Source organism: Paenibacillus yanchengensis (assembly GCF_042684845.1).
Classification (GTDB): Bacteria; Bacillota; Bacilli; order Paenibacillales; family Paenibacillaceae; genus Pristimantibacillus; species Pristimantibacillus yanchengensis.
On the sequence record NZ_JBHUMH010000016.1, the window covers coordinates 57,672 to 115,342 of the forward strand.

Genomic DNA, 57,671 nt, shown 5'->3' on the forward strand with positions numbered 1-57,671 from the left:
TTGAATATCAGAATAAAGGGCATCTGTATGACCACATGCTGTAATAATTTGTTGATTAGCTAACCAGTTTATTAAAGGCGCAGCTTCTTCTTTTTCGGGAGCCAATGTAAGCAACTTAATTTGATCTGGCCACTTGTCTATCCACTCTGCTAGCCATGCTTTAGTTGGAGGCTGGATATAAGCTGGATTTTGTGCGCCGGGCCACTTTTCACTAATAAATGGACCTTCCAAATGAACGCCAATAATGGTTGCTCCTGATTGCTCGTTAGTTTGTTGGTTTTGGCGATAACTAGTTACCGCTGCTAGTACTGCCTCGATAGCTTCCTTCGAAGCAGTCATTGTAGTTGCTAGCATCTTAGTAGTACCGTGCGCGGCGTGGAAGGAAGTAATAGCATCATAACTTGCATGGTCTGCATTCATAAAATCGCCACCATTACCACCATGTACGTGCACATCGATAAAACCAGCCATTAATAATCCATTTTGCCCATCTATCGTAGCAATTTGTTGGATGTTTTCGGTTAATAAATGATATTCCTTGCTGCTGGCTGGAATTATATTTGCTATTTTTCCGAGTTCTACAACGACAGCGCCATAAATGGTCGACGTTTCAGTAACTATACGGACATTGTTTATTATCCAAGAAGTAGCAGCTGACATCATTTAGTCCAACATCCTTCCAGCTTCTTCATCAAGCAGGACGGTCACATTTGCATGAAGCTGCAATAAGGAAGCCGGTACTTGGGTTGTAATAGGTCCCTGTAATGCTTGTTTTACGATGGCAGCTTTATCTGCACCACGAACTAACATTAAAATATGTTTTGCTTTCATAATGGAAGCAATACCCATAGTCATCGCATGTTTCGGTACTTCGTCGATCGATGCAAAGAAACGTGCATTCGCTTGCAACGTTTTTTCATCTAGCTTTACAATATGTGTTTTAGCAGACAATGCTTCCGCTGGTTCGTTAAAGGCGATATGTCCATTATGTCCTAGTCCAAGCAGTTGAATATCTAGTGGTTTTTCCGTAAGCTTTTCTTCAAAACGTTGACATTCTTCCTTAGCGTCACTAGCTGTACCATCTAGCAAATGAATGTGTTCTGCTGGTAGGTCAATATGATTAAATAACTGCTCATGCATAAAATAAGAGTAGCTTTGTGGATTATCAGGTGTAATTCCGATATACTCATCTAGATTAAAAGTATAGGCTTGCTTGAAGCTTACTTCATTATTTTTGTATAATTGCACCAATGCATTGTATAGGCCGATAGGTGTAGAACCAGTTGCTAAACCTAAAACAGCATTTGGTTTACTTTGCAATAAATTAGCAAAGATTTGGGCTGCATGATTATCGAGTTCTTGTTGTGTTGCGAAAGTTTTAATGTTCATCGTAAGTACCCTCCATTTAGAAATAAGTTTCTCTACACTCTAGTGTAAACCAATTATAAAAATTGCACAATAAAATGATGTTTACAATCACTTTTTTGATTGTTTCAATCATAAATCTATGAAAATTGTATGAAATGGTAAATCAGGTTCGTTTGTATGTTATATTACAGCAGTATAGAGAGGAGCTTAGCCATGGAAACTACACATACAATGAAGCGAAAAGGGGAACATATTCGCATATGTTTAAATGAAGATGTGAATAGTGAAGGAATTGATACTGGCCTCGGACGGTATCGTTTTATACATAATGCTTTGCCAGAAATTAATTTTTCTCAAATAGATTTATCTACAGAGTGGCTTGGACATCAATTACAAACACCGTTATTGATTAGTTCGATGACTGGAGGAACACCAGAGACAGCAATTATAAACGAGCGTTTAGCAAAAATGGCAGAACAAAGAGGTTGGGCCATTGGGCTTGGTTCGATGCGAGCTGCATTAGAAAATGAATCGGTAGCTACGACATTTCAAATTCGCAAATATGCTCCTTCCGTACCAATTATCGCTAACATTGGCGCAGTTCAATTAAATTATGGTGTGACGGCTGCCGATTGTTTAAAGTTGGTACATATGGCGGAAGCAAGCGCATTGGTGCTTCATCTTAATAGTATGCAAGAAGTATTTCAGCCAGAGGGAGACACGAACTTTAGTGACTTACTTCGAAAAATTGAGCAGCTTTGTCACACGCTTAAGGTACCTGTTGGGGTAAAGGAAGTTGGTTGGGGCATCGATGGTAGAACAGCAGCCAAATTGGTAGATGCGGGTGTCGCATTTATTGATGTTGCTGGAGCAGGCGGTACATCGTGGAGTCAGGTGGAAAAACATCGTATGCAAGACCCCGTACGTATTCATGCAGCGGAGACTTTCGCCAATTGGGGTATTGCTACGGCAGATAGTATTATAGATGTGCGTGAACATGTGCCACAAACATTTGTAGTTGCGAGTGGTGGAATGCGTAGTGGCGTTGATGTTGCTAAAGCATTGGCACTGGGAGCTCATCTTGCTGGTTTCGGCAGAACATTGCTGAAAGGTGCAGCAGCTGAAAACGATATGATAGCGATGGAGCAATTACAGCAACAGTTTCAAACGATTGAGTTTGAATTAAAAGCAACGATGTTTGGGATCGGAGTAGCATCGATTGAGGAGCTACGCCATACGGATAGAATACATTTGCGATAAATCGGCATGGATGAGCAAAGAGCAGATGCGCAAATTAAATAGGGTAGGGTGACGATGTTAAATAGATTGCTACAAGTGAAAATACCTTTGCCATATTCTTTGAAATATACGAATAGTTATTGGGTTAAGGGGCAGAATGGCTGGACTATTATTGACCCCGGATTACGAACGAATGAAGCAATAATTGTTTATGAGCAAACATTAGCTGAGCAACAGATTACTTGGTCGGACATTACACAAATTATTGTGACTCATCAACATCCTGATCATTACGGTATGGCGGGCTACGTACAGCAGCACTCAGCTGCTCCAGTCTATATGTCGAAGCGTTCGCATGCGTACACGCAGCGGTTGTGGGGGGATCACATAGGGGGTGGCAGTGAATTTAATGAAGCGCTGGGCGAGTTATTTCGTCAACATGGTATGCCCGAATCTCTGATTGAAGCTATTGCTTATCATTTATTAGACTTTAAAGAGAAAGTATTGCCACATCCCAAAGTTACTTACATATCAGCTGGAGAGAATATAGTAATTGGTGATCGATCGTTCCTTTTGCTCGAAGCTAATGGACATGCTGCTGGACAATTGTGTATGTACAATGAAGGGGAAAAAATAATGTTTTGTGGAGATCAAGTATTAAATCGCATTACGCCCAACATTAGTATCGTTCCCGGTGAAACGGATAACCCCTTAGCTTCGTTTCTAAACAGCTTGGATGAGCTGAAGCAATATGATGTGAGACTTGCCTATCCCGGTCATAGAGAGGTCATTACGAACTTTAGAGAGAGAATCGAGCAATTGGAAGCGCACCATCAAAGACGGTTATTGCAGTTGAAAGAGATGTTAGACGATAATAGCTATACAGCATTTGCTTGCTGTGAACTATTTTTTGGTACACACTTACGTACCAATCCACATAATTTACGTTTTGCGATGGCCGAAACGATAGCTCATCTTGCCTACTTGCATGCGCAAGGGGAAATAGAGCAACAAGAAACTGCCGAAGTGCTAATATATCGAGTAATCACTAAATAGTGCTCGTTTATATTAGCTGCTTCGGCAGTTTTTTTGAACTATATAGTTATTAATCTAGTGGGGGAGTAGTTTCGCCTTCTAGTTCTGCCTGGCGACGATGAGCCATTCGGCTGGCAGCTGATGCAGCGATTGCACCGACAATGTCATCGAGAAAAGTATGCGTAATAACATCATCTTTTTTGTTTAGCTCTACTAATATACCTGGTTTTAGTTTATCGATATAACCAAAATTAGTAAATCCGATGCTACCATATACGTTCACGATCGACAAAGCTAATATTTCATCACAACCGTACAAACTTTCATCGTTACTGATCATATCTTGTAGCGGCGCTATTAATTTTCCTTGATCTGCTAGAATATCCAATTGAATTCCTGTCAGGACAGCATTTTGAACTTCTCGTTTGGAAAGTACGGCTTTTACATGTTCAACACAGCTATCGACAGTCAAAGCAGCAAAGTAATCTTTTTGTAAAAAGTAGACGAGTTCAGCGATGGCTTCTATACTTACGCCTCTTTCTTCTAATAGATCATAGGTCGCTTTGGCAACTTCTTTACTATTCAAAGCATATTGCTTATTATTGCTCATTTCATTTCCCCCTAAATTTTTAATGGACAAAACTGGTCTAAAACGAAGAAGGGCTCGTATACATATTACTATAAAAGTCTAGTTGTACAAAGGACCTTGTAAAAAAAGATTGGGGAGGACATTAAATGATGAAGCAAAGTAAGTGGTTACGCCATGCAGTATTGGTCATGTTATTAGTATTACCTGTGTTGTTAGCTGGGTGTGGTATTTTCTCAAAAGAAGGAAAAGCAATTGATCCACCGCAAGTAGAGATGGAGGAGCGAGAAGAACTTCAACAACAGCCGTCGGAAGAGCAACAGCGTGGTAACGAAGCAGGGAAAGAAGGAGAAGCGGGAGCAAATGAACAACCAACAACTGGTGCAGTAGAGGAAAACGATCAAGCGAAAGGCAATGAGCAAACGACTGTTTATTTAAAAGATCAAAATGGTTACGTCGCTCCAATATCCATTCCTGTAGCAATAGAAGAAGGAGTAGAACTTGGTCAGCGTACGTTAGAGCTAATGGTAGACAACGGTCAGTACGCTTCTTTATTACCAGAAGATTTTCGAGCTTTAATCCCGCAAGGAACGGAAGTATTGCAATATCGCCTTGATCCACAAACGAATGTTGCACAGGTTGATTTTTCAGAGTCGTTTGCGAATTACAATGATCAAGACGAACGTTCAATATTAGAGGCGATTACATGGTCGCTTACATCATTACCGGGCGTACAAGGAGTAGAGCTATATCATGAAGGAGCAAAATTAGCTGAAATGCCGATGGCTGGTTATCCACTTGATGAACCATTAACACGCGAAATGGGCATTAACGTTGAGCTGGCTAGCGGTGTAAGCTACACAAACTCTTATCCAGTTACGTTATATTTTTCAGCGTTAACATATTATGATGAACAATATTATGTACCAGTAACAAGGCTGATTGAGCGAGCGGATTCGGCAGCAGAAGCTGCTATGGAACAGCTAATTGTAGGACCGCAAAATAAAAAGGATCTATTAGCTGTTTTACTGCCAGACATGGCGGTTAGTAGTATAGCACAGCAAGATGGTGTATTGACGGTAGATTTGGAAAATACCACTTTTGCTACGGATGAGAAAATTCCAGGTGAAATGATGGATGCTATCTTACTATCGTTGTTTGAAAACACCAATGCTCAATCTGTTCAAGTGAAATTAAATGGTCAAAGCGACATAGTCGACGATCGTAATAAAACATATAGTGAGCCGGTAGCAAGACCAGAGCAAGTAAATGCGATTAAATTGTAAGGCGAATATCGATAAAAAACTGCTGTTATTACAACAGCAGTTTTTTTCATGAAAAGTTTGTTGATTCATTAAACTAATTCGGTTAAGATGAGGTGGAGAAGCTAGAAATATACTGTCTAGACAGCTACTATATTTTTTAGGAGTGATAATATGGAACGTTACAAACAAAAAGAAGCACCTATTCAAGAGAGAGTAGAAGATCTATTAGCTAGAATGACGCTGGAAGAAAAAGTAGGGCAGTTAAATCAAAAAATGTATGGTTGGAATGCTTATAAAAAAGTAGGAAAAGATGAGTTTAAGCTTACAGATGCATTTGAAGAGGAAGTAAACAAGTGGGGCGGTATGGGCGCATTATACGGTTTGTTTCGCGCAGATCCATGGTCGCAAGTTACGTATGAAAACGGTATTAATGCTCGTAATAGTGCTAAAATGGCGAATGCGGTGCAGCGCTATATGATTGAAAATACAAGACTTGGTATTCCTGTGCTGCTATCAGAAGAAACGCCACATGGGCATCAAGCGCTTGATGGTACGTTGATACCGACTAATATCGGCACCGGTTCAACTTGGAACCCGAAACTAGCTGAGCAAGCTTATGAACAAATTGCAGCAGAAATACGTTCTCGTGGTGCGCATCTCGGCTTAATCTCTACGTTGGATATTTTGCGTGATCCGAGGTGGGGCAGATCAGAAGAGTGCTTTAGTGAAGATCCTTATTTGGCTGCACAGTTTACGACAGCTGCTGTTAACGGTTTGCAAGGTGAACTACAAGAGCGACAATTAGCCGATGGGACAAGCGATAGTGACGGATATTTGCCAAATGATCGTATTGCAGCAGTTTTAAAACATTTTAGTGGACAAGGTTCTGGTCAAGGTGGTATTAATGCTTTTCCAGCGCCGATCGGTGAGCGTGAATTACGTGACATTCATCTGCCTGGGATGGAAGCAGGTACGAAAGCGGGAGCGCTAGGCTGTATGGCAGCGTACAACGAAATTGATGGTGTCCCATGTCATGCAAATAAAAAACTACTAACAGATATATTGCGGGATGAGTGGGGTTATGAAGGAATCGTTATGGCGGATGGTGTAGCGATTGATCGTTTGCAAACGATGGCACCGAGCTATGAAGGAGCTGCTGCTCTTGCACTAACTGCTGGAGTCGATTTGAGCTTGTGGGATACTGCTTTTACAACACTTGATCAAGCGGTTCATCAGAACAAAGTTAGTATGGATTACATTGATCGTGCTGTGCGCCGTATACTCGCACTAAAATTTCGTCTTGGTTTATTCGATAATCCTTACACTTCAGAGGAGCAGTATGAAGCTACAGCAAGTAAGTCGACACTGCATGAGCTGAACGTACAATTAGCACGTGAAAGTGCTGTACTTGTCAAAAATGAACAACAGACATTGCCAATCGCATCTTCCGTCAAGAAAATAGCTGTTATTGGTCCGAATGCTAATAATATTTATCATCAACTTGGTGATTATACAGCCATTCAAGCGGAGGAGTCTGGCACAACGATATTGCAGGGAATCAAGCAGATAGCTGGTAATCAATTCGATGTAAACTATGCACCTGGCTGTACGGTTCGTGGTGCTGCTACCGCTGAATTTGACGAAGCAGTAACTTTAGCAAGCAAGTCTGATCTAGCTGTACTAGTGATGGGAGGAAGTAGCGCTCGTAATTTTGAGCTGCAATTTGATACAAACGGTGCAGTAATATCAGACAGTGCGCCACCGGAAGATATGGATTGCGGCGAAGGTGTTGATTTGGCTGATCTATCGCTTGGTGGTGTGCAGACTGATTTAATCAAAGCGATTGCTGCTACTGGAACAAAAGTAGTGCTTGTATTAATACAAGGTCGTCCACACGCAATTGCCGATGTCGAGCCTTACTGTTCAGCTATATTGGTTGGTTGGTATCCAGGACCAGAAGGCGGGAAAGCAATTGGTGAAATGTTGTTTGGTGAGGTAAATCCAAGTGGCAAATTGACTGTAACGATGCCAGTATCAGCAAGCGTCCTACCTGTTTACTATAATTTGAAAGATCAGCATCGTGTGCTTAAATATTTTAATAGTCAAAAAGCAATATTGTATCCTTTCGGTTATGGATTAAGCTACACAACTTTTGCCTACAGTCATTTGCAAGTAGAAAAAGCGGAGCTTTCTGTTGCGGAGTTAGAAGCAGGGAACAACTTCCGAGTTTCCATAGATGTAACGAACAGTGGGAACTACGCTGGAGCAGAAGTTGTCCAATTGTATACAAAGGATATGGAAGGTTCGGTTACTAGACGTGTAAAAGAGCTAAAAGGGTTTGAGAAGGTTTGGTTGGAGCCAGGAGAAACAAAGACGGTTACGTTTACGATTGCTGCGGAGCATTTGAAAATTTGGAATATCGACATGCAGCATATCATCGAACCGGGAAATGTGAACTTAATGGTTGGTTCTAACAGTTTAATTGAAGATGGAATTATGGTAACCATTTTATAAAGTTTTTTTGACTATACAAAGATAGTGCGATAATAAGGTGCGTTCAGCTAAATTTTAGCGAGAATGCACCTTATTTTGTGATACCTATAAGTAGTTGATTACAAAAAACAAGGCGTAATTGATGCAAATTCGTGCAATTGTATTCTATGTTTGTTAAAATGAAACCTGTTGTAGATGGATAGGTAACCGATGGAGGAGAAATAAAATGATTCGTTTGAATAATAGACAGTTAGATGAGCTACGCCCAGTTAAAATTACAGTTGATGTGAATAAGCATGCGGAAGGTTCGGTGCTCATTGAAGTTGGTGATACGAAGGTCATTTGTACAGCAACGGTGGAAGAGCGAGTACCTCCCTTTTTAAAAGGACAAGGCAAAGGCTGGATAACAGCGGAGTATGCTATGTTGCCACGAGCGACCCATACACGTAATCAAAGAGAAGCAAACAGAGGTAAATTGTCAGGAAGAACGATGGAAATTCAACGTCTAATCGGCAGAGCGCTTCGGTCTGTCGTTAACTTGGAAGCGTTAGGTGAGCGTACGATCACTTTGGACTGCGATGTGATTCAAGCAGATGGCGGAACGCGGACGACTGCTATAACTGGTGCGTTTGTTGCGTTAGCTATCGCTGTACATAAATTAAATGCTGCAAACGCATTTCGTGTGTATCCTATTACTGACTTTTTAGCTTCCACTAGCGTTGGTATAGTTGATGATACGTTAATGGTTGATTTGAATTATGAAGAGGATGTAAAAGCGGCAGTGGATATGAACGTTGTTTTAACCGGCGGTGGGCAATATGTAGAAGTGCAAGGAACGGGGGAAGAAGCGACATTCTCACGTCAACAGTTAAATGATTTGTTGCAGCTAGCAGAAGCAGGCATCGGTCAATTGATCGCTATTCAACGACAAACGTTGGGAGAACAAGCTGCTCGGATTGAAAGGACAGAGATGGCATGATAAATAATGGCAACGATCATTTATCGGCGAAGGCTACGAAGCGAACGATTGTAATAGCAACGAAAAATCGCGGCAAACTACTAGAATTTCAGCATGCATTAGCTGGACTGGATGTAGCTGTTGTAAGCTTGCTGGATTATCCAGCAATTGCTGATATTGAAGAAGATGGCGATACTTTTATAGCAAATGCAAGAAAAAAAGCGGAAACAGCTGCTAATCTACTCGGTGTACCTGTCTTAGCAGATGATTCTGGTTTATGTGTAACTGCACTAGGCGGAGCGCCTGGTATTTATTCTGCTCGCTACGCAGGCGAACCGGCTAATGATGCAGCTAACAATGAGAAGCTACTGCAACAATTGTTGCTGCAACCATCGGTTGAGCATACCGTTGTACGTGAGCAATATAAACTGCTAAGTAAAGCGCAATTTGTCTGTGTACTATCTTTATATGATCCTGCCGAGCGAAGATTTATTGAAGCAGAAGGAACAGTCGATGGCTATATATTGGATCAGCCATTAGGAACTTTTGGTTTTGGTTATGATCCTTTATTTTGGCTACCATCATTGGATAAATCTGTTGCAGAGCTTACACCTACGGAAAAACAATCGATTAGTCATCGTGGTCATGCATTAGAAAAGTTACTTCCACAACTCGAAAAGTTTATATAAGAAGTAGAATAATTCCTTGCCCTCCCTGGACATGCTAATGAGTAATATATGACGGTGGAGGGTGTAACGATGGAATGGAATGCTCAGCAGACAGACGACAGACAGCCTTACTACGTATCCGTACAAGCGATGCAGATTTTAGCAGATCCTAAAGCAGCTCCTTATGAATTAGAAATTGTAGCGTCGAGTGAAGAGGTATGGCAGATACAACAACTATTTGCTCAAATGGTTGCGGTGGATAATAGTAGTACCGCCTTTAGTTTAGTCTATATTTTTTCAGAGCATACGAATAGTGAAGTAGTTGCTGAACAAGATGATGTTATCCAGCGCATTTATCGAAAACTATACGAATGTGGTACCGCTGAGACGAAAGAACATATTGCAAAAATGGGAATACTTCATTAGAAAAAATCATGTGCCTCCTGCGTCTAGCGTTTGTAAGAAATTACAACGTTAGAAGTAGGAGGTTTTAATTAACAAGTTTATGTGAAAATCTTAACCTCTTTGAGTCAATCACTTGACGGGTGTTGTTAGGCGAGTGAGAATAGAAGCAAATAAGCATATTATTCTGAGCATCAATAACATCTGGGAGGTTAGTGAAGTTGAAAAAAGATAGGATAGAGCAATTTCAAACAACGATAGATCAGGGACCTTATTCAGCAAGTTGGGATTCGTTAGAAAATTATACGATACCAGAATGGTTTAAAGATGCGAAATTTGGGATATTTATTCATTGGGGTGTATATTCTGTTCCAGCGTTCGGCAGCGAATGGTACCCACGAAATATGTATATTGAAGGGCACAAAGTGTACGAGCATCACCGTCAGACTTATGGAGACCATGCAGAGTTCGGTTATAAAGATTTTATTCCGATGTTCAAGGCGGAGCGGTTTGATCCAGCGCAATGGGCTCAATTATTCCAAAAATCTGGAGCGAAATATGTCGTGCCAGTAGCAGAACATCACGATGGATTTCAAATGTATGACAGCGCTTTATCTAAATGGAATAGTGTGCAAATGGGACCGAATCGTGATATCGTAGGAGAATTATCCGAAGCTATTCGAGAAGTAGGGTTGAAGTTTGGTGTATCTAGTCACCGAGCAGAAAACTGGTTTTTTTATGATGGGGGACGACAATTTACATCAGACGTTCAATCAGGTAAGTGGGATGAGTTGTATGGACCGGCACAACCTGCCGCTCCATTTTGGCACGATTTATTAACAGGACCGCCAAGTGAAGCCTTTTTGCAAAATTGGTTAGCACGTACAGCCGAGTTAACAAGTAAGTATTCTCCTGACCTTGTTTGGTTCGACTGGTGGATTGAGCATTTATCTTTTAAACCTTATTTGAAGCAATTTTGGGCATATTACTATAACTTGGCTGCACAACAACAGAAAGAAGTTGTTATTAATTATAAATACGAAGCAGCACCGCTTCAGACTGCTGTACTAGACATTGAACGTGGTCAACTAGCTGGTACTCGCCAACTTGCTTGGCAAACGGATACGTCTATCGCTAAAAATTCTTGGTCTTATACCGAAAATAATGATTTTAAAACGACGGAAGAAATTGTTCAAGCATTAATTGACATTGTTAGTAAAAATGGAAACTTACTACTAAATATCGGCCCGAAAGCAGATGGAACGATTGCTAAAGAAGAAGAACAAGTATTGCTTGAAATCGGAAAATGGTTGGACATTCATGGCGAAGCAATCTTTGAATCTCGTCCATGGATCATTTATGGTGAGGGACCGAATAATCCACAAGCAGGATCGTTTACAGATACCGCTCATGCAGGCTTTACATCAGAAGATGTACGCTATACGGTGCGTGATAATTACCTATACGCTTCGGTTATGAAATGGCCAGCGAACGGACAAGTACGTTTGCCACTTCGTATTGTTCATGGTAGTCAGCGTAATGTATCTATCATGCCAGCTATTGAGCAAGTCGAGCTGCTAGGACATACAGGAGAATTAGAGTGGAAAGCGTCGGAAGTAGATGGATTAATCGTTACCGCATCCAATACAAATGATACATTAAATGCACTACCACGAGTATTGAAATTAAAAATAAAGTAATTGCTAAATCATTTAAAATGAAGCATAGTTGTTGCTACAAAAGCACATGTCCATTATGGACTTGTGCTTTTTTGTGTGCGCTTAGCATAGGCGCTATCTCTAGGGTTCAAGTCCCGAATGGTACATCAGACTGTCTAACAATTGATTGCTGGATATACTTTAATGCGTGAGTTTATGCAATTTTTCTCAAAGACACGTCGTGCGTATTCGATTTCGAATGAGTTTTATTTTTATCATTCCCTTAAATACTAGCTATCTACACAAGTATACCGACTTAACTTGGAATGTATGGATTTTTATACGAAAAAACATACAAACATTGGGATAATGGAGTGTAGAGAGAACGTTTGTACGAAATATCCTATAAAAGGAGCTTTAAAGCAGGTAGCCCGTGTGGATTTTATATGAAAAAACGTATAAACGTTGGGCTAATGGAGTGTAGAGTGGTCAAGTTCGTACGAAAAAACGTACAAACTTACAGTTTCATCAATTCTATAAATAGGCGAATGTTTAGAACAATTTGGGGTAATGACCATAGACTGTTATTAAGGTTTGTAATTACTATTAGGAGGTTCTTTATGGAAAATTATCAACAAATTTGTTGGAGTTGCATGAATCAGTATGTAGGTATTCAAACTACCGATGGTAACACCCATGATGGATTCATTGCACACGTAGATGGGGATTACGTCACACTTGCTATACCAACTAATGAAATGATGCAACGCTGGACAGGAATGCCTGCCGATGACGCAACCTACAGGCAGTTTGGATTCGCTCCTGGCTTTTTCCCACGCCGTAGATTTATGCATCGCCGTATTCCGTTCCCGCTAATATCCACTTTGTTTTTGCTACCGTTTTTTTTATAATCTGACTTGTGATATTGGACGACAATGCAGATTGGAGCAAGTACTTCATGTTTCATAGTTAAATGGCGATTGGAATTAATAAATGATAAGTTGGAAGAGTAAACGAAAGAGCCTTCTGCAACGATTGCAAGAAGGCTCCTTTAAGTGTAAAGTGCTTAGTATAAAGTAATACGTCTGTATAATGCAAAAAACCGCTCACCGGCGGTTATATTGAGTATAAAAATGGCCCACCCGGCAGGATTCGAACCTGCGACTCCACGCTTAGAAGGCGTGTGCTCTATCCAGCTGAGCTACGAGCGGAAAGTATGTAGCGCGGTAGTCATTTTTTTAATCAACTATCGGGCACAAGTAATACTATATCATGATTTATGAAGTTAATGCAAGTCTTTTTTGAAAAATAAATATCTGGTTTTATTAATGATAAAGTAGTGTAGATTATATATAGATGATGCATACTATTTTTAAAAATGGCAAGTACATGATATAATTTTATTGACGGACGACGTTATTCTAGAGACTAGCCCGAAGGCGGTGTTAGTATTTCAACTTCAGATGGAAGAAATACATTAACAAAAGATAATATTTATTTATTTCCTAATATGTTAGATCAATATCAGCTACAGCTTACTCGTTTGTTAGAAACGGAACGGTATGCTGAGGCGAAGCAATTGATTCGATTTTTGCTACAATGCAAAGGATTAGAAGAAACGCATTATGAAGAATGGAACAATTTACTGGATTGGTTAGAAATGGCATTTCCGTCTGCTACATACTCTGATTCACCGTGTAATGAAGAAAATTATAAACTTGAAGTACATACACGTAGCGAAGAGATAGATGAGCAAACTGCGAAATATTTGGAACAATTTGGTGCGGAATTGGATGATAGTGAAGGTGAGCTGAGAGAAAAATTAATACGTTCTATGCAGCTTGATCCAGTGGATGAAAACTTTGCTAATCAGATTGTATACATTATTAAAAACCATCCGGTATTAGAACAACAATTACTAGCATTAGAGCGAGCTGCTTATTTGGATGTACCACATATTGAGCAACATTTGGTAGAATGGTTAGAGCAAGAAAAAGTGCATCCAGTTTTACAATTTAAAACACTGCAATGTTTGAAACGAAGAAAACATGATCAAGTCATTACGATGGAGCGGATGAATGAAAAGGTGCAGTTGTCTGTTATGGACACACCACTTCAATTTGAGGAGTTTCCTCCATCCGTACAAACCATTTTACAGCAGACGCAGGAACAAGTAGAAGTTCAAGATGTAACACTACCTTATTTCGCCAAAGAATTATGGCGTGAATGTGTCGAGTTCTTGTATGGTACATCTTATTATAATCGCTTTATCATTGAACCGTTAGCTATACCATGTTTGGCAGCTGCTCTACATGAAATATTGTGTCTGACAGTATATGGAGAAGCTAATGAAACAGAGATAAGAGAGAGGTATCATATCGATGATTCTTTGCGATTTGGCTATGAACAAGCGGCTCGTTTGTTGCGACAAGTAACAATATTATTGCAAGATGATGAATAAGGTAAACTATTACCTTGAAAAGCTTGTCTATCTTGATTATAATGGAATGGTTTAAATGACGAGTAGATAGGCCAAGATATAGATTGTTGGAGGGGAAAGTATATAATGAAAGCAACATGGGAAAAAGTTGATACAAACCTTGTATCACTTGAAGTAGAAGTAGATGCTGAGAAAGTAGCTACAGCACTGGATCAAGCATTTAAAAAAGTAGTAAAAGAAGTGAACGTACCAGGATTCCGTAAGGGGAAAATACCTCGTTCACTGTTTGAATCACGCTTTGGTGTAGAGAGCTTGTATCAAGATGCTATTGATATTTTGTTACCAGAAGCATACACGCAAGCAATTCAAGAAAATGAACTACAGCCTGTAGATCGTCCTGAAATTGATGTAACACAAATCGCCAAAGGACAAACATTTAAATTTACAGCTAAAGTTACTGTGAAGCCTGAAGTGAAACTGGGCGAATACAAAGGGCTAGAAATAAAAGAAGGTTCTGCAGAAGTATCGGAAGAAGATATTGCTAAAGAATTAGAGTCATTGCAACAAAGACATGCAGAGCTAAACGTTGTGGAAGAAGGCGCTGTACAAAATGGTGACACTACAATAATTGACTTTGACGGCTATGTAGATGGTGAGCAATTTGAAGGTGGATATAGCGAGCGTTATTCTCTTGAGCTTGGTTCAGGTTCGTTTATTCCAGGTTTTGAAGAGCAAGTGGTTGGTATGGAGCTAGGGGAAATGAAAGATGTTACAGTAACGTTCCCAGAAGAATACCATGCACCAGAGCTTGCTGGTAAAGATGCAATATTTAAAGTTAAACTACACGAAATGAAACGCAAAACATTGCCTGCACTAGACGATGAGTTTGCAAAAGACGTTAGTGAGTTTGACACGTTTGAAGAGTACAAAGCTGATCTTGTAGCAAAAATGCAAGAGAACAAGCAAAAAGAAGTAGAGCAAGAGCGTGAAGTTGCTGTTGTAGAAGCGGCAACTGCAGCAGCAGAAGTTGAAATTCCTACAGCTATGGTTGATAGCGAAACTGATTTTATGTTGCAAGATTTCGAAAACCGCTTGCGTATGCAAGGAATGAACTTGGATCTATACTATCAATTTTCAGGACAAAGCGAGCAAGTGCTTCGCGATCAAATGAGAGCTGATGCAGAAAGAAGAGTTCGTAACAACCTAGTGCTAGATGCGATTGCTAAAGCGGAAGGCTTTGAAGTGACTGACGAAGAAGTTGAAACAGAACTTAACCGTTTGTCTGAACTTCACAATCGTCCTGTTGCAGAGTTACGTGAAATATTTGAGCGTAATGGCAACATGGAAAATATTAGCGAAGATGTATTATTAAGAAAAACAATCGCGTTTTTAGTGGAAAACAGCAAAATAGTTGCATAACTACTCATATTAAAATAGAATATTGGCAATACTTCAATATAGGGCGCGTGAATAACGTGCCTTATTTTGACCGTACATAAATACATAATTAGTTAGAAAGTAGCTCCTATATCATTTAATGCACATAACACTCCAGTAGCATAGCATATTATAGCTAATGGAAAATGACATTATTGTCAAGGCATGATACAATAAGGGAGCTACTCAAAGTCGAAAAGAAATGAGGTTGGTCGCATGAATCTTGTGCCGATAGTAGTCGAACAAACGAATCGTGGAGAACGTTCCTATGACATTTATTCTCGTTTGTTGAAGGATCGGATAATATTTCTCGGGAGCGCCATCGACGATGACGTTGCAAACTCTGTAATTGCTCAGCTGTTGTTTTTAACTGCGGATGATCCTGAAAAAGATATACATCTTTATATCAATTCACCTGGTGGTTCGGTAACAGCAGGTATGGGAATTTTTGATACGATGCAGTTTATTAAGCCAGACGTATCGACGATTTGTCTTGGTATGGCTGCAAGTATGGGATCGTTGCTTTTGACAGCAGGTGCAAAAGGGAAAAGATTCGCTCTTCCAAACGCAGAAGTAATGATACATCAACCACTCGGTGGTGTACGTGGGCAAGCAACAGACATAAAGATCCATGCAGATTGGATTTTGAAGACAAAACAAAAGTTGAATCAAATTTATGTAGATAGAACTGGTCAACCATACGAAAAAATTGACCGGGACACTGATCGTGATTATTTTATGAGTGCAGACGAAGCACTAGCATACGGTCTTATAGACAAAGTAATTACTGGATCAGAATTAAAATAAGAGATATAATTGTAGTGTGTAAAGGAGTGAGTACATGTTTAAATTCAACGACGAAAAAGGTCAGTTGAAGTGCTCGTTTTGTGGAAAACCACAGGAACAGGTACGTAAATTGGTTGCTGGTCCAGGTGTTTATATATGCGATGAATGTATAGAGCTGTGTACAGAAATCGTAGAAGAAGAATTAGGTACAGAAGAAGAATTAGATCTCAAAGAAATACCTAAGCCAATGGAAATCCGTTCGATATTAGATCAATATGTTATCGGTCAAGATTTTGCCAAAAAATCTCTATCCGTTGCCGTATATAATCATTACAAACGTATTAATTCGGGCAGTAAGATAGATGATGTAGAATTGCAAAAGAGTAATATTTTGTTACTTGGTCCGACCGGATCGGGTAAGACGTTATTAGCTCAAACGATGGCAAGAATTATCAATGTTCCGTTTGCTATCGCGGATGCTACTTCATTAACTGAAGCAGGTTATGTTGGTGAAGACGTTGAAAATATTTTGCTGAAGTTAATTCAAGCAGCAGATTATGATGTGGAAAAGGCTGAGCGAGGCATTATTTACATCGATGAAATTGATAAAGTAGCACGTAAGTCTGAAAATCCTTCGATCACTCGTGACGTTTCTGGTGAAGGTGTACAACAAGCGTTGCTTAAAATTTTAGAAGGAACTGTTGCATCTGTACCGCCTCAAGGTGGTCGGAAACATCCGCACCAAGAGTTTATTCAAATCGACACGACAAATATTTTATTTATTTGTGGTGGTGCTTTTGATGGCTTGGAGCAAATTATTAAACGTCGTGTTGGTAAAAAAATTATTGGATTTAATTCTAATCCAGAAACGCAAAGAGATTTAAAAGCGGGCGAGTACTTGTCGATGGTATTACCAGAAGACTTGTTGAGATTCGGCTTAATTCCGGAATTCGTTGGTCGTCTGCCAGTTATATCTACTTTAGAGCCGTTAGATGAGCCAGCATTAGTTCGTATACTTACAGAGCCGAAAAATGCTCTAATTAAGCAATATGAAAAATTGTTAGAAATGGATAACGTGAAGCTCGAATTTGAAGCAGATGCCCTTCAAGCGATTGCGAAAGAAGCAATTAAGCGGAATACTGGGGCACGTGGTTTGCGAGCCATTATTGAAGGCATTATGTTAGAAATAATGTACGAAGCTCCATCACGTGATGAAATGAGTCATTGTGTCATTACAGAGCAAACGGTGCATGAAAAAATAAAACCAGAACTAACGTTGGACAAAGACGACAAAAAGGAAGAAAGTGCCTAGTTGTGGTAAAATATTAAGTTAAAGTTATGCCACCCAGGAATTTGTTTTGGAGATATATTTTCCTGGGTGGACTTTGACGTTCAAGGGGAGAGGGAAACTAATGTACTTGCGTCAGAATACTGTACCTGTAAAAGTTGGCGATCTAACGATTGGCGGCAATAATGAAGTGATCATTCAAAGTATGTGTACAACGAAAACGGCAGACGTGGAAGCAACGGTCAACGAAATTTTGCGCCTAGAAGAAGCGGGCTGTCAAGTTGTACGGGTAACAGTAAACAACAAAGAAGCGGCAGCAGCGATCAAAGAAATTAAAAAACGCATTCATATTCCACTTGTAGCTGATATTCATTTTGATTATCGTCTCGCGCTTGCAGCTATCGAAAATGGTATTGACAAAGTTAGAATAAATCCCGGTAATATCGGTCGTCGTGACAAAATTGAACAAGTAGTACAAGCATGTAAAGAAAAGAACATTCCAATTCGAATTGGAGTGAACGCGGGTTCTTTGGAAAACCACCTTTTGGAAAAGTACGGTTACCCTACCGCTGATGCGATGGTAGAAAGTGCATTATTCCATATTGGTATTCTGGAAGAATTAGATTTTCACAATATTATTGTATCGCTCAAAGCTTCTGATGTACCAATGGCGATCGAAGCTTATACGAAAGCAGCGCAACAAATTAAATATCCATTACATTTAGGTATTACAGAATCAGGCACGTTGCATGCTGGTACAATTAAAAGCTCCGCAGGAATTGGTGCGTTACTTGCACTAGGTATAGGTAGCACGCTGCGAATTTCATTAAGTGCCGATCCGGTGGAAGAAATAAAAGTTGCACGTGAATTATTAAAAACATTCGGACTTATTTCTAATGCAGCAACTTTAGTTTCCTGTCCTACATGCGGCAGACTAGATATTGATTTATTTGCTATAGCCAATGAAGTAGAAGAATATATATCTAAAATCAAAGTACCGATTAAAGTATCGGTTCTAGGATGCGCTGTGAACGGTCCAGGAGAAGCTAGAGAAGCTGATATTGGCATCGCTGGAGCTAGAGGCGAAGGATTGCTGTTTCGCTATGGGGAAATGATTCGTAAAGTACCAGAGCTGGAACTTGTGAACGAGTTAAAAAAAGAAATTGATGAAATTGTTCGTGTCTTTGAAGCGACAGGAGAAATACCAGGGCGAAAACATCATACAACAGCTTAGTGCTTATTGTTATTAAAAATCATCCTAGTGGTGATTTTTCTTTTTTTTAAATCCATTATAAACGATTATTCCGATAGGCAAGAGGCAATACTGACTACCATATGTCATGCTCTCACATGAAAAATAAATGATAAAAGTGATGAGCCATTGGAAGGAGTCGGTATAGATGGATTTTGGAATGGTGTTAGTAGTTGTTCAGTTTTTCTTTGCAGTTGTTATTGGTTTATATTTTTGGAACTTGTTGCGCACACAAAAGTCGAATCGTTCGGCGGTTGATAAAGAGTCAAAAGTAGAGATGGAGCGGATGCGTAAGTTACGTTCGATTTCTTTAACTAAACCGTTATCGGAAAAAACAAGACCGCAGTCGTTAGATGATATTGTAGGGCAAAAAGATGGATTGAAAGCATTAAAAGCAGCGCTGTGCAGTAGTAATCCACAGCATGTTATTATTTATGGACCACCAGGTGTAGGGAAGACGGCAGCGGCTAGAGTCGTACTAGAAGAAGCGAAATTAAATCCAGTCTCTCCTTTTTTACATGATGCTAAGTTTACCGAAATTGATGCAACTACGGCGCGGTTTGATGAACGTGGCATTGCTGACCCACTAATTGGTTCTGTCCATGATCCGATATATCAAGGGGCAGGGGCGATGGGAGTAGCGGGAATTCCGCAGCCCAAACCAGGGGCAGTCACGAAAGCGCATGGTGGAATTTTATTTATTGATGAGATTGGTGAATTGCATCCGATTCAAATGAATAAAATGTTAAAAGTGTTGGAAGATCGCAAAGTGTTTTTGGAGAGTGCTTATTATAATTCAGAGGACAACCAAGTACCTGCATATATACACGACATATTTCAAAATGGATTGCCGGCTGACTTCCGTTTAGTTGGAGCGACAACACGTTCCCCGGAAGAAATACCACCAGCTATACGATCACGTTGTATGGAAATTTATTTTCGACCGTTGCTAGCTGATGAGATTGCGCAAATTGCCGAAAATGCCGTTAAGAAAATTAATTTTGTCGCATCACCTCAAGCGGTTAATGTTGTTACTAAGTTTGCGACAAACGGGCGAGAAACCGTTAATATTATTCAATTAGCAGCTGGACTTGCTATGACGGAAGGGCGCAATCAGCTTTTGCCGGAAGATATAGAATGGGTCGTAAATAGTAGTCAAATTCCACCACGTCCTGATCGCAAAATTCCAGCGAAGCCACAAATCGGTTTTGTAAATGGACTTGCTGTGTATGGTCCTAATATGGGTACGTTATTGGAAATTGAAGTCAGTGCCATTGCTGTTACTCCAGGACGAGGCACGTATATTATTACTGGTGTAGTAGATGAAGAAGAGTTAGGTGGCGGGTCACGTACATTACGTAGAAAAAGTATGGCCAAAGGTTCAATCGAAAATGTATTAACTGTACTGCGCAGATATGGATTAAGCCCGAGGGATTATGATTTGCATATTAATTTCCCAGGAGGTACACCGATTGACGGTCCATCCGCTGGTATTGCGATGGCGATTGCGATAACGTCGGCTATTAAAGGATTTCCTATTGATAACAAACTAGCGATGACAGGGGAACTAGGCATACATGGCAATGTAAAACCGGTAGGTGGGGTGCTGGCGAAAGTCGAGGCAGCAGTACAGGCTGGAGCTACTCACGTGATCGTTCCAAAAGAAAATTGGCAGGAAATATTTGCACATATACCAGGAATTGAAGTAATAGCTGCGGAACGTTTGGATGATGTGTTCGTAAAAACATTCCCGCTTGCTAATTTAGCAAATGAACAATTACCTTCATTTGCATCACAAGAGTTATTTCATCGATCACAACTGTCCTATTTGCAGGCGGAAACAACAGAGTGATACACTATACTAAGTTGTACGGTATACTATATTATAGTGAATATCATTGAAATTTGAAATTTCGAATGTTGAGGGGGTGCTGGACATGGCAGCTAATATAAGTAAAAAAATGCCGTTATTGCCGCTACGAGGCTTACTGGTTTATCCTAGTATGGTGATGCATTTGGATGTTGGAAGGGATAAATCAGTACGTGCACTCGAACGAGCGATGGTGGAAGATCATTTGATTTTGTTATGCTCACAATCAGAGGGGAACATTGAAGAACCGGCACAATCGGACATTTATAAAGTAGGAACCATTTCGAAAATAAGACAGATGTTAAAACTACCTAATGGCACGATTCGGATATTGATTGAAGGTGTAGCTAGAGCAAAGATTACAGAGTTTGTGAAAAATGAGCAGTTTTATGAAGTAATGGCTGAAGAGATGCCGGAACAAATGACAGAAAATCCTGAAGTAGATGCGTTGATGCGTTCGGTGTTGAAGCAGTTTGAACATTATGTATCTCTATCAAAAAAAGTAACGCCAGAAACATATGCAGCAGTATCGGATATTGATGAGCCCGGACGTTTGGCAGATGTCATTACTAGTCACCTCACGTTAAAAATAAGTGAAAAACAAGCTATTTTAGAATTGATCGATGTTAGAGAACGTCTTGAAAAATTGCTTGACTTATTACATAATGAACGAGAAGTTTTGGAATTAGAGCGTCAAATTGGGCAGCGTGTAAAGAAGCAAATGGAAAAAACGCAAAAAGAATATTATTTGCGTGAACAAATGAAAGCTATTCAAAAGGAATTGGGAGAAAAAGAAGGTAGAGCAGGCGAAGTCGAACAGTTACGAACGCAATTAGCCGAATCAGGAATGCCGGAAGAAATTGCTGAGAAAGTGGAAAAAGAGTTAGATCGACTAGAAAAGATGCCAGCAGCATCAGCCGAAGGCGGTATTATCCGTAATTACATTGACTGGCTGCTAGCGCTACCTTGGAGTAAACAAACAGAAGATGACCTTGATTTGGATCGATCGGAAGAAATTTTGGATGCAGACCATTTTGGGTTGGAGAAGCCAAAAGAACGTGTGTTAGAGTATTTGGCTGTTCAGCAATTAGTGAAGAAAATGAAGGGGCCTATCCTTTGTTTAGTTGGTCCACCCGGTGTAGGGAAAACGTCGTTAGCACGATCGATAGCTAAATCATTGAATCGTAAGTTTGTGCGAATTTCGCTTGGCGGTGTGCGGGATGAAGCAGAAATTAGAGGGCATCGACGGACATATGTAGGTGCTATGCCTGGGCGCATTATGCAAGGGATGAAAACGGCAGCTAGCTCGAATCCGGTCTTTTTACTTGATGAAATTGATAAAATGGCGATGGATTTTCGCGGTGATCCGGCAGCGGCTCTATTAGAAGTGCTTGATCCAGAGCAAAATCATACGTTCAGCGATCATTATATCGAAGTGCCTTTTGATTTATCTCATGTAATGTTTGTGACGACTGCTAATGCGATTCATCAAATTCCACGACCGTTGCTTGATCGCATGGAAGTGCTGCATATACCTGGATATACGGAATTAGAAAAACTGGAGATTGGACAACGGTTTCTATTACCGAAGCAACTAGAAGAACATGGATTGCAGCCGAATCAATTGCAAGTTACTCAAACTGTTCTCATGCAAATTATCCGTGATTATACACGTGAGTCTGGTGTGAGAAATTTAGAACAGCAAATTGCGGCAGTTTGCCGTAAAGCAGCAAAGAAAATAGTGCAATCTCAATCTCAGGATGAGATTATCGAAATAGAGTTGACGGAAACATTAATGAAAGATTGGCTGGGACCAGCGAAGTTTCGTTATAGTCTTGCTGAAGCAGAACACCAAATCGGAGCAGTTACTGGGCTTGCTTGGACAGAAGTAGGCGGAGATACTTTAGTTATCGAAGTTACTGTTATGCCAGGTGCAGGGAAGCTTACGCTTACGGGTCAATTAGGTGATGTGATGAAAGAATCGGCACAGGCAGCATTTAGCTACTTACGTTCGAGATCGAAAGAGCTTCATATTGATCCTTCATTTCATGAGAAAAATGATATTCACATTCATATACCAGCTGGTGCTATTCCAAAAGATGGACCTTCTGCCGGTATTACGATGGCGACAGCACTTGTATCTGCACTTACTAACCGTTATGTTAATAAAGAAGTAGCGATGACGGGAGAGATTACGCTTCGTGGTCGAGTTTTACCGATTGGCGGATTGAAAGAAAAGTCGTTAGCAGCACATCGAGCAGGTATTAAGAAAGTATTGTTGCCAAAAGATAATGAGCGAGATTTAATTGATATACCAGATAGTGTACGTGATGAACTGGAGTTTATCGTAGTTAGTCAGATGGATGAAGTGTTAGAGCATGCATTACTACCAGAAAACTAATGCTATACGTGTTATCATCAATCGTATATAGTCTGTAATTTTGAAGCTATGCTTGGGAGAGAAGGCATAAAAATGAAAATATTAGATGCGAGTTTTGTGATCAGTGCAGTAAGATCAGAACAATATCCAACCGATGGATTACCAGAAATTGCATTGGCAGGGCGAAGTAATGTGGGGAAATCTTCTTTGATTAATAAGATGATGTTGCGCAAAAACTTAGCTCGAGCTAGTTCACAGCCAGGAAAAACACAACAGTTAAATTATTATTTAGTTAATAATGAAATTTATTTGGTTGATTTTCCTGGTTACGGTTATGCGAAAGTGTCGAAAGCAAGAAGAGAGCAGTTTGGGCAAATGGTCGAATCATACGTCCGAGAACGAGAAGTATTGCGATTGCAACTACTCGTCGTAGACGTACGGCATGATCCTACAAAAGATGATCAATTAATGTATGAATGGTTGAAGCACTATGATATTCCGATGGTTGTAGTAGCGACGAAGGCAGATAAAATTCCTCGCTCTCGCTGGGATAAGCATTTGAAGGCGATTCGAACGACATTACAGATGGGTGCATCAGATAAAGTCGTATTGTTCTCTTCAGAAACAGGTCAAGGTCGAGATGAACTTTGGTCGATTATTTATGAGAGTATATCAGCTTCATCGCACAAGACGAACTAATTATATGTAAAATTAGAGCATACTGTATTCTTTACAGAGTAGGTGCGTTAATTTTCCGATTTTTTAGCGTATTTGGCTAAATTTCAGCTCTAGCTAGCAGGACAATATCCGAACAATGACGTATAATATATAGTATAGAAGATCCATGGTTGATACTGGACCTGTAAACAGGTCAAGAATTGAGGAGATTTATATGGCTAAACGGCTAGCCACAGAATATGTATTTGCTAAGTTACAGCTAAGTCATGAAGAACTGTCTAAGTTTATCCTTTTTATGGAAGGACAACAATTACAACTGCACGTTATGGTGTTGGAAAACGGCAATCAGCAGCTAGTCGTACAAGATACGATTGGCAAGGAGGAAATCCGTTTAACCTTTGAGCGTAATGCACATACTTATGTGTGTGAATTAACGTGTCGAATTGTCAAACCAAAACTTACTAATGCAATGCGTAAAGCTATTTCGGTCTTTAAAGGAACAGCGACAGTCAATCGAATCTACAGCCACTATACGATGATCTATCATTATAAAGAAGGTTTCGTTCGGAAAATTGTTGAGCAAACAAGTAATAGTGAACGGATAATATTTGAACATAAAGATATACTAAACAATCTAGAACGGACCTATGAAAGTAGATTGGTTGAACGAGAAATTCGTTTGATCTATACTGCTATTGATGAATTGCTTGATTTACGCAACCAAACGACGCAGCAGAAAGAATTACATGATATTGATCAGCGGCTTTCAGCGCTACAACATAAGTTGTTTGTTTTTGAAGCTTAATCATTTTGATCGTTTACATGTGACATCATTTAGGTGAAATATATTACTAATTTTAAGAAGCATTTTTCATAAAAAGAATCGCACAAGCGATTCTTTTTGCGTATGATTATCATACAGTTGCTTCATTTATAAAAAGTTTTGAAAAAACAGTTGCATTTATTGCCGATAGATGTTATTTTTAATGCTGTTGATAACTTTTAACATGACACTCAAACAAAATTAGGAACCAGGATTCACTCAGGACATAGTTAATGTTGCGAGAGATTAATCCCTCGAGAAGTGAATGACGTAGGTCCTAGCGGATGAAATTTTCAAAATATTTTATTCCTAGGAAGGGGGAACCGGAAGATGGAATACTCAACTTTCGGAAGGCACGTTGCTGTTGACGCTTGGGGTGTAGATTTTGAATTGCTTAACAGCGCACAATTTTTGCAATCTCATATGGTAGAAGCTGCGGAGGCATGTGGGGCAACAGTGTTGTCAGTACAGGCTCAGCAATTTGAACCACAAGGCGCTACAGTATTAGTGTTGTTGTCGGAGAGCCATATCTCGATTCATACGTATCCAGAGAAAGGCTTTGCAGCACTTGACTGTTATACCTGCGGTGAAACGGTAGACCCGCAATTAGCAATTGATTATATGTTGTCTGTTTTGAAACCTGAAACGACGCATGCGAAAAAGCTAATCCGTGGCATGGGTGAAATGCAAGTAGAAGAACCGAATGTGAAACAAGGAGAACTTGTTTAGAATATTTTGCTTTATAATAGGCAGTACACAATGAATAACCGTGGATAATCCCACGGTTATTTCTTTAATGATATTGGGCAATAATAAGAGAAAGTTTTCGATTATTAGTCATAATTGGCTAAAGTGTGAAACTTAAACTATGATATACTATTCGTAGCTTAAACGACATCATAACAGAAGAGGGAGGCAGCATTCGCTCATGCACGTCATTGTAGTCGGTCTTAATTATCGCACAGCACCTGTAGAAATAAGAGAGAAGTTTGCTTTTTCTGAGCAAGAATTGCCACGTGCTTTGCAACAATTTTTTCGATCAAACGGCATTTTAGAATGTGTTATCGTGGCGACTTGCAATCGTACTGAACTGTATGCGGTCGTCGATGGGCATGATTTGTGCGGTCATCATATTAGAGGGTTTATGGAAGAATGGTTCCATTTTCCGAGAGATCAATTTACAAATCATTTATATATGTATGAAGATGATAGAGCCATCGAACATTTATTTAAAGTAACAAGTGGACTGGATTCCATGATTATTGGAGAAACACAGATACTTGGTCAAATAAGAGATGCATTTTTACTGGCGCAGCAGCATAAAACAACGGGAACTATTTTTAATATGCTGTTCAAGCAAGCAGTAACATTAGCGAAGCGAGCGCATTCAGAAACAGCGATAGGTGAAACAGCGGTATCTGTTAGTTATGCAGCTGTTGAGCTTGGAAAGCGGATTTTTGGACATTTTAACAATAAAGTGGTCATGATACTTGGAGCTGGCGAAACGGGTGAGTTAACAGCGAAGCATCTATATGCTAATGGTGCGAAGCAAGTCATTGTTGTTAATCGGACATACGAGCGTGCCAAGCAATTAGCAGACCAATTTGACGGACAAGCATTCACTTTAGATGAAATACTACTCAAGCTGCATCAAGCTGATATTATTATTAGTTCTACGGGAGCAGAAAAATATGTAGTGACAGCGAAGCAAGTTGATCAAGCGATGGCTAAACGTAAATCAAAGCCGTTATTTATGATTGATATTGCAGTTCCTCGTGACCTTGATCCGACTATCGCGGAATTAGATAATGTCTTTTTGTACGATATAGATGATTTAGAAGGTATAGTAGAAACTAACTTGCAGCAACGTCGGCAAGAAGCGGTAAAGATTGAAGCGATGATTACCCAGGAAATGTTAGCTTTTCATCAATGGTATCGTACGCTTGGTGTAACACCGATCATTCGTGCATTGCAACAAAAAGCTAGCAACATTCATAGTCAGACGATGATTAGTTTATCGAATAAACTACCTCAGCTTGATGAACATGAGTGGAAGGTTATTGAGAAATTAACGAAAAGTATGCTTAATCAAATGCTACAAGATCCGATTATGCAAATAAAAGAAATTTCCGGAAAAAAACGTCCGGAAGAAGCGGTTAATACATTTGTTCAGTTATTTGCATTGGAGGAACAGTTAACAGAACAGCAGGCAACTAAGGAGCAACCGTTGGAATCTAAACAGTCAGCTCACGTGGCAAGGAAAAACATGCTTTCTTCCAATGTTCCATTGGCAGCTTTGAGCCGATTATAATTTGGCTATTACATCTCAACCTATTTGCATGCTGCTCAAAGGATGTAGCTAGTTCAGTGTAAGGTGGAGGGAATATGGGATCAGCATTTTGGATGTATGATGCAACACTTTACGTATATGCCCTGAGTCTACTGTTTTATTTTTCCGATTTTGTATCCTTTAATCGGAGAGCGAACCGGGTAGGCGCAGGGCTGCTTCTTTTTGTATGGTTGCTACAAACCGGGTATTTGATTTCGCGCATTATTATCGATAGTGGTGAGTGGAGTCGCGCGCCATTTAGTAATCTATTTATATTTTCATGGTTGTTAGTTACAGTATCGATTATTATAGACCGGTTTTTTTATATAGAGTTTGTTGTCTTCTTTGCCAATGTTATCGGCTTTGCGATGTTAGCACTTAGCTTTTATAGTACACCAACACCAGGTCAGCCTTTCGAATTATGGCAAACGACGAAAGAATTGTTATTTGTTCATATTAGTTTAGTGTTTCCGGCCTTTGTTTCCTTAACGATCGGAGCCTTACTGTCAGGGATGTATATGTTTTTACATAATCGTTTGAAGGCGAAACGTTGGACAAGTATGGTGAGAAGATTCCCGAGCTTAGAGACGATTGATCGATATATTGAACGAACCGTTATTATAGGTGTGCCATTACTCACGTTATCGCTGGCTGTCGCCATTACATCTTTATTTGTTGAAGGAAGACCACAGCTAATATTGGATTGGAAAGTGTTAACGGCATTAATTGGATTACTACTGTACGTACGTTATATTTATTTGCGTGCAGTGGCGAAATTTAGTGGTATGAAGCTATCTAAATTGTTTTTGTTAGGCTATGTGATGTTAGTGTTAAACGCTGCTACCGATTCTTTTTCATCATTTCATTGATGTTTGTTATAGATGTAATGTAATGTGATTTATATTGGGAGGGGAAAAAGTGAGTCAGAATGCATGGCGAGTGATTAAAGTTGGAACAAGACAAAGTCAACTGGCGCTTACACAAACAGGGCAAGTGATCGATCAGCTCAACGATATTTGTATACACCACAGATTGAACTATCGGTTTGAAGTACATAAAATTGTCACCAAAGGCGATAAAATACTGGATGTATCGTTATCAAAAGTGGGCGGAAAAGGTTTATTCGTCAAAGAAATCGAGCAAGCATTGCTGGATGGTGTCATTGATTTAGCAGTTCATAGTATGAAAGATATGCCTTATGAACAACCAACAGGCTTAATGAACGGAGCAACGCCTAAACGTCTTTCTGCACAGGATTGTTTAGTAATGAAAGAAGGGATAACTTCCTTTGCTGATTTGCCTGTAGGGGCGAAGGTGGGAACCAGCTCTTTACGTAGGTCTTGTCAATTGAAGTACGTGCGTCCTGATCTACAAATAGAGTTTATTCGCGGTAATATTGATTCTAGAATAAGAAAGCTACATACCGAAGACTTGGATGCGGTCGTATTAGCCGCTGCAGGCTTGATGAGAATGGGCTGGGAAGATAAAATATCAGCTTACATAGCAGAAGACATTTGTGTGCCGGCAGTAGGGCAAGGGGCGCTTGGTATTCAGTGCCGTGAATCAGATGAGCAAGTAAGGGCGCTATTACAGTTATTAAATGATGAGCAAACAGAAATTACCGTTCGTGCTGAACGCAGTTTTTTGGGAGCGATTGAAGGAAGCTGTCAAGTTCCGATTGGTGCGCAAGCTATTTTGGTAGAAGAAGAAGCGTCTGATGTAGCGGAATTGTCTGAACAAGGAACATATTATCCACTAATAGAGTTAACGGCTATCGTTGGCTCAACAGATGGTTCGGTATTATTAAAGGAAGTTATGCGTGGTCGTCACCCCGAGCAGTTGGGGGAGGAAATAGCTGCTCAGTTGCTTGCGAGTGGAGCGGATCGTATACTGGCAGAAGTTAATTTGAATCAATGAACGAGTCGCTCTTTGTTGAACGTCCTTTAGCAGGCAAAGGAATTGTAGTTACACGAGCGCGAGCACAAGCATCTACGTTTATAGAACAATTGGAATCGCTCGGTGCTAAAGTATTCCCATTACCAGTTATTGCTGTGCGGAAAACAGTAGATCAACATGTCATTGCTGAAATAAAAACAGCGCTGCAATCGGCTAGTTCATATGACTGGTTAATTTTTACGAGCGTCAATGGTGTACATTTTTTTATGGAGTGGCTAGCAGAATATGAAATTGGATTAGATACGTTTGCTCGTGCACAAATAGCTGCTGTTGGACCGAAAACAGCGGAGCAGCTAGAGAAATATCAATTACAAGTAGAGCGGCTACCAAAACGATATGATGCAGAAGGCTTACTCGAGCTGCTTGATCCATATATTGCACCAGGTGCAAAAGTGTTATTAGCAAGAGGGAATTTGGCACGTGCTGTATTGCCGAGTACATTACTAGCAAAAGGAATTTCAGCTACAGAAATACATGTATATGAAACGATAGCTGAAACGACAGAAATTACGACATTTTTGGATAAAATGAATTGTAATGAAGTGGATATCGTTACGTTCGCTAGTTCTTCCGCTGTTCATCATTTTATGGCAGCTCTTCAACGTTTCAGCATAGTGTCATTACCCGAATTGTTACAGTCGATGGTACTGGCGAGTATTGGGCCGTTAACTAGTGAAACCATTAGAAGTTATGGTCTTGTTGTACATATTGAAGCTGCACAAGCGACGATGGATCATTTGTTGTATGACATTATGGAATATGTAAAGGAGCGAAGGAAATGAAAGAGCGTTTTAATCGACACCGTAGATTGCGTCATACGGGCGCTATTCGTAGTTTAGTTCGTGAAAATACAGTTAGTGCGGATGATTTTATTTATCCGATCTTTGTAACGACTGGTACCGATGTGAAAGATGAAATCAGTTCTATGCCAGGAGTGTACCATTATTCATTGGATAGACTAGAGCAGGAGATTGCCGAATGTGCTGCTTTAGGAATAAAAGCTGTTTTATTATTTGGCGTACCGGACACGAAAGATAGTATCGGTTCCTCTGCTTACAATTCAGAAGGAATTGTACAACAAGCAACACGTCTTATTAAGCAGTGGGCTCCTCAAATGATCGTTGTTGCCGATACATGTCTTTGCCAGTTTACGGATCATGGTCATTGCGGAGTAATCGTGGAAGATAGTAATGGTGCGGCTTATATCGATAATGATCAATCATTGGACTTATTAGTAAAGACAGCTGTTTCGCAAGCAGAGGCGGGTGCAGATATTATTGCTCCCTCGAATATGATGGATGGATTTGTCGCTGCAATTCGTGCTGGGCTGGATGCGGCTGGTTTCAAGCACATTGCTATCATGTCATATGCGGTCAAATATGCTTCCGCATATTATGGTCCGTTTCGTGAAGCAGCTCATTCCGCTCCGCAGTTTGGTGATCGCAAAACTTATCAGATGGACCCGGCTAATGCTAGAGAAGCGTTACGTGAAGCAAGTAGTGATGTGCAAGAAGGTGCAGACTTTTTGATGGTGAAGCCGGCACTAGCTTATATGGATATCATTCGACAATTACGTGATCAATATTTGCTGCCGATTGTAGCTTACAATGTTAGTGCGGAATATTCCATGGTGAAGGCAGCAGCGGCGAACGGATGGATTAATGAGCAGGCAGTTGTATTAGAAACGTTAACTGGAATGAAACGAGCAGGAGCCGATATTATTATTACTTATCATGCAAAAGACGTTATTCGCTGGTTGAGAGGAGATAATAAAAATGAATCTTAAACAAGTAGAAGTGAAACGAAACGAAAGTCGCTCGGCAGAAGCGTTTGCCAAAGCTAAACAAGTAATACCTGGAGGAGTAAACAGCCCGGTACGTGCATTTAAATCTGTTGGACTCACCCCTATGTATATGGATCGTGGTGTAGGAAGTAAAGTATATGATATTGATGGTAATAGCTTTATCGATTATGTCTGTTCTTGGGGACCACTCATTATGGGTCATGCACACCCTGAAGTGGTGGAAGCAATCAAGAAAACAGCTGAAAAAGGAACTAGCTTTGGTGCGCCTACGGAATTAGAAACGCTAATGGCAGAGCTAGTGGTTGAACGAGTGCCATCGATTGATTTGGTACGGATGGTTAACTCTGGGACGGAAGCTACGATGAGTGCTCTTCGGCTTGCGCGTGGTTATACGAAACGACAAAAAATATTAAAATTCGAAGGATCTTATCATGGCCATTCGGACAGTTTATTAATAAAAGCTGGCTCAGGAGTTGCGACACTTGGTTTGCCGGATTCTCCTGGTGTACCAGAAAATGTTGCAGCGCAAACGATAACAGTTGCCTTCAATGATCTAGCTGCTGTTAAATTAGCTTTTGAAAAATTCGGCGAAGAAATTGCTTGTATCGTAGTCGAGCCTATCGCTGGTAATATGGGAGTTGTTCCACCAGAGCCAGGATTTTTAGAAGGTTTGCGTCAAGTGACAACACAATATGGCAGTTTGTTAATTTTTGACGAAGTGATGACAGGGTTTAGAGTAGCTTATAATTGTGCGCAAGGGTTATACGATATTGAGCCGGATATTACATGTTTCGGTAAAATAATCGGTGGTGGTTTACCAGTTGGGGCGTATGGTGGTAAGCGTCAGTTTATGGAAATGATTGCTCCTATTGGACCAGTCTATCAAGCGGGAACGTTATCAGGAAATCCACTTGCTATGGCAGCTGGCTACACAACATTAAAACTATTAACACCTGCGGTTTACGAGCAACTAGAATTGCAATCGCAAAAGCTACAAGCTGGACTTGAAGCGAACGCAGCGAAATATAACGTAGCATTTACGGTGAATCGTGTTGGTTCGATGGTATGCCCATTCTTTACTGATAAGCGAGTGACCAATTATGATGTAGCGAAACAATCAAATTTGACCTATTTTAATCATTACTTTGAGTCGATGTTACATCTTGGCATTAGTTTACCACCTTCACAGTTCGAAGGTATGTTTGTATCTGCTGCGCACACAGATGAAGATATTGCCAAAACGATCGCAGCACATGAGGAAGCAATTAGTTATTTGCAACAATAGGGAGGGACTAGGTTGCAACTAAATAACATCATAAGTAGAAGTGAGCAGTGGCTAGTAATTGATTGGCCACTGCTTTTATTATTAGTTGAACCCGAAATAAGACGACAAGCGCCAGAGCTTGGGGCACATGCACATGATGTGTTTCGCTGGCTGATACAAACCAAGTTGTTTCCTGAAAAATGGATTAAACGAATTTTTTCGATTGGTGGTATTCGTTGGAAGGAGCAACATTTGTTGTTGCTTGCTTATAGTCAAGGTGAGTTTACAGAAGAAGTTCATTTTGTTGATGCCCGGTCATTGCCACCAGACACTGACATGGAAGCGAAAATGCTCTATGAAGATGACTTTTGTTTCGTTTTATCTAAGCCGGTACGTATGCCTGTACATAAATCGTCGGACTCACAAATACGTACACTGGATACAATGGCAGCTTTATATTCCTTGCGTAGTGAGCATCCTTTTCCTGTTCGGCATATTCATCGGTTGGACGGTGATACGACTGGTGTGGTACTCTATTCCAAAAATGATTGGGCGCAACTTCGACTAGATGAAGCGATGCGTGAAGGGCAAATAGAACGGCACTATATTGCTGCTGTTCACGGACAGCTATCTACGATGGAGGGGGAAATTAATAAACCGATTGCCAAAGATCGATTCGTTGCTGGAAAACGACGTGTTGCGGCTCATGGTGATCCATCCATTACGTTATACCGGGTATTGCAGGTGAAATCTTCGTACTCCATTGTAGCACTTCAATTATTAACTGGTCGGACGCATCAAATACGAGTGCATATGAGTGCGATTGGACATCCATTACTTGGAGATATATTATATGGCGGCAAGCAGATGAAGGGAATATCCCATCAAGCGCTCCATGCTTATAAACTTATATTTCCGCATCCCGTCTTGGGAAATCAAATAATTGTTGAAGCTGATCCGCCGGATTGGCTCGAAAAAAATGAAATCAATTAGTCTCTTTTTATTTTCATAGTCATGCTTACCTCATTTCCACCATATAGATGAAGTAGTGATTCTATTTTCAGGTCATTGTTAACCTGTGGAGGGAGGATATAGCGTGTCAGAAAAATCTGGAGGCTTACGATTTGACGTGTATGAACGTGTTCATTTGCCGGATGATGTGGCGGCGATAGATGAGCTTGAAGAAATTGAATTAATCCCACGAATTGCAGTAATGGATGAAGGGGATCAAGCGATATTACGCGGTCAATTATTACTTAGTGGAGTGTACCGAAGTAGTGAGGTGCATGATGGGATATTAGCACTGGAGCATCGAATACCTGTAGAAATATCTTTGCCAATGCATAGAGTGTCTCGTTTGGATGATATTTCGATTGATATCGATAATTTTGATGTAGATATTTTATCTGCTCGAACGTTGAATGTAACAGGGGTATTGTCACTGCGTGGTTTGTTAGTTGATTCGGTAGAGGAAGAGCAACAGTGGCAAGAAGAAGTGTTTACAGCAGTTCATGAAAATAATGGGGAACAACCATTAGAATTGCAAACAGACACGGAGCGGTGGGAGGATCAAGCTGAAACTACAGAAGAAACGGAATACCAGTGGCAAGAAGAGGTGGAAGTAGAAACGACAGCTGAAGCTCCGTCCTACATAGCAAGTGAAACGAGGGATGAGCAGTCAGTTGAAGGAGTATATTCCAACGAAATAAATCTGGAAGAGCAGTGGCAATTACAGCGAGAAGAACCGTATGACCAAGTGGTAGAAGTAGTACAGGAAGATGATGCGGAGTTAGTGTTAACACGTAATGATGAACCGGAAGAGGAAGCAGAGGAATATACGACTTATGCTACATTTGTTGAACCGGATTATGATGATACGTTGGAACAACTAGAGGAAGAGCGCGCTGAAGAGCAGGGTTTTGCTACTGCTGAAGCGGAAACCGTTCATTCCGGTTGGGCATTACTAGGGACTGAGGCGACGAGGATTCATGAAGAGGATACCGAACAAGCATATGAGCATGATGACGAAATGGAATTTGCAGAAGAAGAGATAAGCTTGCCCGAATATGAAAATGCTTTTGAAGATCGTTCGCCGCAAGCATTTGAAGAAGAGTCAGAGATCGCCAATGAAGCGACGATGGAAACTTGGGTAGAAACAAGCGGAGAAATAGAGGAAGATGAGCGCGAAGAGGAATTGGTGGAAGATGATGAACCTACTAATGTAGCATCGACTGCTCCTCCAGCCAACCTGAATACGACACCGCACGTTGCTTTTCATACGAAATCAGCTGATCAATCACAGGAAAATACAAATGTCGGCATTCGCTCGTTGCTAGGTTCTAGTGATCGGGAGAAAGCGCTTCGAGAAGCTGTTATCCAACAGGAATTAGACGCAAGTAATGAACAAGAACATTTGGCGGAGCAAGCTCGTCAAGATGACGAAGTTGAATGGCAGTCTATGTTTCTCGGAAGAGAAAAAGGGCAAAGTTTTAAAAAGATACGAATGTGTATTGTTCAAAAGGAAGAAACGTTAGAGGCAATTGCGCTTCGCTATAACATTACTCCAGGTGTGTTGCAAAAGCATAATCAGTTGCATGATAGTGATGTTAGTGAAGGACAGCTTTTGTACATCCCAGCTACGCAACTTAGTTAATGGGGTAACGTAAACAGACTCTCTTTGATCATCTTTTGCAGTTTACTAATTGCAGATGATTAAAGAGAGTTTTTTATTTTGTGGCGTAGTATGAGATGTTTATAAGAAACATTGACTAAGCGGTTTAAGAACGGTATGATATTTGATATAATAGTAAAACAATGAGAGTGCTTAATAAAGTAATAACGTTGAATGGGAGCAGAATACAGACATCTTTCAGAGAGTGGAATTGTTACGCTGTGAGATTCCGCAAGTATAAGCTGTATTTATGGTCGCCCTGGAGTTGTCTCACTGAAATGGCAGAAGATCGAATGATTTATTCTGTTATAAAGTAAGACCGGTAGCAGCCGTTATCTGCAGTGAGCGCTGTATAATAATGAATCGTTATCGTACAGAACAAAGGTGGTACCACGGAAGCAGAACCTTTCGTCCTTTTTCGAGGATGAAAGGTTTTTTTTGAAATTATTGTTGGAGGATGGAAAAATGTCAGAAGCAGAAACGAATATGGAAATGGCTAAAACATATGATCCGAAAGCGGCAGAGCAAAAATGGTATAACTATTGGATGGATGGAAAATATTTCGAAGCTGGTAAACGACCAGATGCTGAAACATATACCATTGTTATTCCACCGCCTAACGTGACAGGAAACTTGCATATCGGGCATGCGCTTGATTTTACATTACAGGATATATTAATTCGAACAAAAAGAATGCAGGGCTTTGATACACTGTGGCTACCAGGCACAGATCATGCTGGTATAGCAACACAGACAAGAGTAGAACAGCAACTACGTGAACAAGGAACAACAAGACATGATCTTGGTCGTGCTGCTTTTTTGGAGCAAGTATGGGATTGGAAAGAAATGTATGCGAATACGATTCGTTCACAGTGGGCTAAGATGGGATTATCGCTCGACTACTCACGTGAACGGTTTACTTTAGATGAAGGATTATCAAAAGCAGTTCGTGAAGTGTTTGTAAAGCTATACAAAAAAGGGTTAATTTATCGTGGCAAAAAAATTATTAACTGGGACCCAGCTGCACGTACAGCTCTTTCGGATATTGAGGTGGAGCATAAAGAAGTAAATGGTCATTTGTACCATTTGCAATATCCACTTGCAGACGGTAGTGGGTACATAACTGTAGCGACAACTCGTCCGGAGACGATGCTTGGTGATACAGCTGTTGCAGTACATCCAGAAGATGAAAGATATAAAGCTTTGATTGGAAAAATGATCATTCTTCCTGTCATTGGAAGAGAGATTCCTATTATAGCAGATGAGTATGTGGAGAAAGAGTTTGGTTCGGGAGCTGTTAAAATTACACCAGCGCATGATCCGAATGACTTCGAAGTTGGTGAAAGACATCAACTACCACAAATTACAGTAATGGACGAATCAGGCGTTATGAATGAACATGCTGGACCATATGAAGGGTTGGATCGCTTCGTTTGTCGTAAGCAGCTTGTGGCCGATTTGCAGGCAAGTGGTGTGTGTACGCAAATAGAAGATCACGTTCATCAAGTGGGGCATAGCGAACGTTCTGGAGCTGTTGTGGAGCCGTATTTGTCTACACAGTGGTTTGTAGCGATGAAACCATTAGCTGAAGCTGCGATTGAAGCACAAAAAGCTGGAAAAGGTGTTCGTTTTCTACCAGATCGCTTTGAAAAAACATATATGAACTGGATTGAAAATGTTCGGGACTGGTGTATTTCTAGGCAGCTATGGTGGGGACATCGTATACCTGCTTGGTATGATGAAAATACCGGTGAAATTCACGTATCGCAAGATGATTTGCAGGGAGATCATCTGCATCAGGATGTAGATGTGTTGGATACGTGGTTCAGTTCTGCACTTTGGCCGTTCTCTACATTAGGCTGGCCAGAAGAAACGGAAGATGTGAAACGTTTTTATCCTGTCGATGTGTTGGTAACTGGATATGACATTATTTATTTCTGGGTTGCACGTATGATATTTACTGCTCTAGAATTTACAGATCAAATGCCATTTAAAGATGTTTATATGCATGGACTAGTGCGCGATCGTGAAGGGCAAAAAATGTCGAAGTCTCTTGGTAACGGAGTAGATCCGCTTGAGGTCATTGATCAGTATGGTGCGGATGCGATGCGATTTATGTTGTCGACAGGAAGTACACCGGGACAAGATCTACGTTATCGAACAGAGCGGGTAGAGCAAGCGCGTAACTTTGCTAACAAAATTTGGAATGCTTCGCGATTTGCTATGATGAATTTAGAAGGATTTACTATAGAAGATGTTAATATTGACGTACCACTAGGTACAGCAGATCGTTGGATATTACATCGTTTAAATGAAACAGTACGTGATGTTACTCGTCTTATCGATAGTTATGAATTCGGGGAAACTGGACGTGTTTTGTATAATTTCATATGGGATGATCTTTGTGATTGGTATATCGAATTTGCAAAATTAAACTTAAATGGATCAGATATAGCTGCGAAACGAGCAACACAATCTGTGCTTGTCTATGTACTTGATCGTACTCAACGATTAATTCATCCATTTATGCCGTTTATTAGTGAAGAGATTTGGCAGCACCTTCCACATGAAGGCGAGACTATTATGTTAGCAGAATGGCCCGTATATGAGCAAAAGTTGGAAGCAGATGACGCTGTTAAACAAATGAATCTATTGATGGATACGATCCGAGCGGTTCGTAATATTCGAGCAGAAATGAATGTTCCGATGAGTCGAAAAATAGAGTTGTTAATTAAAGCGGCAAGTGAAGAAACGCTGCAAATATTACTTCAAAACAAACCATTTATTGAACGATTCTGTGCTACTAGCCAATTGGAAATTGGTATAGAGCTAGCGGCTCCAGAAAAAGCGATGTCTGCGATAGTAACAGGAGCTGAATTGTACTTCCCTCTTGCAGGATTAATTGATGTAGATCAAGAAATTGCACGTTTGGATAAAGAGAAGAAAACATTAGATGGTGAAGTTGAACGAATTGAGAAAAAGCTAGCGAATGAAGGATTTGTGGCGAAAGCACCAGAGAAAGTAATAGAAGAAGAACGTAGAAAAATGGCGGAATATGCAGAAAAACGAGCGAAAGTTTTGCAGAGAATTGCCGAATTGCGTAGCTAAGCGGGGTTGCATATATGGAAAAATTATGGGCGCAGCGGGAAACTAATTTGCTGCAAAGTTATGATGAAGCAGTAGAATGGATTAACGGTTTGATACCGTTTGGTATTCGACCGGGGTTAAGCAGAATTGAAAAAATGATGGAACTATTAGGCAATCCAGAACGTCGTTTGCAATTTATTCATGTTGCTGGTACGAATGGCAAAGGATCGACTTGCTCGATGATAGCCAACGTATTGCTTAGCAACGGCTATGATGTTGGGCTGTACACATCACCTTACATTACAAAGTTCACCAATCGTTTTCAATATAATGGTACGGATATCGAAGAAGAAACGTTAGTGAAACTAGCTAATCAGTTGAAGCCGATCGTAGAGGAGATAGCCGAAACAGAACTCGGCTCTCCAACGATGTTCGAAGTTTCTACTGCGCTAGCCATTTTATTTTTTGCTACCGATACGTTTCCAGATTATGTCGTGTTCGAAACAGGTCTTGGTGGGCGTCTCGATGTGACTAACATCGTTCGTCCTGTTATATCTGTCATTACTAACGTAGGGCACGATCATATGGATCGTCTTGGTAATACGCTATCGGCTATTGCTTCTGAGAAAGCAGGCATTATAAAACCGAACGTTCCTATCGTCAGTGCGGTCGAACAACCAGAAGTAATACAAGTGATTGCAGATACTGCAGCAAAACAAAAAAGCAGCTTGTATTTGTTACATGATCAGTTTGAAGAAACTGTTATTGAAGAGTCAGAAATGGGGCAAAGTTTTAGTTTTAAAGGTCCATTTCGGACGATGGAATCGATAGAGATTACGCTTAACGGTTCACATCAACGAAAAAATGCTGCTGTAGCGATGATGACATTGGAAGTGTTACGACAATATAATGCTTTAGTACTCGATGATGATTTATTACTTGCGGGTTTTAAAACGGCTGCCTGGCCAGGGCGGCTGGAATTAGTATCTCATCACCCTCGTATTGTTATTGATGGAGCGCATAATCCTGAGGGTGCAGAAGTGCTATCCAGAGCGATTCCTAAGCTGTATTCCTATGAAAAATTGCATCTAATGATAGCAATGCTCGATAATAAGAATCATCGTGATACACTAAAGCATATACTACCATTAGTAGATACGCTGATTGTTACTGAACCAGATTTTAGAATGAAAAAACAAGCTGTACAATTGGCCGAATTAATCGATGAAATGCGAGCTGAAATGCCGAACGTTTTAGCCTTCGAGCTTATTATTGAACCGAACTGGGAAACAGCATTAAGTAAATTACAACAGTTGACCGAGGATAAGGAACTTGCTGTCGTTACAGGCACTTTGTATTTGATCGCCGATGTAAGAGCTAAGTTACTACAAAACTCGGAGGCTGAAAAAGGTTGGTGAATTGTTTTTGAATACAGCTGAACATATACATTTCATTGGAATTGGTGGTTACGGCATGAGCGCTATCGCTCGAGTTATGTTAGAAATGGGTTATAAGGTGACCGGTTCTGATATGGCTAGCCAAGAATTAACGCAAAAACTAGCTGCTGAAGGAGCATCTATTTATTTAGGTCATCAAGCAGAACATGTACGAGGAGCGGACATCGTTGTATATTCAACGGCATGCCCTGCGGACAACGTTGAACGGGTAGCAGCTGCTGCATTGGAAATACCAGTATTGCATCGTTCAGAAATGTTAGCTCAAATTATGAATGAAGGCAAAGGAATAGCGGTGGCTGGAGCGCATGGTAAAACATCTACTTCATCGATGATCGCACTAGTGTTAGAACATTTGGAAGCTGATCCTACTTATGTAATCGGTGGAGAAATTGTTAATATCGGCACTAATGCAAAAGCGGGCAAAGGTGAATACGTTGTAGCGGAAGCTGATGAAAGTGATGGATCTTTTCTGCATTATTTTCCTAGAATAGCTATAGTGACCAATATTGAAGCCGATCATTTGGAAAACTATGATGGTGATTTTAATAACTTAAAAGCAGCATATATACAATTTCTAAGCCAGACTAAAGATGATGGTCGAGCGATTATATGTGTGGATGACACTACCGTTCATGAATTGTTACCACAAATCAAAGAAGCTGTTCGCGGTGCATCATTGATCACTTACGGGATCGATCGAACTGCTGATTATGTCGCAGCTAATATCGTTTATGGTCATTTGCAGGCTTCATTTGATATGTATTACGATGGAGAACTGTTGGGTAGAGTGAATTTGTCTGTGCCAGGAAAACATAATATTTATAATGCGATGGCAACTGTGATTACTTGTTTACAAGCAGGTTTATCTTTTGAACAAGTATCTTCTGCAATTGCTTTGTTTCGAGGTGCAAAACGAAGATTTCAAGTTGTTGGCGAAATAAATGATGTATTAGTTATCGATGACTATGCGCACCATCCAACAGAAATCCAAGCAACGATCAGCGCTGCCAGGTCAACTGGCAAACGAATTGTTGCAGTTTTTCAACCGCAACGCTATACACGTACCTATTTTTTATTTGATCAGTTTAGTCGCGCTTTTTCGGAAGCCGATGAAGTCATTATCGCTGATATATATTCTCCTGTTGGGGAACAGCAAATAGAAGGAGTTAATTCCGGCAAATTAGTGGAGTTAATCCAGCAAAATAGTAATAAAAATGCGAGGCACATTGCCAGCAAAGAAGAGATTCATCATTATTTAGTAGAACATACAAACCCTGGTGATTTGATCATTACGATGGGTGCCGGCGATATATGGAAAGTAGCTAGCTCTGTAGTAGCCAGTCTGCAAAACAGTGAACAAACGAGCGGAGCTTAAAAAGAACGGATGTCTTAAACAGCGCTGTTCCATAAAATTCTAAAGCAAAAGTAGGATAAAAAAACATAGTGTTTTTCTATCCTACTTTTTTATGCCTATGTTGCTGTTGAAACGTTGTGAGAGGTATGCTTTTTTTTGGAGAGCAGGGAAGTGTGTGTTGTTGTAGTGGTATAGTTATGCTTATGCATTTGTAGGAGAGTAGGGAAGTAGCAAGACAAATTATATAAAGGCATCCCCCCCCCCCTCCCCAACACTGTCGCAGATTTTTATACGAAATATCATATAAAGCCAACGCGGGAACCATCTTCCGAGACCCGTTTATACGATAAATCGTATAAAGCCAACGTTCGGAGCGTCTTCCTAAGCTCGTTTATACGATTTATCATACAAAGGCAATGTTCAAAGTGTTGTCCCAAGCCCGTTTATACGATTTTTCTTATAAAGTTTGCGCTCCAAGCATCTACCCCCACCATTTCACATAGTTTTTCTGTACACACTTTCTTTTGTTGCGTCATGTTACCTGCATCATCATCTGCTTCGTCATGTTAACTGTACAATTTTTTATATGGTATGGTTTGTTAACAAGCATCCCGCTCATGGAGTATTAAACTATATATTTAGTATCGATAACAAGTATCCCTTAAAAAGTTGTCGTATATGACTGGTTTTTTTAATATTATATTGTTTTTGCGGCATAAATCTCTCATTTGGCTCATAGACTGTACTAGAATTGAGGCAAGGAGAGATGGACATGTACTCTGATACGAATATGAATCGTCGCTTTACCATTCGGTTTGATGGAAGTGGCAAAGTTGTGAGAACGAGTGAGGAATCGGTAGAAACGGCAGAGTCTATTAAAAATAACGAGGAAATAGTGGATGTGGATAGACAAGCTATTATAGTTGATGAGGAAAAAATGAAAGATGAGTTTAGTGAGCGTATAGAACAAATTTCGGCTACGGAGAAAATGACTGAAAAATGGGAGCATGTCATATTAGATAATCCTGATCCTTGGCATAGTCCTTTTCAAGAAGACGTAGGTGCATTGGAAAAACTGATACGTAACGAACGACCAGAACGACCTGAACTAGCAGAACGATTAGAACGGTCAGATCGACCGGAACGCCTCGAAGTAAGTGAACGGGTAGAGCGTCAACAAAATAAACGACCATCAGTAGTTGAGAAAAAACAAGACAATGACATGAAAGAAATTGATTTGTCAGAAGTGGAACAAATAGAAGTTGAAGTGGCGCCGCTTTTAGAGGCACAGTATCGACGAACGAAAAAAACATCAGCATGGCAAGTGGTTCTATATGTTGCGGGAGCCTTAACGACTGGGGCGGTGTTTGGATATATTATATTGACGCTAATTACGAATGGGTTTTTATCATCTGATAATAATGCTTCTATGATAAGTCAACGAAACGGTGAAGCTAGTAATATGGAGCAGGGTGTGAGTGGTACTAGTGCTGGAGTTGGAGTTGGCGAGGGGATTAATCAGTTAGGGAAGGCTACAAATGGCACTATTGCTAAAGCAGAGCCAGGGGCAGTGACTGATTTAATTAACAATGCTGAAGTAGTACCGGCAGTTTCCTTGGCAGGTCATGCACAAACTTACTATATGCTACAATATGGTGTTTTTTCAAAATTAGATAGCCGTGATGCTGCATTAGAGCAACTAACTGCCAAAGGAATAGCTGCTTCAACAGCTAAAGCAGACGATCAGTACCGAGTATACGCTGGAATGGCTGCTAGTGCTGCTGATGCTAAACTGATTGCAGAGAAATATCCGAGTTTAAATTTATATGTCAAGGAACTAGTTATAAAGACACCACAAGCTTTGCCGTTCACGGGAAATGCGGAAATAGCCGAACAATTTTTTAGTTCAACTGCTAGTTTGGTTACTACTTGGAGCGATCTAATTGCCGTTCAATTAGAACAAGCAAGTTTAACTCCGTTTGCAGAAACGACGACAGAATCATTAACAGAACAGTTTAACCAATGGAAAGCACTTTCTACTCAAATGAATGAAGGAATGAAAGATGAGCAGGGAAATAAATTTTTAGGATTTATTACAACGGCTGTGCGAGATGCAGCGAAAGCACTAGATCAATATAACGACCAAGTAGCGATGAAATATTTGCAAACCGCCCAACAAGCAATGATGACCGCAGTACTTGCACAGAATGATTGGTTTGATCATTTAAGCGCATTGTAAAATATGTCCATGCTTCGTATAATAGTAACAAAGAAAAATGTTGTCAAAAATACGAAGCGAAAGGTTGCGAGCCTTTGGCATGAAAAAAAATGGTTGGATTTTATTTATATTTATTGTTTTTGGATTATTGGCTGGTGCATTGATTGCTAAATGGCTTGAACCGCTACAAGGGATTGCATTTTTAACAAAATCGCTAGAAGCGCAAATGGCTCCCAAACTAGATTTATATGTGATGCAGCTCAATTTCGATTTATCCATTCAAATAAGTATGTTAAGTATCGTTGGTGGATTGCTTGCAATATGGCTGTATAAGAAGTTGTAATGAAGGAGTAAGCGTGTATTATGTTAAAGTTACAGAATAATCAAAGAATACAGCAGTTATGGTTAGCTTCAGCTTCTCCCCGTCGTGAGCAATTGATCAAGTTGTTGGGACTGTCTGTTCCAATTGTTTGTCAACCATCTGAAGTCGATGAAAGTTATGATGATTCGTGGTCAGCGGCTCAAATTGTCGAGCAATTAAGCTTGCGCAAAGGACAAGCAGTAGCAAGAACATTAATAGAGCAACCAGTGAAGGACGAGCTTGGAGCGGAATTTCCACTGTTAGTAGTTGGTTCGGATACTATTGTTGTTTTAGAAGATAAAATTTTAGGAAAACCAGTAGATGCGGCAGATGCTAGATCGATGTTAGCTTCTTTACAAGGAAAAAGTCATTATGTGTACACTGGGGTGGCAGCACTATATGTGACAGCAGATGATAAGCATTTTTTACAGCAGGAGTTTGCATCTAACACTGTGATACCATTCGGAGATATCGGTCAATACCGTATTCTTTCGGAGGGAGTAGATCGATCTGTAAAAATAATTACTGGGCATACCGCTAGTAAAGTAACATTCAAGTCAATGAGTGATGAGGAAATTGAAGCTTATATAGCAAGTGGTGAGCCGTTTGACAAAGCAGGCAGTTACGGAGTACAAGGTTTAGGTGCCGTGTTTATTGAAAAAATCGAAGGTGATTTTTACAGCATAATGGGACTTCCTATCAATTTGTTATATAAAATATTATTGGCAAAGGGTATTAGTCCGTTTGTAGAAAAATAACATATTTTCGAAAAAAGGTGCTAAGTAGAGTAGCACCTTTTTTGGTTCAGGAAGCCTACCGTTTCTAAAATATTAGGACATAGTGTATAAACTATTTGATTATCTAACTGAGCATAATTAACTAGTTATTTTTTTATAAACAACAAGTATGGTGCTGCGTTGATGAGCGGTTCCATTAGGGGCAGATTTCATGACAGAGCCATAGCAAACATTGACTACTTGTTCCTCGGATAAAGTTGCTAAAAATTCATTTGCTTTGTGGACAGCATAAGAGTTATCAGTATCAATAAATTCTTTGACTTGGATCATGATTAAAGACATCCTTTCTAACAAAATTGACTGTACAAATAAATTAATCTTGCTATAATGAGAACTATATTATTATCATACCTGTTTCTATGCTGAACGAACAGCCATCTTTTTATAAGAAGGCTGTTTTTTTGTGTTAATTTTTAGCATATCCATTGTTTAATTACCATTTATAGTCTGAAATAGTCGAAAAAAAAGTTGTGCTGTTAACAATACTATACGTGGATGAAAAACATGTTATAATGAATAGCGTGCTATTTTATTAGCATCTTTCAATAGCAGTTAGTCATCCTTATTTTGAAAGGATGGGAATTAATTGCAATTAATGTTGATGAAAGATATTCCTTCAGACGAAAGACCGCGCGAGCGACTTGTACAGTACGGCTCAGAAGTGTTGAGTCATATCGAATTGTTAGCAATATTGCTACGAACGGGTACAAAACAGCAGTCAGTTATGCAGCTAGCAACTAAAATTTTAACTACAAGTAATGGCATACATGGACTGGTGGATATGACGCTCGAAGAACTTATGTCTGTCAAAGGAATTGGCGAAGCAAAAGCAGTGCAAGTATTGGCGGGTATTGAGCTAGGTAAGCGATTAGGTCGTAGTAAATGGAATGAAGATATGATTATTCGCAAACCGCAAGATGCCGCTCATTTGATGATGAGTGAATTACGCCATTTGCCCAAGGAGCATTTTGTTTGTCTGTTTCTAAATACGAAAAATTACGTTATTGCTAAAGAAACAATGTCAATTGGAACGCTGAATGCTACGCTTGTACATCCACGTGATGTTTTTCGTTCAGCTATTAAACATAATAGTGCTTCCTTCATCTGTCTACATAATCATCCAAGTGGTGATCCTGCACCAAGTCGTGAAGATATTAGTTTGACGACTCGATTAGTTGAAACAGGGAAATTAGTTGGAATAGAATTATTAGACCATATCATTATAGGAGATGGTCGGTTTGTCAGTTTGAAGGAGCAAGGTCATTTGTAATATAATATAGGAATTGAGGAAGTAGAAGGGAGTAACAACATGTTTGGTGGTCCAAAAGATTTAGGGATAGATTTAGGTACAGCAAATACGCTTGTTTTTATAAAAGGAAAAGGTGTCGTAGTGAGGGAGCCGTCTGTTGTTGCTTTGCGCACAGATAGCAAAGCAATAGAAGCAGTGGGCGAGCAAGCGAAAAGGATGATTGGTCGTACGCCTGGAAATATTCGTGCAGTTAGACCGATGAAAGATGGGGTTATCGCTGATTTTGAAACGACAGCCACCATGATCAAATACTTTATTCGCTCTGCGCAAAAGCAACGATCTTTATTTCCGCGTCATCCAAATGTGATGATTTGTGTACCGTCAGGTATAACAGCAGTGGAAAAGAGAGCAGTGGAAGATGCAGCTAAACAAGCGGGGGCACGAGAGGCCTATACGATAGAGGAGCCATTTGCTGCGGCGATTGGAGCCGATTTGCCTGTTTGGGAGCCTACGGGAAGCATGGTCGTTGATATCGGTGGAGGAACGACGGAAGTCGCTGTTATTTCACTTGGTGGAATAGTAACGAGCAAGTCTGTCCGTGTAGGTGGAGACGAGATGGACGATGCGATCATTCAATATATTAAACGGATGTATAATTTGATGATTGGTGAACGAACGGCAGAACAACTCAAAATGGATTTAGGTTCAGCGATTGTTCTAGAAGAAGGCGAAAAGTATGAAATTCGTGGACGAGATCTAGTTAGTGGTTTGCCAAAAACGTTAGCTATTTCTTCCAAAGAAGTGACAGAAGCTTTAAGTGATACAGTTCAGGCTATTATTGATGCTGTTAAAGTAACACTAGAAAAATGTCCGCCTGAGTTAGCTGCTGATATTATGGATCGTGGCATTGTTTTAACTGGCGGTGGTGCTTTATTGCGAAATTTGGACAAGTTATTGCAAAAAGAAACAGGCATGCCAGTTATTGTAGCAGAAAATCCGTTGGATTGTGTTGCTATCGGTACTGGTCGTTCTCTAGATCATATCGATTTGTTTAAAAAAAGAGCAACCAATTTCCGTTCTAAACGCTAATTAGTAACAAATAAAACTTAAAATAAGTTAGAGAGATGGAATAAAATGGCAGGTGATCGCGCTGTTTAATCTTATGCGTAATAAACGAGTTATTATGCTTATGATCGGAGTAATTTTATTTGTAGCGGGGATCGGCTATTCGATAACTGATCGTGGTGAACTTAGTTTACCAGAAAAGATAATGAAAGATACTTCAGCGTTTGTACAGCAATGGTTTTATAAGCCTGCTGGTCATATTGCAGGTTTTTTCTCAGATATACGAAATTTGCGAGATATTCATCAAGAAAATGAGCGACTTCGGTTAACTGTTGCTGCTTATACTCGTGACAAAGTACATTATAATTTTACACAAAAAGAAAATGAACGTTTGAAAGATATGTTACATTTTACAGAGCAACAAAGGCAGTTGCATAATTATAATTATTTAGTTGCGCAAGTGGTTGCTGTTAGTAATGATGCTAACAATCGAGCTATTAATATTGATATTGGATCGAAGCATGGTGTGCAGCGTAATATGGCTGTCATCACTGTTGATGGTTTAGTTGGCTTAGTCAGCTCTGTTTCCCCGTTTTCATCAACAGTTACTCCAATAACGGAGTTGAGTGAATTTTCCTCTACATTTAACTCTATTGCTGCAACTGCATTGAATCGAGAAGAAGAATCGTTCGGTATTTTAAGTGATTATAATAAAACGATAGACCGACTGATTATGACGAAAATTTCCGAAAATGACCAATTAGATGTTGATGATACCGTTATTACTTCTGGTTTCGGTGGAATATATCCGAGAGGGCTTATTGTGGGTACTGTCGAATCGAAACAAGTGGGTGAGTATGGCTTAACACATACAGCACATATTAAAATGGCTGCTAAACTTGATCACTTGACGGAAGTGTTTGTCGTTCAAACAGCAAATGCAGTGAAGATGGAGGATGAGTAGCAATGAGCATGAACCGGATTGTAGTGCTTATGCTGCTCGTCTTTATTGTAGAAGGCAGCATCATGCCGTGGCTTATTCCGGCTGAGTTTAGCGATCGGATCATTCCCCATTTTATTTATGTATTCGTTATGTATGCGGCTTTGTATGGAAACAGGCATGTGGCTATGTTTTTGGGAGCTGGCTTCGGGTTGTTGCAAGACATCGTCTATTATGGACATTTGATCGGTCCTCATGCTTTTTTGATGGGAGTGATCGGCTATTTTGCAGGTGTTTTGTTTACTAATCGGCAAGCGACACTGATGATGGCAATTGCGATTATGGGAATAGGATATATTGCGTACGATTCGATGCTGTTTGCTATTTATCAATTGTTTAAGTTATCTACAGCTGACTATGCGTGGGCACTTCTTCATCATATATTACCGAGTCTTTTTTTACAGTTAGGGTTTATGCTTTTGTTGTATGTACCACTCCGCAAAATGTTTCAATCTATCCAGAGAAAGCCGCTCGAAGCAGATGAGGACTAATTACTTTTCTTAGATATAGCAGGAAAAGCAGGATTTTTGTGTATCTAGAAAGAATTATGGAGTAGATAGCGGAGGAGGGACTGGAATGACCGAGAAGCAGTATATTGTTATTAAAGGTGTCAAGGAAGGTCTGCTGTTCCTGCTGGATGACGAGTGTTCTTATTCGGAATTATTACATGAATTAGAATATAAATTACAAAAAACTCATTCGCAGTTATTAAGCGGACCTCTTATACATGTAAATGTCAAGCTTGGCAAGCGGCTACTATCAGAGCAGGAAAAAGAACATATTCGTGCTATAATACGTAAACAGGGTAATTTAATCATACAGTCTATCGATTCAGATTTGGACGAAATGACGACAGGTGGCAGAAAGCTTCAAGTGGTGTCTATGATTGTTAGATCTGGACAGACGATAGATTTTGATGGCGATTTGATGTTACTTGGTGATGTAAATCCAGGTGGGAGTATTATTTGTACCGGAAATATATATGTAATGGGTGCTTTGCGCGGTGCTGCTCATGCTGGTTCGAATGGGAGAACAGATGTTATTATTGCTGCTTCTTTGATGAGACCAACGCAATTGAAGATAGCGGATGTGTTCAGCAAGCGATTGGATGAGTGGGCAACAGCGGACGCAGCCATGGAGTTTGCATACTGGAGCGATGGAGAAATGAAAATTGATAAAATGACACAGTTATTCCGGATGCAGCAACAGTCTATTTTGTTTAGAGGGGTGTAGATAATGGGAGAAGCAATCGTAATTACTTCCGGCAAAGGAGGAGTTGGTAAAACGACAACCTCTGCTAACGTAGCGACAGCATTAGCTTTGCTAGGGAAGAAAGTATGTATGGTTGATACAGATATCGGTTTACGAAATCTTGATGTTGTTATGGGATTAGAAAACCGCATTATCTATGACTTAATTGATGTTGCTGAAGGAAGATGTCGGACTAATCAAGCGCTTGTCAAAGATAAGCGTTTTGATGAATTATATATGATGCCAGCTGCACAGACAAAAGATAAAGATGCTATTTCGCCAGAACAAGTACGGAATATTGTACTAGAGTTAAAGCGAGATTTTGATTATGTCATTATCGATTGTCCAGCTGGGATAGAACAAGGGTTTCGTAATGCTATTGCAGGAGCAGATCATGCGATAGTTATTACTACTCCGGAGCATGCTGCTGTAAGGGATGCCGATCGCGTTATTGGTATTTTAGAGAGAGAAAAAATAGGAGCAAAGCTAGTGATTAATCGTGTGCGATCGAGCATGATAAAAAGTGGTGAGCTTCTTGATATTAACGAAGTATGTCAGGTGCTAGCGATTGATTTGCTCGGACTTGTACCCGATGATGAGAAAGTTTCGACTGCGGCTAATGCAGGTGAGCCGTCCGTAATGAATCCAACGTCTCGAGCAGCTATAGCTTATCGTAATATTGCTCGTAGAATATTGGGAGATATGGTACCTTTAATGCAGATGGATGAAAAAGCAGGTGCATTCAAACGTTTTCGCAAGTTTTTGGGAATAGGATGAACGAACAGTGCGGCATAAATTAAAAAAAATTGATCTGGGCATCGTAGTTATATTACTTTGTTTTATGGCTTTTAGTACGTTGATTATTTACAGTGCAACACATAATCACCCTCTGTATGAGAAAAAAGCATTTGAACATATTATATACTTTACATTGGGCTTTGTTGTAGTAATCGGCAGTGTTTTTGTAGATTATCGCATTGTATTAAAGTTTTGGTATGTATTCCTTATTATTGGAGTTATTATGTTAGCTCTTGTTTATGCAGTAGGACCAGAGATCAATGGTGCTAAAGGCTGGTTTAAAATAAAGTCGTTTAGTTTTCAACCTGCTGAAATAGTCAAATTGTTTATTATTATTGGGCTTGCTGCTTGGATGGGAAAACGAAAAGGTGAAAAGCTAACGTTTTATAGAGATTTGGTACCTATAGGTTTGATCGTAGGTATCCCGTTTATATTAGTCTTGATTACGCCTGATTTGGGAAATGCGATTATTTATCTCGTCATTTTGGTAGGTATGTTGTGGATCGGAAATATGAAATATTCACACGTACTGATAGGTTTAACGGTTGTGGTGGCGGGCTTAGTGTTGTCCGTTTCATTATTTAACACGTACAATACAGAGATTGCTGATGCGTTAAGAGATAAAGGGAAATATCACTGGTATTCTCGAATCAATACCTTTATAAATCCTGAAGAAGCTTCACCAGCTGCTAGATATCAAGTGGAAAATGCTCAAATTGCGATCGGGACTGGCGGTCTTACTGGAAAAGGTTTTATGGAAGGTAGTATAAAAAATGCTGGGCTTGTACCATATACATATTCCGACTCCATTTTTTCTGTTGTAGGAGAAGAATTTGGGTTTCAAGGATCGGCAATATTACTATTGTTTTATTTTTTGTTAATTTATCGTATGATCGTTATTGCTTATCGTTGTTATGATTTGCGAGCTGCCTATATCGTAGTCGGTGTCATTTCGATGTTTGTATTTCAAATATTCGAAAATATTGGCATGATGATCGGTATTATGCCGGTTACTGGTATTACATTGCCATTTGTTAGTTATGGAGGAACGTCATTGTTACTTAACATGCTATCCATTGGCATTATTCTTAGTATCAATGCTCATCAATACAAATATGAACTGGATGATTAGTATAATCATTCAGTTTTTTTGTTTCAGCATACTTGTCCTTCGCTGCTCATAGAATGGGTATTAGTAATTATCAATATATGTAAACGATGATGATACTAGTCATTCTACAATATGGGAGGGGTTGGGCATGATGCGTGCCGATCAACATGTAGATCAAAATCAGCCAACAGAAAAAAAGAAAAAAGTAGAACGAGATCCGGAAAAAGCTTGGAAAAACAACCCAAACCCTTGGCAGAAGTGGGATCAATCGTCTACAACACTGAGTAAGTCTAATTATATAAAAGAACCAGATTGGAGTCGATATAGCACTAACCATAAAAAAATGAAGTGGTGGCACAGATTTACTTTGAAATTGCTTATAGCAGTTGCATTGTTTCTTTCTGTATGGACAATGTTTCAATCAGATCAGAAATGGGCACAGCAAGGGCAAGCTGCTGTCCGCCGAGTATTAACGGAAGAGTTGAACTTTACTGCTGTTGCTACTTGGTACAATGAAAATTTTACAGGTTCACCGTCGTTACTTCCTTCTTTCAGTCAACAACGAGAAGAGATGATCAAAGTAGATGCTCCAGTACAATCGCTAGTTGTATCACCGTTAGAAGAAGGAAGCTTAATTAGTACATTTGCGGAATTACTTAATGGTGTTGAGTTAGCTGCTCCAGCTTTATCGCCTGTTCGTGCGATGGAGAATGGCAGAATAATTCTTGTGTCCGAAGAACAAGCAACGATCATTATTCAACATGCTAACAAACGCATTTCTATTTATACAGGTATAGGTGCTGAAGTCCGGGTAAATGATTGGGTGGAAGCAGGAGAGATGATCGGGTCTTTGCCGGCATCTCAGTCTGGTTCACATAGTCTATTATATTTTGCCATCAAAGAAGATGATAAATATATTGATCCGTTGGACGTGATATCGATTGATTAAATGGAGAGGTATCGATTGGTCAGTTCATCCATTGTTTATTATTCTTATGCTAGGAGCAGTCGTATCCGGATTTTTCGCTGAGATGATTACTTTGTTCGTGCTCGTATTGATTCATGAACTTGGACATGTGGTGGCAGCTCGTTACTTTGGTTGGACAGTGAAAGAAGTGAAGTTGTTACCATTCGGTGGCGTTGCGGAAGTAGAAGAAGCGCATGGTACAACTGCACGAGAAGAAATGATCATTGCGGCAGCAGGTCCCCTACAAAATGTATGGATGGGGCTAATCGCCTATGGTCTGGGTGAATTTTCACTAGTAGATGAAGCATGGGCTCACTATTTATTACAAGCGAACTTATTAATAGGTTTATTTAATATGTTACCGATATATCCATTAGACGGTGGGAAAATAGTACAAGCACTGTTTAGTTATATGGTCAATTATTATAGTGTGATGATCTGGACGATGCGTACTAGTTTAGCTGGAAGTGTCGTCATTATTATTATCTCGTTATTACCGTTACTACAACCAACAAAGTCCATTCAACTTAACTTACTTATCATTGGTTGTTTTTTATTTGCTTCCAATTGGAGCTATCATCGAAATATGCCGTATTTGTTTTTTCGATTTTTAATGCAAAGAGAACGGTTATTACATAGGCAGGCGGAGTTTGGACAGGCAGCTAGACCGTTATTGGTCCATCATGAGCAATCGGTAATGTCTGTAGTTAAACTGTTCCGTAGACACCAATTTCATTTTATTTATTTAATGGATAGACGAAAAAAAACGATGAAAATGATTCCGGAACAACTATTATTAGAGCATTGTTTGTCTGGTGGAAATCCAGCTCGTGCAGTTGCAGAGCTTTTCGGGTAAACTATAAGTAAGTTATTATCTGAAATTAGCAGGTGAGTGTAAATTATGTTGCAGATGTTTATTCAAGTTGCGGCGGATAAGCTAGAAATGGCGACGTTGCAGCATGGTGTATTAGATGAATATTATAGTGAAGATAGAGAAGAACAAGTATTAGTTGGTAATCTTTATTTGGGACGGGTAATGAATGTACTGCCTGGAATGCAGTCAGCGTTTATAGATATCGGGCTTGCTAAAAATGCTTATCTCTATATCGATGATCTGCTACACCCTAATCTCGATAAACAGCCACAACAAAAACCAGATATAAGTGAGCTTGTTCGTCCTGGTCAAATACTACTCGTACAGATCGTCAAGCAGCCAAGCGGTACGAAAGGTGCAAAAATAACAACGCATATTAATTTACCGGGTAGACTACTCGTTTATATGCCGAATGCAGATTATGTTGCAGCGTCAAAAAAAATTACAAATGAACAAGTAAAAGAATCATTATTAGCGGTAGTAGAAAAAGCGCGCAAGGAAGAAGAAGGAATTATACTGCGAACCCTTGCTGCTGAACAGAGCGAGACAGCTATTATCGCAGAAATAGATGCTTTAAGAAAATTGTGGAAACAAGTGAATAAATACGTAAAATCAGTCGTTGCACCGGCGCTCGTTCACAGTGAAGCTGAGTTGTTGTACCGCGTTATACGTGATCGATTACATCAGCATTATGATGAAATTTGGATTGACGACATGGAAAAATATGAATTTGTCAAAATACTGATGCAACAATTTAACCCAGGAATGGAACATAGAGTAAAGTGGTTCGAACGACGGCTGCATCCGACAAGTTTGTTTGCAAGTTACGGAGTATCCGAGCAGTTAGTGGAAGCAATCTCCAAACGCGTCTTGCTCCCAAGTGGTGGATATATTGTGTGGGAAGAAACAGAAGCGATGACGGTCATTGATGTTAATACTGGCAAATATGTAGGGACAGAAAATTTGGAGCAAACGGTTTTCGATATAAATTTGGAAGCTGCTGAGCTTATTGCTCGATTGTTACGTATTCGGGATGCCGGTGGAATTATCATCATAGATTTTATTGATATGTCTGTTGCTGCTCATCGACAGCGAGTTTTGCTAGGTATGGAACACGCGGTCCAAAGAGATGGGAAGAAGTGTACTGTTGTTGGTTGGACAAAACTTGGATTAATGGAGCTGACACGGAAAAAAGTAAGGACAACTAAATCGAGCAGACTTGTGAATCAGTGCCCGAAATGTGGCGTATTATTACAATGAAATATTAAAAATGGTTGTAACCAACATTATAGTGTGATACACTGTTTTAGTGTATATTTGTAGCAAACTGTGAATATACAGGTACCGCTCCAATCTGGTTAAAAAGAGTTGCTTATCGTAACCACCATGATTAGGCGAGTCTTCAAATTATAAGGAGGTGCACCAACAATGTTCGCAATTATTGAAACTGGTGGCAAGCAGTACAAAGTACAACAAGGCGACGTAATTTACGTTGAGAAGTTGGCTGTGAACGAAGGCGAGAATATCGTTTTTGATCGTGTACTAGCTGTGTCTGGAAATGACGGTCTAGTAGCTGGTTCTCCAGTTATAGCGGGAGCTACTGTTACTGGAAAAGTTGAGAAACAAGGTAGATCCAGAAAAATTACGGTTTATAAATATAAACCTAAGAAAAACTACAGCCGTAAGCAAGGTCATCGTCAACCATTTACTAAAATAGTTATCGAAAGCATCAAAGCTTAAGGCAGCCGTTTCATGATTAGAGTTATTGTTGAACGAAATCGAGATAGTCATCGTGTGGAGAACTTTACTATAAAAGGACATGCTTTTCATGGTGATCCTGGCGAAGATATCGTATGTGCAGCAGTGTCAGCGGTATCGATTGGTATAGTAAACTCCATTCAGAAACTAGTCGGTGTTCAGTTGCCAGCAACGATGGATAGCGGATGGCTTAGTTCTTATATTCCAGCTCAGGCAGATTGCCGAGCAGAAGAAAAAGTACAGCTTCTACTCGAAGCGATGTTGACAACACTTTCGTCAATCGCACATACTTACAGCAAACATGTTTCTATAAAGGAAAAGTTTCGCTGATAAAATTTGCTCATAAACCTTTGAGATGAGGAGGGAATTGCAATGTTGCAAATGAATCTACAGCTTTTTGCATCGAAAAAAGGTGTTGGATCCACTAGAAACGGACGTGACTCACAGTCAAAACGTTTAGGCGCTAAACGTGCTGATGGTCAGCAAGTAACAGGTGGAAGCATTTTATATCGTCAACGCGGTACAAAAATTCATCCAGGCAATAACGTTGGTATTGGTAAAGATGATACGTTGTTCGCAAAAATTGACGGTGTAGTGAAATTTGAGCGTTATGGACGTGACCGTAAAAAAGTTAGCGTTTATCCAGTAGCTCAAGCTGAATAATAAGGTGTAGTCATCGAACTGCCTCGCTCTTGCTTGACAAGAACGAGGCTTTTGTTTTTATTAATGACCTAATGGATGGTAAATGTTATACTGGATAAGCTAGGAAATTTAATGAAAGCAGGTTCTTTCGATGAACTATCGCATAAAGCCATATGTAATTGCTACTTTGTTGCTTCCAATAATTTCAATTATTGTTTGGTTTGAGCAACGATGGCCTTATTTACTGCTTGCTATTTGGTTAATTATAGTGTTTATATATTGGTTACAAGTGGAAAGAAAGCTCCATGAAAGACAACTCGATCAATTGACAGAAGCTATGCAGCTTGCCAATATTAAAACGATCAATTATCATCGACATGATTGGATGAATGAGTTGCAAGTGTTGTATGGCTATGCTAGTTTGAAAAGATATGAGCAAGGATTAGAATATATGTCACAAACAAAAGACAAACTGATGATAGAAAGTCAAATTGCAAAATTAGGCTCTCCATTATTAATTTCATATTTATATTCATTTCGAACGCTGCAAGGCTATGTCGTTCTTGATATGGATATAGAAGGTACTGTTGTCCTTGATCAATTACTTGCACAATGGCGAAAGTTTAGTGAAGTAATGATCGAAATAATTGAAATATATCGTTTACTGGCTGATACATCTAATTTGACTAGTAATCGATTGGTTTTTAAATTAAAGGCGGAAAATAAATTCGTCTATGCTCAGTTTTGTTATGAAGGACAGTTGAAGGATGAACAACAATGGTTGGACAAAATAAACAACGTTCTGAAACAGGTCGCAACCTTTATAACAATAGATAAGCTGCAATATACTGATTTGCAACTTGTAGCTGGGCAGCAAAAATGAACGGGGGTTCGGCATGTTTGTCGATAAAGCAAAGATTTACGTTAAAGGCGGAGATGGTGGCGATGGCATCGTTTCTTTTCGTCGTGAAAAGTATGTAGAGTTTGGTGGACCTGCTGGCGGCGATGGTGGTCGCGGTGGTAATTTAATTTTTGAAGTAGATGAAGGGCTTCGTACATTGATGGACTTTCGTTACCAAAAGCACTTCAAAGGTGATAATGGGGAACGAGGCAAAGTTAAAAGTATGATTGGTGCAGGTGCGGAACATACCATCGTTAAAATTCCTCCAGGGACGGTCATTACAGATGATGATACTGGGGAAGTATTAGCAGATATGACGACGCATGGTCAGCAAGTTATTATAGCTAAAGGCGGTCGTGGTGGCCGTGGAAACATTCGGTTTGCAACAGCTAGTAATCCTGCTCCTTATATTGCAGAAAATGGCGAACCGGGAGAAGAGCGTTGGATTGTATTAGAGTTAAAAGTAATGGCAGATGTCGGGTTGGTTGGTTTTCCAAGCGTTGGAAAGTCTACCTTGCTCTCTGTTGTTTCAGGGGCGCGTCCAAAAATAGGGGCCTATCATTTTACAACATTGTCACCTAATTTGGGTGTTGTCGATGTTTCCGATGGTCGTAGTTTTGTAATGGCTGACTTACCTGGGCTAATTGAAGGTGCTCATGAAGGAGTCGGGCTTGGTCATGAGTTTTTGCGACATGTAGAGCGCACAAAAGTGATCATTCATGTTATTGATATGGCTGGTTCAGAAGGACGAGATCCATTCGATGATTGGTTGAAAATCAATCAAGAACTTAAGTTGTATAATGAGCAATTAAGTGATCGTCCGCAAATTATTGCAGCAAATAAAATGGACATGCCTGAAGCAGAAGAACAACTCCAATTGTTCAAAGAGCAACTGGCGGAGTACACGGACGCTGAAAAATACGAAATCATTCCGATTTCTTCCCTTACAAAAGCCGGTATTCAGCAACTAATCTATAAAGCGGCGGATGTACTTGATGCGAATGAAGAGCCGATAACAGTAGAACAAGTAGCGGATATTGAAGAGCGAAAAGTGTATACTTATCGTAGTAAAAACGAAATGACCTTTACTGTACAAAAAGAAAATGAAGGTTATGTCGTTATTAGTGAAGGCATCGAGCGGTTTATGAAACGTGTAGATTTGAACTCATATGACGCTGTTATGCGATTTGCTCGTATTATGCGAAAAATGGGTGTTGATGCTGCATTACGCAAAATTGGTGCCCGAGATGGTGATAATGTACGGGTCGGTGATTTTGAGTTTGAATTCTTTGAAGGATCTGATTACAACCCATACGATTGATCATTACTTGCGCCCATGCTTGTAGCAGTAGCTGCAGGATGGGCTTTTTTGACTTTTCGTTATAATTATCGTTTACCTATTGTACTTGATTGTAAAATTCGTTATAATGTCCACTAGGGGAGAACAAAAGTCTCTTTGGGAAGGACGAATGCGTATGACAGAACGTTACTTTGTCGTTCGTGAAGATATGCTACCTGAAGCAATTGCCAAGACAATCCAAGTAAAGGAATTACTTCATCGCGGCATTGCAGCTACCGTTCATGAAGCTGCTGAGCGCGTTGGTATTAGTCGGAGTGCTTTTTATAAATATAAAGATGGTGTATATCCATTAACAGAGCTGCCAAAGGAAAGAATTGTAACGATAGCTATGGATCTCGAACACCGTTCTGGCGTATTATCGCCTGTGTTAGCGTTGGTAGCCGGGCAACAAGGCAGTATACTGACGATGAACCAGTCTATTCCATTACAAGGTTATGCGAATGTCGTTATTTCAGTGGATATATCAGAGATGGATATAGATGTTTCTGAATTAATTCGGTTATTGCATCAGCAACAAGGGGTACGTAGTGCGATTATTGTAGGGCAAGGTTAAGAGGAGATTAAATCTGGAGGGAATGGCATGAAAGCAATTAAAGTTGGTTTGTTAGGATTAGGTACAGTTGGTACAGGAGTAGTTCGCATTGTAGAAGGTCACCAAGAAGATTTATTAAACCAATGTGGCTCACCTATCGAAATAGCGAAAGTGTCTGTAAAATCATTAAATAAACAACGTGCGGTTGATGTAGATGTAAGTAAGTTTACAGAAGATCC

The 57,671-nt window shown here is 39.9% G+C and carries 54 protein-coding genes, 1 tRNA gene and 2 other annotated features (2 of these 57 cut by a window edge); of the genes, 50 read left to right on the forward strand and 5 right to left on the reverse strand.

Going from position 1 to position 57,671, the window contains the following annotated elements; all coding sequences use genetic code 11:
- Together nagA and nagB are read right to left on the reverse strand one after the other, a co-directional pair.
- Window positions 1-663, reverse strand: the 5' portion of a protein-coding gene (gene nagA, locus ACFSTH_RS07410; protein ID WP_377772753.1) for an N-acetylglucosamine-6-phosphate deacetylase. It extends 543 nt beyond the left edge of the window; 663 of the gene's 1,206 nt are visible here — the first part of the coding sequence; the start codon lies at window positions 661-663; its stop codon lies beyond the left edge, outside the window.
- On the reverse strand, window positions 664-1,389 hold the full coding sequence (gene nagB / locus ACFSTH_RS07415) for a glucosamine-6-phosphate deaminase (protein WP_377772751.1): 726 nt from the start codon (window positions 1,387-1,389) through the stop codon (window positions 664-666).
- Window positions 1,390-1,581: 192 nt separating this feature from the next.
- Between nagB and fni the strand changes: the two genes are divergently transcribed.
- A complete protein-coding gene (fni, locus tag ACFSTH_RS07420) occupies window positions 1,582-2,628 on the forward strand; it encodes a type 2 isopentenyl-diphosphate Delta-isomerase (protein WP_377772749.1) in 1,047 nt (348 codons plus the stop codon).
- 54 nt (window positions 2,629-2,682) lie between these two features.
- Window positions 2,683-3,663 carry an MBL fold metallo-hydrolase gene (locus ACFSTH_RS07425; RefSeq protein ID WP_377772747.1) on the forward strand — a complete coding sequence of 327 codons (981 nt, stop codon included), beginning with the start codon at window positions 2,683-2,685 and terminating at the stop codon, window positions 3,661-3,663.
- Between the two features lie 49 nt (window positions 3,664-3,712).
- Here the strand turns inward: ACFSTH_RS07425 and ACFSTH_RS07430 are convergent, their stop codons facing one another.
- Window positions 3,713-4,252, reverse strand: coding sequence for a phosphatidylglycerophosphatase A family protein (locus ACFSTH_RS07430; protein ID WP_377772745.1), 540 nt, complete (start codon window positions 4,250-4,252; stop codon window positions 3,713-3,715).
- A gap of 125 nt (window positions 4,253-4,377) precedes the next feature.
- Between ACFSTH_RS07430 and ACFSTH_RS07435 the strand changes: the two genes are divergently transcribed.
- The 7 genes from ACFSTH_RS07435 to ACFSTH_RS07465 all read left to right on the forward strand — a co-directional run bounded on the left by ACFSTH_RS07435 (window position 4,378) and on the right by ACFSTH_RS07465 (window position 12,583).
- Entirely contained in the window at window positions 4,378-5,514 is a 1,137-nt protein-coding gene (locus ACFSTH_RS07435; protein ID WP_377772743.1) for a GerMN domain-containing protein, read from the forward strand.
- 150 nt (window positions 5,515-5,664) lie between these two features.
- Window positions 5,665-8,007, forward strand: a complete 2,343-nt coding sequence (locus ACFSTH_RS07440) for a glycoside hydrolase family 3 N-terminal domain-containing protein (protein ID WP_377772741.1) — start codon at window positions 5,665-5,667, stop codon at window positions 8,005-8,007.
- Window positions 8,008-8,212: 205 nt separating this feature from the next.
- Window positions 8,213-8,965, forward strand: coding sequence for a ribonuclease PH (gene rph / locus ACFSTH_RS07445; protein ID WP_377772739.1), 753 nt, complete (start codon window positions 8,213-8,215; stop codon window positions 8,963-8,965).
- On the forward strand, window positions 8,962-9,633 hold the full coding sequence (gene rdgB, locus ACFSTH_RS07450; protein ID WP_377772737.1) for an RdgB/HAM1 family non-canonical purine NTP pyrophosphatase: 672 nt from the start codon (window positions 8,962-8,964) through the stop codon (window positions 9,631-9,633). The genes rph and rdgB overlap by 4 nt, the downstream gene beginning before the upstream one ends.
- A gap of 69 nt (window positions 9,634-9,702) precedes the next feature.
- Window positions 9,703-10,038: a hypothetical protein gene (locus tag ACFSTH_RS07455; RefSeq protein WP_377772735.1), complete on the forward strand. Its 336-nt coding sequence runs from the start codon at window positions 9,703-9,705 to the stop codon at window positions 10,036-10,038.
- Between the two features lie 197 nt (window positions 10,039-10,235).
- Complete coding sequence (locus ACFSTH_RS07460) at window positions 10,236-11,714, forward strand: alpha-L-fucosidase (RefSeq protein WP_377772733.1); 1,479 nt, start codon at window positions 10,236-10,238, stop codon at window positions 11,712-11,714.
- A gap of 578 nt (window positions 11,715-12,292) precedes the next feature.
- Window positions 12,293-12,583 (forward strand): phosphatidylinositol kinase, encoded by a 291-nt coding sequence (locus tag ACFSTH_RS07465; RefSeq protein ID WP_377772731.1) that lies wholly within the window; start codon window positions 12,293-12,295, stop codon window positions 12,581-12,583.
- Between the two features lie 223 nt (window positions 12,584-12,806).
- Here the strand turns inward: ACFSTH_RS07465 and ACFSTH_RS07470 are convergent.
- A tRNA-Arg gene (locus ACFSTH_RS07470) sits at window positions 12,807-12,883 on the reverse strand.
- Between the two features lie 299 nt (window positions 12,884-13,182).
- Here ACFSTH_RS07470 and ACFSTH_RS07475 point away from each other — a divergent pair.
- The 24 genes from ACFSTH_RS07475 to ACFSTH_RS07590 all read left to right on the forward strand — a co-directional run bounded on the left by ACFSTH_RS07475 (window position 13,183) and on the right by ACFSTH_RS07590 (window position 43,885).
- Window positions 13,183-14,133, forward strand: coding sequence for a hypothetical protein (locus tag ACFSTH_RS07475; protein ID WP_377772729.1), 951 nt, complete (start codon window positions 13,183-13,185; stop codon window positions 14,131-14,133).
- A gap of 105 nt (window positions 14,134-14,238) precedes the next feature.
- Window positions 14,239-15,531 (forward strand): trigger factor, encoded by a 1,293-nt coding sequence (gene tig, locus ACFSTH_RS07480; RefSeq protein ID WP_377772727.1) that lies wholly within the window; start codon window positions 14,239-14,241, stop codon window positions 15,529-15,531.
- Window positions 15,532-15,765: 234 nt separating this feature from the next.
- Entirely contained in the window at window positions 15,766-16,356 is a 591-nt protein-coding gene (gene clpP / locus ACFSTH_RS07485; RefSeq protein ID WP_377772725.1) for an ATP-dependent Clp endopeptidase proteolytic subunit ClpP, read from the forward strand.
- Between the two features lie 34 nt (window positions 16,357-16,390).
- Window positions 16,391-17,647: an ATP-dependent protease ATP-binding subunit ClpX gene (gene clpX / locus ACFSTH_RS07490; protein ID WP_377772723.1), complete on the forward strand. Its 1,257-nt coding sequence runs from the start codon at window positions 16,391-16,393 to the stop codon at window positions 17,645-17,647.
- Between the two features lie 100 nt (window positions 17,648-17,747).
- Window positions 17,748-18,857 carry a flavodoxin-dependent (E)-4-hydroxy-3-methylbut-2-enyl-diphosphate synthase gene (ispG, locus tag ACFSTH_RS07495; protein WP_377772721.1) on the forward strand — a complete coding sequence of 370 codons (1,110 nt, stop codon included), beginning with the start codon at window positions 17,748-17,750 and terminating at the stop codon, window positions 18,855-18,857.
- Window positions 18,858-19,023: 166 nt separating this feature from the next.
- Window positions 19,024-20,727 (forward strand): ATP-dependent protease LonB, encoded by a 1,704-nt coding sequence (lonB, locus tag ACFSTH_RS07500; protein ID WP_377772719.1) that lies wholly within the window; start codon window positions 19,024-19,026, stop codon window positions 20,725-20,727.
- Window positions 20,728-20,812: 85 nt separating this feature from the next.
- Window positions 20,813-23,146: an endopeptidase La gene (gene lon / locus ACFSTH_RS07505; RefSeq protein ID WP_377772717.1), complete on the forward strand. Its 2,334-nt coding sequence runs from the start codon at window positions 20,813-20,815 to the stop codon at window positions 23,144-23,146.
- 72 nt (window positions 23,147-23,218) lie between these two features.
- Window positions 23,219-23,824 (forward strand): ribosome biogenesis GTP-binding protein YihA/YsxC, encoded by a 606-nt coding sequence (yihA, locus tag ACFSTH_RS07510; RefSeq protein WP_377772715.1) that lies wholly within the window; start codon window positions 23,219-23,221, stop codon window positions 23,822-23,824.
- 193 nt (window positions 23,825-24,017) lie between these two features.
- On the forward strand, window positions 24,018-24,608 hold the full coding sequence (locus ACFSTH_RS07515; protein WP_377772713.1) for a non-ribosomal peptide synthetase module: 591 nt from the start codon (window positions 24,018-24,020) through the stop codon (window positions 24,606-24,608).
- A 348-nt stretch (window positions 24,609-24,956) separates the two neighbouring features.
- Window positions 24,957-25,355, forward strand: coding sequence for an adenosylmethionine decarboxylase (gene speD, locus ACFSTH_RS07520; RefSeq protein WP_377772711.1), 399 nt, complete (start codon window positions 24,957-24,959; stop codon window positions 25,353-25,355).
- 199 nt (window positions 25,356-25,554) lie between these two features.
- Window positions 25,555-26,937, forward strand: a complete 1,383-nt coding sequence (hemA, locus tag ACFSTH_RS07525; protein ID WP_377772709.1) for a glutamyl-tRNA reductase — start codon at window positions 25,555-25,557, stop codon at window positions 26,935-26,937.
- Between the two features lie 74 nt (window positions 26,938-27,011).
- Complete coding sequence (ccsA, locus tag ACFSTH_RS07530) at window positions 27,012-27,824, forward strand: cytochrome c biogenesis protein CcsA (RefSeq protein ID WP_377772707.1); 813 nt, start codon at window positions 27,012-27,014, stop codon at window positions 27,822-27,824.
- Window positions 27,825-27,873: 49 nt separating this feature from the next.
- The gene (hemC, locus tag ACFSTH_RS07535) at window positions 27,874-28,872 is read left to right on the forward strand and encodes a hydroxymethylbilane synthase (protein WP_377772705.1); all 999 of its coding nucleotides are present in this window, start codon (window positions 27,874-27,876) and stop codon (window positions 28,870-28,872) included.
- Window positions 28,869-29,693, forward strand: coding sequence for a uroporphyrinogen-III synthase (locus ACFSTH_RS07540; protein WP_377772703.1), 825 nt, complete (start codon window positions 28,869-28,871; stop codon window positions 29,691-29,693). Before hemC ends, ACFSTH_RS07540 begins: the two co-directional genes overlap by 4 nt.
- Window positions 29,690-30,697, forward strand: coding sequence for a porphobilinogen synthase (hemB, locus tag ACFSTH_RS07545; protein WP_377772701.1), 1,008 nt, complete (start codon window positions 29,690-29,692; stop codon window positions 30,695-30,697). The genes ACFSTH_RS07540 and hemB overlap by 4 nt, the downstream gene beginning before the upstream one ends.
- On the forward strand, window positions 30,687-32,000 hold the full coding sequence (hemL, locus tag ACFSTH_RS07550) for a glutamate-1-semialdehyde 2,1-aminomutase (RefSeq protein WP_377772699.1): 1,314 nt from the start codon (window positions 30,687-30,689) through the stop codon (window positions 31,998-32,000). The genes hemB and hemL overlap by 11 nt, the downstream gene beginning before the upstream one ends.
- A 12-nt stretch (window positions 32,001-32,012) precedes the next feature.
- The gene (locus ACFSTH_RS07555; protein WP_377772697.1) at window positions 32,013-32,972 is read left to right on the forward strand and encodes an RluA family pseudouridine synthase; all 960 of its coding nucleotides are present in this window, start codon (window positions 32,013-32,015) and stop codon (window positions 32,970-32,972) included.
- 103 nt (window positions 32,973-33,075) lie between these two features.
- Entirely contained in the window at window positions 33,076-34,632 is a 1,557-nt protein-coding gene (locus ACFSTH_RS07560) for a LysM peptidoglycan-binding domain-containing protein (protein ID WP_377772695.1), read from the forward strand.
- 179 nt (window positions 34,633-34,811) lie between these two features.
- Window positions 34,812-35,069, forward strand: a binding site (T-box leader).
- Between the two features lie 46 nt (window positions 35,070-35,115).
- Window positions 35,116-37,758, forward strand: coding sequence for a valine--tRNA ligase (locus ACFSTH_RS07565; protein ID WP_377772693.1), 2,643 nt, complete (start codon window positions 35,116-35,118; stop codon window positions 37,756-37,758).
- Window positions 37,759-37,772: 14 nt separating this feature from the next.
- Window positions 37,773-39,155: a bifunctional folylpolyglutamate synthase/dihydrofolate synthase gene (locus ACFSTH_RS07570; protein ID WP_377772691.1), complete on the forward strand. Its 1,383-nt coding sequence runs from the start codon at window positions 37,773-37,775 to the stop codon at window positions 39,153-39,155.
- A gap of 7 nt (window positions 39,156-39,162) precedes the next feature.
- Window positions 39,163-40,569 carry a UDP-N-acetylmuramate--L-alanine ligase gene (murC, locus tag ACFSTH_RS07575; protein ID WP_377772689.1) on the forward strand — a complete coding sequence of 469 codons (1,407 nt, stop codon included), beginning with the start codon at window positions 39,163-39,165 and terminating at the stop codon, window positions 40,567-40,569.
- 751 nt (window positions 40,570-41,320) lie between these two features.
- Window positions 41,321-42,787, forward strand: a complete 1,467-nt coding sequence (locus ACFSTH_RS07580; RefSeq protein WP_377772687.1) for an SPOR domain-containing protein — start codon at window positions 41,321-41,323, stop codon at window positions 42,785-42,787.
- Between the two features lie 79 nt (window positions 42,788-42,866).
- Window positions 42,867-43,109, forward strand: a complete 243-nt coding sequence (locus ACFSTH_RS07585; RefSeq protein WP_377772685.1) for a DUF4321 domain-containing protein — start codon at window positions 42,867-42,869, stop codon at window positions 43,107-43,109.
- Window positions 43,110-43,129: 20 nt separating this feature from the next.
- Window positions 43,130-43,885 carry a Maf family protein gene (locus ACFSTH_RS07590; RefSeq protein ID WP_377772683.1) on the forward strand — a complete coding sequence of 252 codons (756 nt, stop codon included), beginning with the start codon at window positions 43,130-43,132 and terminating at the stop codon, window positions 43,883-43,885.
- A 117-nt stretch (window positions 43,886-44,002) separates the two neighbouring features.
- On the opposite strand, the gene ACFSTH_RS07595 is transcribed toward ACFSTH_RS07590, so the two are convergent.
- Complete coding sequence (locus tag ACFSTH_RS07595; protein WP_377772681.1) at window positions 44,003-44,194, reverse strand: hypothetical protein; 192 nt, start codon at window positions 44,192-44,194, stop codon at window positions 44,003-44,005.
- A gap of 325 nt (window positions 44,195-44,519) precedes the next feature.
- On the opposite strand from ACFSTH_RS07595, the gene radC reads away from it, so the two are divergent.
- From radC to ACFSTH_RS07680, 17 genes are all read left to right on the forward strand, one after another.
- Window positions 44,520-45,194 carry a RadC family protein gene (gene radC / locus ACFSTH_RS07600; RefSeq protein WP_377772891.1) on the forward strand — a complete coding sequence of 225 codons (675 nt, stop codon included), beginning with the start codon at window positions 44,520-44,522 and terminating at the stop codon, window positions 45,192-45,194.
- Window positions 45,195-45,233: 39 nt separating this feature from the next.
- On the forward strand, window positions 45,234-46,262 hold the full coding sequence (locus ACFSTH_RS07605; RefSeq protein ID WP_377772679.1) for a rod shape-determining protein: 1,029 nt from the start codon (window positions 45,234-45,236) through the stop codon (window positions 46,260-46,262).
- A 73-nt stretch (window positions 46,263-46,335) separates the two neighbouring features.
- Window positions 46,336-47,202, forward strand: a complete 867-nt coding sequence (mreC, locus tag ACFSTH_RS07610; RefSeq protein WP_377772677.1) for a rod shape-determining protein MreC — start codon at window positions 46,336-46,338, stop codon at window positions 47,200-47,202.
- 2 nt (window positions 47,203-47,204) lie between these two features.
- On the forward strand, window positions 47,205-47,729 hold the full coding sequence (gene mreD, locus ACFSTH_RS07615; RefSeq protein WP_377772675.1) for a rod shape-determining protein MreD: 525 nt from the start codon (window positions 47,205-47,207) through the stop codon (window positions 47,727-47,729).
- 85 nt (window positions 47,730-47,814) lie between these two features.
- Complete coding sequence (locus ACFSTH_RS07620) at window positions 47,815-48,471, forward strand: septum site-determining protein MinC (protein WP_377772673.1); 657 nt, start codon at window positions 47,815-47,817, stop codon at window positions 48,469-48,471.
- A 3-nt stretch (window positions 48,472-48,474) separates the two neighbouring features.
- A complete protein-coding gene (gene minD, locus ACFSTH_RS07625; protein ID WP_377772671.1) occupies window positions 48,475-49,266 on the forward strand; it encodes a septum site-determining protein MinD in 792 nt (263 codons plus the stop codon).
- Window positions 49,267-49,273: 7 nt separating this feature from the next.
- Window positions 49,274-50,419 carry an FtsW/RodA/SpoVE family cell cycle protein gene (locus tag ACFSTH_RS07630; RefSeq protein ID WP_377772669.1) on the forward strand — a complete coding sequence of 382 codons (1,146 nt, stop codon included), beginning with the start codon at window positions 49,274-49,276 and terminating at the stop codon, window positions 50,417-50,419.
- Between the two features lie 127 nt (window positions 50,420-50,546).
- Window positions 50,547-51,347 (forward strand): peptidoglycan DD-metalloendopeptidase family protein, encoded by an 801-nt coding sequence (locus tag ACFSTH_RS07635; protein ID WP_377772667.1) that lies wholly within the window; start codon window positions 50,547-50,549, stop codon window positions 51,345-51,347.
- Window positions 51,340-52,221 (forward strand): M50 family metallopeptidase, encoded by an 882-nt coding sequence (locus tag ACFSTH_RS07640; RefSeq protein WP_377772665.1) that lies wholly within the window; start codon window positions 51,340-51,342, stop codon window positions 52,219-52,221. Before ACFSTH_RS07635 ends, ACFSTH_RS07640 begins: the two co-directional genes overlap by 8 nt.
- A gap of 45 nt (window positions 52,222-52,266) precedes the next feature.
- Window positions 52,267-53,499 carry an Rne/Rng family ribonuclease gene (locus ACFSTH_RS07645; RefSeq protein WP_377772663.1) on the forward strand — a complete coding sequence of 411 codons (1,233 nt, stop codon included), beginning with the start codon at window positions 52,267-52,269 and terminating at the stop codon, window positions 53,497-53,499.
- Window positions 53,500-53,574: 75 nt separating this feature from the next.
- Window positions 53,575-53,651: a sequence feature (ribosomal protein L21 leader region), on the forward strand.
- A gap of 16 nt (window positions 53,652-53,667) precedes the next feature.
- Window positions 53,668-53,979, forward strand: coding sequence for a 50S ribosomal protein L21 (gene rplU, locus ACFSTH_RS07650; protein WP_377772661.1), 312 nt, complete (start codon window positions 53,668-53,670; stop codon window positions 53,977-53,979).
- 12 nt (window positions 53,980-53,991) lie between these two features.
- Window positions 53,992-54,327, forward strand: coding sequence for a ribosomal-processing cysteine protease Prp (locus tag ACFSTH_RS07655; RefSeq protein WP_377772659.1), 336 nt, complete (start codon window positions 53,992-53,994; stop codon window positions 54,325-54,327).
- A 42-nt stretch (window positions 54,328-54,369) separates the two neighbouring features.
- Window positions 54,370-54,660: a 50S ribosomal protein L27 gene (gene rpmA / locus ACFSTH_RS07660; RefSeq protein ID WP_377772657.1), complete on the forward strand. Its 291-nt coding sequence runs from the start codon at window positions 54,370-54,372 to the stop codon at window positions 54,658-54,660.
- A gap of 130 nt (window positions 54,661-54,790) precedes the next feature.
- Window positions 54,791-55,522, forward strand: coding sequence for a Spo0B domain-containing protein (locus ACFSTH_RS07665; protein ID WP_377772655.1), 732 nt, complete (start codon window positions 54,791-54,793; stop codon window positions 55,520-55,522).
- A 13-nt stretch (window positions 55,523-55,535) separates the two neighbouring features.
- Window positions 55,536-56,861 carry a GTPase ObgE gene (obgE, locus tag ACFSTH_RS07670; RefSeq protein ID WP_377772653.1) on the forward strand — a complete coding sequence of 442 codons (1,326 nt, stop codon included), beginning with the start codon at window positions 55,536-55,538 and terminating at the stop codon, window positions 56,859-56,861.
- Between the two features lie 154 nt (window positions 56,862-57,015).
- Window positions 57,016-57,453, forward strand: coding sequence for an ACT domain-containing protein (locus ACFSTH_RS07675; protein WP_377772651.1), 438 nt, complete (start codon window positions 57,016-57,018; stop codon window positions 57,451-57,453).
- Window positions 57,454-57,480: 27 nt separating this feature from the next.
- On the forward strand, window positions 57,481-57,671 hold the start of the coding sequence (locus tag ACFSTH_RS07680; RefSeq protein WP_377772649.1) for a homoserine dehydrogenase. It continues 1,096 nt past the right edge of the window; 191 of the gene's 1,287 nt are visible here — the first part of the coding sequence; the start codon lies at window positions 57,481-57,483; the stop codon falls past the right edge of the window.

Bases quoted from the DNA above. Each gene is read 5' to 3' on its own strand.
- hemL (WP_377772699.1), top strand. From the start codon at position 30,687: ATGAATCTTAAACAAGTAGAAGTGAAACGAAACGAAAGTCGCTCGGCA.
- rdgB (WP_377772737.1), top strand. From the start codon at position 8,962: ATGATAAATAATGGCAACGATCATTTATCGGCGAAGGCTACGAAGCGA.
- nagB (WP_377772751.1), bottom strand. From the start codon at position 1,389: ATGAACATTAAAACTTTCGCAACACAACAAGAACTCGATAATCATGCA.
- yihA (WP_377772715.1), top strand. From the start codon at position 23,219: ATGAAAATATTAGATGCGAGTTTTGTGATCAGTGCAGTAAGATCAGAA.
- rplU (WP_377772661.1), top strand. From the start codon at position 53,668: ATGTTCGCAATTATTGAAACTGGTGGCAAGCAGTACAAAGTACAACAA.
- ACFSTH_RS07580 (WP_377772687.1), top strand. From the start codon at position 41,321: ATGTACTCTGATACGAATATGAATCGTCGCTTTACCATTCGGTTTGAT.
- rpmA (WP_377772657.1), top strand. From the start codon at position 54,370: ATGTTGCAAATGAATCTACAGCTTTTTGCATCGAAAAAAGGTGTTGGA.
- obgE (WP_377772653.1), top strand. From the start codon at position 55,536: ATGTTTGTCGATAAAGCAAAGATTTACGTTAAAGGCGGAGATGGTGGC.
- ACFSTH_RS07655 (WP_377772659.1), top strand. From the start codon at position 53,992: ATGATTAGAGTTATTGTTGAACGAAATCGAGATAGTCATCGTGTGGAG.
- ACFSTH_RS07440 (WP_377772741.1), top strand. From the start codon at position 5,665: ATGGAACGTTACAAACAAAAAGAAGCACCTATTCAAGAGAGAGTAGAA.
- ACFSTH_RS07515 (WP_377772713.1), top strand. From the start codon at position 24,018: ATGGCTAAACGGCTAGCCACAGAATATGTATTTGCTAAGTTACAGCTA.
- ACFSTH_RS07645 (WP_377772663.1), top strand. From the start codon at position 52,267: ATGTTGCAGATGTTTATTCAAGTTGCGGCGGATAAGCTAGAAATGGCG.
- ACFSTH_RS07620 (WP_377772673.1), top strand. From the start codon at position 47,815: ATGACCGAGAAGCAGTATATTGTTATTAAAGGTGTCAAGGAAGGTCTG.
- mreC (WP_377772677.1), top strand. From the start codon at position 46,336: ATGCGTAATAAACGAGTTATTATGCTTATGATCGGAGTAATTTTATTT.
- mreD (WP_377772675.1), top strand. From the start codon at position 47,205: ATGAGCATGAACCGGATTGTAGTGCTTATGCTGCTCGTCTTTATTGTA.
- clpX (WP_377772723.1), top strand. From the start codon at position 16,391: ATGTTTAAATTCAACGACGAAAAAGGTCAGTTGAAGTGCTCGTTTTGT.
- ispG (WP_377772721.1), top strand. From the start codon at position 17,748: ATGTACTTGCGTCAGAATACTGTACCTGTAAAAGTTGGCGATCTAACG.
- ACFSTH_RS07430 (WP_377772745.1), bottom strand. From the start codon at position 4,252: ATGAGCAATAATAAGCAATATGCTTTGAATAGTAAAGAAGTTGCCAAA.
- ACFSTH_RS07635 (WP_377772667.1), top strand. From the start codon at position 50,547: ATGATGCGTGCCGATCAACATGTAGATCAAAATCAGCCAACAGAAAAA.
- ACFSTH_RS07590 (WP_377772683.1), top strand. From the start codon at position 43,130: ATGTTAAAGTTACAGAATAATCAAAGAATACAGCAGTTATGGTTAGCT.
- ACFSTH_RS07665 (WP_377772655.1), top strand. From the start codon at position 54,791: ATGAACTATCGCATAAAGCCATATGTAATTGCTACTTTGTTGCTTCCA.
- ACFSTH_RS07585 (WP_377772685.1), top strand. From the start codon at position 42,867: ATGAAAAAAAATGGTTGGATTTTATTTATATTTATTGTTTTTGGATTA.
- clpP (WP_377772725.1), top strand. From the start codon at position 15,766: ATGAATCTTGTGCCGATAGTAGTCGAACAAACGAATCGTGGAGAACGT.
- ACFSTH_RS07595 (WP_377772681.1), bottom strand. From the start codon at position 44,194: ATGATCCAAGTCAAAGAATTTATTGATACTGATAACTCTTATGCTGTC.
- ACFSTH_RS07605 (WP_377772679.1), top strand. From the start codon at position 45,234: ATGTTTGGTGGTCCAAAAGATTTAGGGATAGATTTAGGTACAGCAAAT.
- ACFSTH_RS07675 (WP_377772651.1), top strand. From the start codon at position 57,016: ATGACAGAACGTTACTTTGTCGTTCGTGAAGATATGCTACCTGAAGCA.
- ACFSTH_RS07435 (WP_377772743.1), top strand. From the start codon at position 4,378: ATGATGAAGCAAAGTAAGTGGTTACGCCATGCAGTATTGGTCATGTTA.
- radC (WP_377772891.1), top strand. From the start codon at position 44,520: ATGTTGATGAAAGATATTCCTTCAGACGAAAGACCGCGCGAGCGACTT.
- ccsA (WP_377772707.1), top strand. From the start codon at position 27,012: ATGGGATCAGCATTTTGGATGTATGATGCAACACTTTACGTATATGCC.
- ACFSTH_RS07565 (WP_377772693.1), top strand. From the start codon at position 35,116: ATGTCAGAAGCAGAAACGAATATGGAAATGGCTAAAACATATGATCCG.
- hemB (WP_377772701.1), top strand. From the start codon at position 29,690: ATGAAAGAGCGTTTTAATCGACACCGTAGATTGCGTCATACGGGCGCT.
- ACFSTH_RS07540 (WP_377772703.1), top strand. From the start codon at position 28,869: ATGAACGAGTCGCTCTTTGTTGAACGTCCTTTAGCAGGCAAAGGAATT.
- speD (WP_377772711.1), top strand. From the start codon at position 24,957: ATGGAATACTCAACTTTCGGAAGGCACGTTGCTGTTGACGCTTGGGGT.
- hemA (WP_377772709.1), top strand. From the start codon at position 25,555: ATGCACGTCATTGTAGTCGGTCTTAATTATCGCACAGCACCTGTAGAA.
- lonB (WP_377772719.1), top strand. From the start codon at position 19,024: ATGGATTTTGGAATGGTGTTAGTAGTTGTTCAGTTTTTCTTTGCAGTT.
- ACFSTH_RS07465 (WP_377772731.1), top strand. From the start codon at position 12,293: ATGGAAAATTATCAACAAATTTGTTGGAGTTGCATGAATCAGTATGTA.
- lon (WP_377772717.1), top strand. From the start codon at position 20,813: ATGGCAGCTAATATAAGTAAAAAAATGCCGTTATTGCCGCTACGAGGC.
- ACFSTH_RS07425 (WP_377772747.1), top strand. From the start codon at position 2,683: ATGTTAAATAGATTGCTACAAGTGAAAATACCTTTGCCATATTCTTTG.
- ACFSTH_RS07475 (WP_377772729.1), top strand. From the start codon at position 13,183: ATGTTAGATCAATATCAGCTACAGCTTACTCGTTTGTTAGAAACGGAA.
- ACFSTH_RS07455 (WP_377772735.1), top strand. From the start codon at position 9,703: ATGGAATGGAATGCTCAGCAGACAGACGACAGACAGCCTTACTACGTA.
- minD (WP_377772671.1), top strand. From the start codon at position 48,475: ATGGGAGAAGCAATCGTAATTACTTCCGGCAAAGGAGGAGTTGGTAAA.
- rph (WP_377772739.1), top strand. From the start codon at position 8,213: ATGATTCGTTTGAATAATAGACAGTTAGATGAGCTACGCCCAGTTAAA.
- fni (WP_377772749.1), top strand. From the start codon at position 1,582: ATGGAAACTACACATACAATGAAGCGAAAAGGGGAACATATTCGCATA.
- tig (WP_377772727.1), top strand. From the start codon at position 14,239: ATGAAAGCAACATGGGAAAAAGTTGATACAAACCTTGTATCACTTGAA.
- ACFSTH_RS07570 (WP_377772691.1), top strand. From the start codon at position 37,773: ATGGAAAAATTATGGGCGCAGCGGGAAACTAATTTGCTGCAAAGTTAT.